Below are 57535 nucleotides of genomic sequence, written 5' to 3'. Positions count from 1 at the left end.
AATATGCGGGCCGATGGCACACCTTTTCATCCAAAAGGACGGGGAAATGGTTATGTGATCCGTTTTGCCGATAAGAAAGTGTACATAGCCGGTGATACCGAAAATGTTCCTGAAATGGCCGATCTGGTCGATATCGACGTCGCCTTTCTTCCCATGAACCTTCCTTATACGATGACTCCGGAAATGTGCGCAGACGCAGCGCGTTTGTTTCATCCAAAAGTGTTGTATCCTTATCATTTCGGAGAAACTGACACCGGCGAACTTGTTAAGTTGCTGGAAAATGACAAGGACATAGAGGTACGAATAAGAAAACTGAATTGATGTGTTGCTGTGCCGGGAGTTAGGTGTATGTAGGACTGAATTCGTTTTTTAGAGGCACAATTTTTCCGCTGTCCGAATGAAAGCGCTGGCTTACGCTGGTTCTTCGCACGGTATTAACCAATTGCCGCAGAGTTCGTATACTCTTGTTTTGGCGGGGACTATTTGGTTATTTTCTTGCACCCTCTCGAAACGCAGAAAATGGTTGTAACAAGGCCGCTTAGCGCAAAAACGATCAAAAAACCGTAGAATAATTTTTCGGATAAATTGGCGCAACATGCTAAAAAACCTAACAGCAGAGTGGCAAAGAAACCCAGAATTCCCCAAAGGCCCAGGTTGTAGCAAATTAATACAAGAACTTTTTTCATGACTCTCTTTTTTAATGTTCGTTTGTACAACAAAGAAAAACACTATAAACAACATATGTTCATAAATAAATATGATATATTTGTTTTGTGCCTGTGATATTGAAGCGTGTAATTTGTGATGTTTTGCACAAACAGATGTGATGTTGATAATATTTTACTGAAAAGATAGGATGACGATAAAAACAGATGCTTGTCTGAATTGCCAGATCAAATCGAATGTTGTTTCGATTTTAAACGATGAAGAACTTTGCGAATTGGGGAAGGGCTGTTTGCAAACCGAATTCAGAAAAGGCGAATTGATTTTTAAAGAGGGGACACCCGCCCATCATGTGGTATACATACGCGAGGGCTTTGTTAAGCTCAGTAAAAAGGGGATCGGTGAAAAGGATTACATTTTGAGTATTCATAAAAAGGGAGCTTACCTGGCGTTGAACAATCTGAACAACCAACGGCGTCAAAACAGCGTTTCTGCCACTGCGGTAACACCGGTGAAAGTCTGTTTTATTGATACCGAAGTATTTGGTTTGTTGCTGAAAAAGAACGGGCAGTTTGCTTCCGAAGTCATCCAGTACATGGTGGGCGACGAAATGAATTACTTCGACCGGCTGGTAAATAATGTGCAGCAACAGGTTCCGGGGCGGCTGGCCAACTCGTTGTTTTATTTCCGGGACCAGGTGTACAACCAGAATCCCTTCAAACTGGATATTACCAAACAGGAACTGGCTGCATTGATCGGTACCTCGCGGGAAAGTGTGGCGCGTTTGCTAAAAGAATTCCAGGAAGCCGGAATCATCCGCGTTCAGAAAAACACATTTACCATTGTTGATGAGCAGAAACTGGAAGAAATCCAGCGAAAAGGATAGTGCCGCTTGTTGTTCGCGGTAAGGTTGGAGCAAAAAAAGCCACCCGGAATTTCCGAATGGCCTTTGTATAAGGTAGGATGCTTACTTCAGTATTTTGTTGTTGAGATCCAGTGCTCCAAGGTCTTTCATTTGAATGTTGGAAGCATTGATCACTGAATTAATGTCGCTGATATCGACGTTCTTCTGCGAAGCGAATAACGCCGGGATAATAGCTACTTTAAAAATCTGGTTATCTGTTTCAGCCGGGCGCAACTCATTCTCAGGAATGGTAAATTCAAGGAACACCCGTACATTTTCCAGGGTATAGTCGAAATTATACTGGATTTCGCCTTTTAAATTTTCGTCATCAATAAAAACAGTTTGAGGCATCAGTCGCCACACATCCAGTCCATTGTCCTGTTCCCACAGAATGTAAACCAGTACCACGTCGTCTTCGTAGATGTCAACATTGCTGGGGAAGTTTTTGATTACACTGTACCCGTTTGCTGGGGTAAAATCGATGTTTTCCATTTCAAAAACGGTTCCCAAAAAAGAATCACCGTCTTCCCCGGGAATTCCGGGAGGGCCAATCGGTCCCACGGGGCCTTCGCATGCTGCGATTAACAAGGCTGCTGCGAGTAAGAAAATGTTTGCTAGCTTTTTCATGTCTTTATGATTTTCTGATGAATAATTTGTTTTCAGGATCGTCCTAAACAAGGATGGTGCCAAAAAAAACCTCCGGAGTTGATCCGAAGGTTTTGTATGTTTTTGTAAAATGAAAACTAGTCGGCCGATCCGGGAACCGGAACGCTTGCATTTTTGATGAAACCGATATCGCCCATGATGTAGGTATCAGGTCCCAGTTTCATATCCGAGTTCATCATTTCGTCCCAGGTAACCTGTTTTCCGGTGTAAGCAGAAACACGGCCCATGATGGCTGTCATTACGGAGTTCGCTGTTTCTTCTGCTTCGTTAAACGGAATGTTCTGACGGATACAGGTGATCAGGTTTTTGTGCTCCTGAACGTAGGGACTGGTGTCGTGATCTTCAAACGCAAACAGTTCGTTGCCCTGCAGGTCGGTAATTTTTGCCGTACCACCTTGCGATGTGAACGAATGCCCTTTTGTTCCGTGGAAAAGTTCGTTTACCGCATTGGAACAACCGTTGATCTGGCGGCAGGTACTCAAAACGTGTCTGTCGTCGTCAAAAATGAAATCAACCGCAAAGTTATCGTACTGGTCTCCGGTGGGGCGACGTTGGCGCGAACCAAAACCGAGCGCTTTTACCGGGTGTTTTCCAAAGAACCAGTTGGCAACATCGATGTTGTGAACGTGTTGTTCCACAATGTGGTCGCCTGATAACCAGCACCAGTTAACCCAGTCGCGGATCATCCATTCCATTTCGCTCCAGTTCGGATTGTTGTCGCGGTACCACAACTGTCCGCCGTTCCAGGAAACTTCTCCCGAAACAAGTCTTCCGATAGAGTTATTGGCTAGTTCTTTATAAATGCTTTGGTATTTGTGCTGGTGACGGCGTTGTGTTCCGGTAACCACTTTTAATCCCATGTTGTCGGCCATTTTGGCGGCTGCCAATACCTGGCGAACACCCGCTGTGTCAACAGCAATGGGTTTTTCCATAAACACATGCTTGCGTGCTTTTACCGCGGCTGCAAAATGCTCCGGACGGAATTTCGGAGGAGTAGCCAGAATTACAATGTCTACACCCGAGTCAATAACTTTTTCGAAAGCGTCGAAGCCAACAAAACAGTTTTCTTCGGGAACTTCCAGGCCTTTTTCATTCTTGATTTTATCGCGGCAGCTGTCCAGCCTGTCTTTGAGAACATCTCCAAGAGCGGTAACGGTTACCGTAGATCCTCCGGCTTCAAGGAAATTAATGGCAGCTCCGGTTCCCCGGCCACCACAACCAATAATACCGGCTTTAAGTTCTGCTCCTGCCGGAACTTCGTCCAGCATAGGCGGGAAATTATATTCCCTTGGTTCCCAGTCGTAAGACACACCGGCTGCCGAAGTATCTCCACCTCCTGAGGCACAGGATGAAAAAGTTCCAACTCCCATGGCACCTGCTGCTCCAACTACGGCTGCACCGGTCAAAAACCTTCTTCTCGAAAAATTATTGTCACTCATGATGTTAAAATTTTAGTTGTAATTTAGGAATATAGCTATGTTTAATTCTTGCCTGTTTTCTCGTCGAATTCACACACCACTCTAAAGCTGATGTAATTACAGTCGGAAAGCCACCAGATACTCTTTGGAATCTGTGGGTCGGTTTTTAGCCAGGCCTCGCTTTGCGTATGGTCGCGGGCTGCACTGCGCACTTCGCCAACCGGGCTTTTGAAAGTTCCGCCCCTTATTACGCGTTCCTCACCGGTGGCAGGTCCTTTCGGGTCGGTGGCTCCGTCCTGAAGTTTGGCATAACTGTCTTCAGCATACCAGTCGAGGCAATATTCAGCCGCATTTCCCAACATATTCTTTAGTCCGAACGGGTTGGCTTCCACCTTGTCGGGTTTGCCGGTTTTTAACCCGCTGTTGTCTTCGTAAATCACGTATTCGTTGATGGTTTCACTGCTTTTGCCAAACAATTTTCCGATAAATCCTTTGTCGCCAAAGTCTTTCGGATTTCCTTCAAAGAAATAAGGAGTTTCTGTTCCTCCACGTGCGGCGTATTCCCATTCTGCTTCGGTGGGCAGGCGATAGGTTTTACCGGTTACCTGCGACAACCACCGGCAATAGGTTTCAGCCGAATGATAACTCATGGTAATCGCTGGGCGGTCTCCCAGACCCCAGTTTTGGTCGGGTTGCCCGTAAGGTGGTGTTGGTCCCGAAATCGCATCCACATCGGCGTTGGCACGTGTACCTTCCGTATCCGAGGTTCTTCCTTCGGTTGCCGTAGCGGTGTAGAAAGCGAGGTATTCGCTCCAGGTAACCTCCACTTCGGCCATAAAGAACGGGCTTACTTTTACCGTTTTCTGCGGACCTTCATCGGCTTTCCGAAGTTGTTCGTCTTCGGGGCTTCCTATTTTGAAGCTTCCTCCCGGAATAGCTTTCATATTAAATGAAATCGTAGTTCCCGGAATTGTTTCCGTATAACTTTCCAAAGCGGTAACCCGCGCAGGCTCGGTAAATTTCTCCAGGTTCTCGGCACCGGTGCTTCCAAATTCCACGTTTTTGGCGTGCAGGGCTTTGGGGTCGTAATGCCCCACGTTGAGGTGACAGTTGATACACCTCAGCTGTTCTTCGTTTTGAGAATAATACAAATGCGCATCCTGTCCCTTTTGCGAAAGTGTAAGCGGGAAAAGATTGGAATGGCATTTCACACAGGAAGCTTTGAAAACATGATGTTGAGCCTGCTCCAGGCTTGATTTTGCTTCCCAGTTAAAATCGGCAGAGTCTTTAAATACATAGCCATAAAGATCGCGGGCCGAAGCTTTTATTTTTTCTTTCAGATAGCCTTCTCCTTTAGGGGGTAAATGACAGTCGACACAACCAATTTGTATTCCTACGCGGGTGTCGTAATGTACCGAGAGTTTCCACGATTCTGTAACATGCGGATGAACGTGACACATTTCGCACGACTCGTTTGTTGAAGTGACTTCGATAGCTTTGTTTGCATAAACTGTGATCAAAATTCCGACCACAAAACCAAGGAAAAGAACCAGCAAGAGTTTCTTTCTGAGATAATTGCCAAATTTTCTGAACATCTGGTAATAATTTATCAGGTAATATGTTTGATTTAAGTGGGCCTAATTTAAGGATTTTATCTTATGCAACTGTGCTGGTTTCAATTATTTATAACACACCAGTTGGATTTGTTCTGCCAGTGTTTAAAGAGGTAGCGGAAAAAAGAAAAGGTTGCCGGAGAGCGACAACCCGTGGATAATTCTTGATAGGAATACAAGAGAGAGAAAGGGAAATAATTGTACCTGCAAGGTAGGGAATATGTTTTGGTTGGGCTGTATTAAAGTGATTACAAAAGCATTAAATGTTGATTAAGGTCTGGTAAACAACTGTTGGGGAGCTATAAAAAGACGCAGGAATATTTCGTAACTTATGGCTATGAACAGGCTCAAACATGGTATTTCCGATCTGGTTGAATTGTTTTTTCCTTCATTGTGTGTTACCTGTGGGGAAAGACTCATTTCGCAGGAAAGGTTTCTGTGCTTGGAATGCTGGTACGATTTGCCGGTGACTAATTTTCATTTGCAACCCGAAAACAAAGTAGAACAACTTTTCTGGGGCAGGGTGAAGATTGAAAATGCCACTGCCTTTTACTCGTACCGAAAAGGAAGCAACTACCAGCAACTGATTCACTACATTAAATACAAAGGAATGAAAGAGCTGGGGGTTGAAACCGGGCGTAAGTTTGGCTACCGGTTGGCGGAATCCGAAGCATTTTCGGCAATCGATGTGTTGATTCCGGTTCCGCTACATCCGAAAAAAGAGAAAAAGCGGGGCTACAATCAGTGTCTCTACATTGCCAGGGGAATGGCTGAAGCAATGGCGAAACCCGTGGTGTCAGATAATCTTTACCGGAAAGTATTTACCGCAACGCAAACGCGCAAAAACCGCTTTGAACGCTGGCAAAACGTGGAAGGCATTTTTGATACTCACCGGCCCGAAGAGTTGAAAGGAAAGCACATTTTACTGGTAGACGATGTGGTGACCACCGGTTCCACACTTGAAGCCTGTGCATTTCAGCTGCTGAAAATTGACGGAGTGAAAGTAAGCATTGCCACGCTGGCTTTTGCCGATTTCTGAGAAGTGTTCCTTGCATTGTTCGACCTTAAAAAGATAGCTCAGAGATTCAAACTACAAAAAAGATAAAATGTACTTTGTTGGTAATATGTTAAACCATAAATTAGCACCAAAAACCGGAAAGCAAGTTCCTCGCAATGCCGGCACAGGCAGTTCGTTTCTTTTCAGTGTAAAGAATGAAGGTGTGCAGGCCGCGAAATGTAGTTAACAACAAACATTTAAACAGATGAAAGCACTATTGACAGGGATCTTCCTAATCGTATTGTTTGCCGCATCGGCGCAAGACAAAATCATTAAGAAAAACAGCGAGGTTATTAATTGTAAGGTAAGCGAAGTGGGTACCGACGAGGTAAAGTACTACTACCAGGAGAGCCCCAAGCTGGTGTTTGGAATTGATAAGGCGCTGGTTGAGCGGATCGAGTTTGGAACCGGCGAAGTGATTACCATTGATAGCAATTCTTTTAATGATCCGGAATATTATGCCACCCAGGGAAAGCAGGCACTGAAAATTAATTTCCTTTCGCCGCTGTTTGGAACTACTGAATTGGTTTATGAGAAGAGTGTAAAACCCGGTAAATCGTGGGAAGTAGCTTTGGGTATTGTTGGGCTTGGAAACGACATACAGGAGATTGATCCGGTAGGAGTGTACGGTAAGTTTGCCTGGAAATTTATGCGGAATCCCGATTACTATCAATACCGCATGCATTACTCACACATTCTGAAAGGTGCCTATTTTGCTCCCGAAATTGCCTTGCGCTACATGAAGTACGATGGGGAAGGTTACGATTATTACCTTGACGAACAAGGTTATTCCCACTCCAGGTATACCGGTGAGAGAGAACAGAAAACTACGGTGGCACTTATGTTGAAGTTTGGAAAACAATGGGTTTTCGATAATTCATTTCTTGTAGATACTTATGTGGGGGTAGGTTATGGTTTTGGTGCCGACGATTACAGCGGATTGCCTTATGGCTTTATTGTGGCACCCGAGGAATTCCCCATTGCTTTGACTTCCGGAATCAGAATTGGATGGGTTTTTGGAAAATAAGGCGGTCGGTTCAACATCTTTAGCAAATTTTTGTTTTCAGAACAAAGAATAGAGATGGAATTCACAATCAGCAAATATTTCCCGGGCGTAAGGCCCAATGTTCCCATGCCCATGCACGATATGTTTACTCTGTTGCAGGAAGAGGGGATGCGGAAAATGGTGAGCGACCACTACGACTTAGTGGTGCAAAGCCCGATCAAACATTTGTTTCCCAAAAATCCGATAGCCCTGGAAAAAGCCAAGGAGCACTCGGCCGATTTTTTTATCCAGATTTGCGGAGGGCCCGATTATTTCAACCAACACCGCGGGATGCCGCAGATGAACCGTCGCCATCGTCCGTTTCAGATCACGGCCGAAGCCCGCATCGAATGGTTGAATTGTTACCGCGAAGTGCTGAAAAAACTGGATTTGCCGGAGAATGTGCTGATGTCGTTCTGGAACTACCTCGATGTATTTTCGAAGTGGATGGTGAACAGCTGATGTCCTGTTTTTCTTTCAATTAAAGCTTGTAGTACAGCGCCAGTGAAATGACGTTGTTAAACTGGTTGTTGAGCCAGTAGGAAGTGGTAGCTTCCGGTTTATTGCGTATCGGTACCACCGAAAGCGCAAACCTCAGATCGACCGACATGCGCTCCAGGAAATCGAACTGAAATCCTGCAAAAGGCTGAAGATCGAATTCCTTGAAAGGCATTTTGTTGGGATCATCGACATCGTCAACACCAATAATTTCGCGCGAATGTATCAGTACTCCGGGAGAAATTCCGCCGATGATCATGCTTTTGTCATTGGTCCTAAATGCCAGGAACACCGGAATTTCAATATAGCCAAGACGCATGATGTATTGGTCTTGGGTGGTTTTGGGATTGAAATTTCGTCTCGATCCCTTTTGCGAATATTTGATTTCTATGCCGGCAGAGATAGCGGGTGCGATATCGGTTTGTACAAAAATACCGGCCAGTAAACCTACTTTGTTGTAGCCTTTGAAAGCATCACCTTCCACCTGGGTTCCGTTGAATCCGGCAATCAGGCCGGCATCAAATCGCTGTGCAAAAACGATGTTTGCAAGCAGCAGAAAGAATAGGATGAGTAACGTTCTGTTCATTAGTGCCAATTTACATTAATTTTTTGAGTTCTTCCAGTAGCAGCTCCACTCCCTTGCCCGCTTTTTCCTCGACATAAAAGACATTGGGTTGGTGAACGGCCGGTTTTCCCGGGTCGATCACAAAAATAGGGGTGCCTTTTTGTACATAATTCACCAGTCCTGCCGCCGGGTAAACCGCCAGCGAAGTGCCAATAACCACCAGAATATCTGCTTGCTCAACAATGCGGACGGCCTTGGGTATTTCTGTCACCGCTTCGCCAAACCACACAATGTGCGGGCGGAGCTGACTGCCTTTTTCACACAAATCGCCCAAATCGAGGGCCCAGTGGTCGAGCTCGTAAACCAGGACAGGATCGATGGTGCTCCGGGCTTTGATCAGTTCGCCGTGCAGATGCAAAACGCGGGAACTTCCGGCGCGTTCGTGCAGGTTGTCCACATTCTGGGTTACCACATCCACGTCAAACCACTGTTCCAGCCTGGCAATTCCGAGGTGGCCGGCGTTGGGTTCCACTTCAAAAAGTTGCTTCCGGCGCTGGTTGTAAAAACGAAGTACGAGCGCGGGGTCGCGTTCCCAGGCTTCGGGCGAGGCCACTTCAGTAACATCGTATTGTTCCCACAATCCACCCATGTCGCGAAAGGTCTTTAACCCGCTCTCCTGGCTCATGCCCGCCCCTGAAAGTACTGTCAGTTTCTTTTTCATTTAGAGGATCGTCTTTTTCTTTCATTCAAAAATACAATTTCGCTGAAGAAAAAAATCGTGAATCAACGGTTTACTCCGGGCAAATATGTTTTTATGCTTGTCGGCGATGGTTGTCTTGTGTTTTTTTGCTTTGCGCCCCAAGGGGATTGAAAAATACGAAAACTGGCGCATTTTCAGTCCAATGGGGTACTTCGGAAGTGGGGAGGGGTACTTCCGAAGTACCCCTCCCCACTTCAAAACATACTCGCCGGGCTTCAGAGGGTACTGTAGTCGGCAAAAAGGCGACTCGTGTTACCTGAGAGGCGACTGCAGTAGGCTTTTTACTGACCGGAGTCGCTTCGGAGGTGACTGCAGTCGGCAAATTACCGACTCGTGTCGCCTTTTTACCCCGCGCAGTAGGTTCGGAGGCGACTCGGGCAGGCTCTGAAGTGGTAAGGGCAGATTTTTGCTTCCCGTCCTTTCCTGTGTTCATAAAATTAACCGGAATCTTAATTTGAAATCTCTACATTTGCATTCGTGATCGATCATGCTACCATAGAACGAATACTGGATGCAGCCGAGATTTCGGATGTGGTCTCTGAGTTTGTAACACTTCGGAAACGGGGTGTTAACATGTTGGGATTGTGTCCGTTTCATAACGAAAAAACACCTTCATTTACGGTTTCCCCGGCCAAGGGCATTTTTAAGTGTTTTGGCTGCGGAAAGGGCGGTAACTCCGTGAACTTCATTATGGAGCACGAGAGCCTGAGTTACCCGGAAGCACTTAAGTGGCTGGCCAAAAAATACAGCATCGAGGTTGCAGAGGAGGAGGAGACCGAAGAGCAAAAACAGTTAAAAGACGAGCGCGAAAGCTTGATGATCGTCTCGGGTTTTGCGCAGAAGTTTTTTACCCGCTTTTTGTGGGAAGAAAACGAAGGACGTACCATTGGGCTGAGTTATTTCAGGGAACGCAGTTTTCGTGACGATGTAATGAAAAAGTTTGAGGTGGGCTTTGCTCCCGACGGGAAAACACCGTTTACCGATGCGGCACTCAAACAAGGGTACAAGATCGATTTTCTGGAGAAGACAGGACTTACCATCAAACGCGACGACTGGTTGCGCGACCGTTTTGCGGGAAGGGTAATTTTTCCGATTCACAACCTCGCAGGCCGGGTAATTGCTTTTGGGGGCCGTATCCTGAAAGATGATAAGAAAACGGCCAAGTACCTCAATTCGCCCGAGTCGGAAATCTACCACAAAAGCAAGGTGGTGTACGGCATTTACCAGGCAAAGCGTGAAATGACACGAACCGACAAAGCGTACCTGGTAGAAGGCTACACCGATGTTTTGTCGATGCACCAGGCGGGTATTGAAAACGTGGTGGCTTCCTCGGGTACCGCGCTTACTGCCGAACAAATCCGGCTTGTAAGAAGGTTTACGCCCAACATCACCATTATTTATGATGGCGATGCTGCCGGTATCAAAGCTTCGCTGCGCGGGATCGACCTGGTGCTGGAAGAGGGGATGAACGTAAAAGTATTGCTTTTACCCGATGGCGAGGATCCCGATTCGTTTGCCAAGAAAATGGGAGCCAGTGCTTTTCTGGAGTACATCAAAGAGCACGAAACCGATTTCATCCGCTTCAAAACGCAGCTTTTGATGAAGGACACCGAAAATGATCCGATCGCCCGTGCAAGGCTGATCAGCGATGTGATCCGTTCGGTGGCTGTTATTCCCGATTCCATTACGCGGTCGGTGTACATCAAAGATTGCAGCAACCTGCTGGGGGTAGACGAGGAAGTCCTGTACAACGAAGTGCGCAAACAGAAGCAGAAGCAAAACGACGATTTTCAAAAAAGAGATACAAGGGAGCAGCAGTCGCGACCGGCTCCCAAAGTTGCCATTACGGCAACACCCGTACCTTCGGGGTTTGAAACGGAGGAACTGGAATTTTTGCGCTTTCTGCTAAAACATGCCAATGCCCTTATTTATTTCAAGGAAAAAGACAGTGAAGAAAAAATAGCGGTGGCAGTGAAAGACTTTATGGTGGCTGAAATCGAAGAAGATGAGCTGGTTTCAGAAAACCCTTTGTTTCAGAAGATCTTTTACGAAGTGGCCGACAATATTGAAAATGAAGCCTTCGATTCGTGGAAATACTTTATTTATCACCCCAACGGCGAGGTAAGCAAGCTGGCCACCGATTTGCTTTCAGACAAATACATTGAAAGTAAGCGCTGGACAAAAGCCGGTGCCTTTACCGAAAAAGAGGAGGATATTCTGGATTTGCTGATTCCGCGCATTGTAAACGAATACAAACTGAGCAAGGTGAAAGCCATGCTGGCGGGAATCGAAAAAGCAATTGATGAGGCAAACGCTGCCGGTGATTTTGAAAGGGTAATCGAAGAGCAATCGATGTATATGAACCTGAAGCGGGTAGAGAAGGAGCTTTCAACCCAGCTGGGAAACCGAATAATAAGCTGAGCGGATATGCGAACGTACGATATTGAGAAAAGAGAAGAGATAGAAGAGGTGATTAGAGCCTGCAAAACCTGTTACCTGGCCATGTCGGTGGACGATAAACCGTATGTGTTGCCCATGAATTTTGCGTTTGAAGGTGATACGGTCATTTTGCATTCGGCGCAGGAAGGCCGCATGTGGGAAAGCATTCTGAAAAACCCAAACGTTTGCATTAACTGGACACTGGGAGAAGAGCTGGCCTGGCAGAATGTTCAGGTGGGATGCAGCTACCGGGTGAAATCGAAATCGGTGGTACTGGAAGGAACGGTGGAGTTTATCGATGATTTTGATGAAAAGTACCGCTGTCTCGAACTGCTGATGAAGCAATACAGCGACCGCGAATTTAAATTTGGAACACCGGCAGTAAAAAACGTTGGGATTTTCAAGGTACACATCAGTGCTCTCGGAGCAAGGGAATTTGGCGCAAAAGCCATTACTCCGTGGAATAGCTAAAGTATTTTTCTATGATATTTGTAACAGGAGGAACCGGACTGGTAGGAGCACACCTGCTTTTGGAGCTTACGAAGCAGGGGAAAAAGGTGCGCGCACTAAAGAGGGAAACAAGTAACCTTCAACAGGTAAAAAAAACATTCTCCTGTTATGTTGAAAATGCACAGCAGCTATTTGATCAGATTGAATGGGTAAACGCGGATATGCTGGATTATTATTCGCTGGAGCCGCTTCTGGCAGGTGTTACTGAGGTTTACCATTGTGCAGCCATCGTTTCCTTTCGGAAAAAGGAGCGGCAGGAAATGATTCACTCCAATGTGGAAGGAACGGCCAACCTGGTAAATGCCGCTTTGGCAAACGGTGTAAAAAGGATTTGCCATGTGAGTTCGATTGCGGCTCTCGGAAAGGCGCAAAACGGCGAGCCGGTAACAGAGGAGACCAACTGGGTTCCTTCGAAAAAAGTGTCGGCTTACTCGGATAGTAAGTTTCACTCTGAAACCGAAATCTGGCGCGGAATAGAGGAAGGTCTGGATGCAGTGATCGTTAACCCGTCGATTATTTTTGGCCCCGGAAACTGGGAAAGTGGCAGTGCAAAGTTTTTTAAAACCATTTGGGACGGGATGAAATTCTATACCAAAGGAACCACCGGTTTTGTGGACGTAAGAGACGTGGTGCGGGCAATGGTTTTACTGATGGATTCCGAAAATTTTGAGAAATGTAAAAACCAGCGTTATCTGTTAAACGCGGAAAATCTGAGTTATCAAAATGTCTTCTTCCAGATTGCGGATGCGCTTAATAAACCACGGCCTTCGGTTTTTGCTTCGGATTTTATGACGGGTATTGCCTGGCGTGCTGCCGCCATTGGAAGTCTTTTTACCAGAAAACCGGCTGCCATTACACGCGAAGTGGCTACCGGAAGAAACGAGGTTCATAACTACGACGGATCGAAAATAACCCGGACCTTGGGTTTTGATTATACACCGCTTTCCGATTCTATTCGGTTTACTGCTTCTTGTCTTTTAAACGACTATAAATAAAAAGAGCAGGATAAACCTGCTCTTCATACATTCATTTATTTTATTTTCCCGATAAAAAATGCCCTCTCAGGCGGCTGAATCAGTGTTTATCCAACGCTGCTCAGATCTTTATGGTTCTCTCAATAAGTAGTCGCTTTGTAATTTCCTTTATGCAAACTCTTTCGCATATATACAAAAAGGGGGCAACTCTTGTCCAAAAAGCTGCCCATAATAAAAAACAAAAAGATAAAAAATAAGGGTTTGTGCTGGTAAAATAAAGACTCTGCGGCGAGATTTCCAAATTTTTAATCAGGAAAATTATGTAAATGAGTTGATTTTAACTTATTTATAGGCAGTCTGGAAAAAGAAACGGGCGTTTTCCTTAGCGTAAAATGTTTAAAAGTCTGATCGTGTTGTTAAAAAATACTTTCGTATGCCTATCTTCGTTTGTCTATTAATTTGACAAAAAAATGAAAACAGACCTCTCGAATATCCGAAACATAATCTTTGACCTGGGAAAAGTATTACTAAACCTTGATTTTGATGCGTCCATCCGGGCATTCCATGAGCTGGGCTTAAACCGGAATGTCCTTAGCCGGCAGCAGGCGTATGCCGATCCGTCGTTTTATCAGTTGGAAACAGGGGAGATATCTCCCGAGGGGTTCAGGGAAAAGGTTCGGGAGATTCTGAACATCCCGGATACATCCGATCAACAGATCGACAAGGCCTGGTGTGCGATGCTTGGTGACGTGCCCCGTAAGCGTGTCGACGCGCTAAAGGAACTTCGGAAGAAATACAGGGTTTTTCTTTTTAGTAATACCAATGCTATTCATATTTCGCATATGCATGCCGATTTTGAAAAGAAATACGGATTTGCATTTCCCTCGTTGTTTGAAAAGGATTTTTACTCGCACGAGATTGGAAAGCGTAAGCCGGATCCGGCGTCCTTTGGGAAAGTGATAGAGCTGGCGAAAGTCAATCCGGCAGAGACATTGTTTGTTGATGACCTGGAAAAGAACATAGCTGCGGCACAAGAGACCGGGTTAAAAGTCCTTTGGCTGGAGGACGGGATGGAAATGGCCGAGTTATTTTAATATTCGCACCTGTTTTATCCGAATGTCTTTTACCGGCCGCCAGCGTTGATCGGTCTCTACTTTGGCAATTTTGTCCACCACATCCATTCCGGCGGTGACTTTCCCGAAAACGGTGTACGAACCGTCGAGATGAGGTGCCCCGCCAACGGTCTTGTACACCTGGCGTTGCTCTGCCGAGAATTGATAGTTATTTTGCTTTTCAAGCTCGTCCAATTCATTGTCGAAATATTTTCTTCCGGAAACGATGTAAAACTGTGATCCGTCGGAACGGCGGCGTTGGTTTTGTGTGTCCGGCTTTCGCGGCGACCCGATCATGCCCCGTTTGTGGAACAATCCGGGAACGATGTGCGCCGGAATTGTATAGCCTGGTCCTTTCCAGCCCACACTTTCGCCGGGTTGTGCATAGCGTGTGTCGGCGGCGCCGCTTTGTATCCCGAAGTTGGAGATGACCCGGTGAATCAGTAAACTGTCGAAATAGTGTTCTTTGGCCAGCCGGATAAAGTTGTCGCGGTATTCAGGAGTTTCGTTGAACAGTTGAATCGTAATGTTTCCGGCATCAGTTTCAAGCACAATTCCCTTTATTTTGGCATTTTCTGCGGCTGTTTCAGCATTGGTACTTACGCTCAGTGCCGCCAGCGATTTGGGTTGTGCTTTTTGCTTTTTCAACATCTCGGAGATAAACATGGTAGGAATGGCGAAACTCTGCTGTTCAAAATCTACCGTTGCAGAATAGGCCACCCCAATGGCTTTTTTGCTGTCGATAAAAATAGGAGTGCCAAACTGTGATTTTCGGATCACATTGGAGAGTCGGTAAAGCTTGCTTCCTTTTACATTCGCCAGGTTCAGTACTTTTCCTGAAAAAAGCTGAATGGTTTTGCCTGTTTTGGGTGCCACGTACATCGACTTTGTAAAGTTGGGAAGGCTTCCTTCAAAAAGCTCGATGGGGCTGCGTTTGATGCCGTCCACCTGGAGGATGATCAGATCGTTGATACGGTCGAAAGCCACAAATTTATCAGCCGTGTATGTTTTGTCCTCGTCAAAAGGTTTCACTTTTACGTTGCTTGCCTGGCTTACCAGCGAATACTTGGTTGCCAGCAGGTTTTCGCCGACAAAAAAGCCCTGCCCGGTTTCCAGTATCCGTGTTCCGTCAAACGATTCAATGGTGGCTATCGAAGCATGGATTGTCTCCCATTCATTGTTGTCCTGCTGAGCTTCGGTTTGCGGGGAGGCTTTTTGCTGGGCAACTTCCTGCGTTTTCTTTTCTTTTCCTCCGCAGGCAGCCAGGAAAATGGCTAAAATAAATAGGGCAACTGTTTTATTCATCCAGAATATTTACTTTAATAACAACATCGGTGTACGGTCGGTTATTGCTGTCGGTTTTCAACGCGGCAATCTTATCGATCACATCAAATCCTGCGATGCACTCTCCAAAAATCGTGTATTTTCCATCCAGTTCGGGGTAGCCGCCAACGGTGGTGTATGCCTTGCGTTGAGCTTCTGAAAAAGTCAAAACATCCGGGTCGAGGGCGTATTCCGTTTCAATCTGGGCTTTTACCTGATCAGCGAGTTCACGGAATTCGCTCACTTTTTTCTCTTCTTTTAGCTGTTTGAGTTCTTCCCGCACTTCGGGTGTCATGTATTTTTGGATGATTTTGTTTCGGATGGGACGGTTTACCGCCAGTTCCATGGTGTCAAGCGCTCCTTCGGTGATCACACTTCCCTTTACAATAAAAAATTGAGAGATGTCGGATTGTTTAAAGGGGTTTACCTCGTCGGGTTGGCGCGGGGCACAAAGCGCGCCTTTTTTGTGAAAGTATTTGGACAGAATTTCATCGTCCACAGTTTTGTCGGGATCGCCGTATCCGATTCTTTTCCCGGGAGGAGCGTTTCTCGAACTCTTGGAACCTCCCTGGATCAGAAAATCCTGGATGACACGGTAAAAGAGTGTCTCGTTGTAATAACCTTGTCGGGCCAACTCAATAAATGCATTCTTGTGTTTGGGCGTGTCGTCATACAACCTGAATTTCATAGAACCCACATTGGTGGAAATCTCCACTACGGTTGACTGCGCCTGTGAAAAAGAACTTAAAAGACTAACGAATAAAAGAATTAAACTAAACCTGATCATACCTTATTTTACTACCTCTACTTCCATTTTTATATCTGATTTGGGCCGGTTGTTCGGGTCGGTTTCTACAGCGGCAATTTTATCCAGCACGTCCAGCCCGTCCACAACTTCTCCAAATACGGTGTATTCTCCGTCGAGCGAAGGATAGCCGCCGATGGTGGTGTAGGCTTCGCGTTGTTCGGGTGTAAACGCTTGCTTATCGTGGGTAACCCATAAACTATCCGCCTTGGCACGAATTTCTGCCACACAAACATTAAAGCCTGCCTGGTCGTTGTTTTTCCGGAATTGATCAAGCTGTTCGCTGGATGCCTTGAACTGGTCCTGAAAAAATTGGTTTTTTGCCCGGCTGTTCATCATCATTTCCATTGTATCCAGTTTGCCGGGAGTAAAAACTTCCCCCTGAACAATGTAAAACTGCGATCCGCTGGAGCGTTTCTCGGGGTTGGATGGACCTCCGGTACGGGCCGCGGCCAAAGCTCCTTTTTTGTGAAAGTACCTGGGTACAAATTCGGCCGGAATAGTATAACCCGGGTTTCCGGCGCCAAGACGGGCGCCCGGAGCAGCATTCTTCGAATCAGGGTCACCTCCCTGAATCATAAAGTTTTGCATCACCCGGTGAAAGAGAAGACCATTGTAATACCCTTCTTCGGCCAGTTTCAGAAAGTTTTTTTTGTGTTCGGGCGTTTCGTCGTACAGCTTAACCGTGATATTGCCAAAATCAGTTTTAATCAATACCCGTGTTTCTTTTGATGCCTTGTTGGCATGGCTGCACGAAATGCCCAGACCGGCGAGCAAAATGAACACTAAAACTGCGAACTTCTTCATCTGAATGATAATTTGTTTAACTTGACCCACTTCTTAAAATTCCTGTAAAGATATAAAGATGACCAGAATACTCTTGCATTTGTTGATCTTGTTCCTGATTTTTTCGAATGATGGCTTTGCGCAGAAAAGCCGGGACGCCGAGGTTGACATTTCTTTTGTTACGGCTACTGCAAAGGTTCAGCCGTTTATTCCTGAACTGCCCGGAACTCTGATGGAAATGTCCGGCTTGTTGGTGTACCGTGATTTGTTTTGGGGATTTAACGACAGCGGCGGCAAAAACGTTTTGTATGCCTGTGATAAAAGCGGTAGCCTGGTAATGGAAGTTGAAATAGAGAATGCCAGGAACGATGACTGGGAATCGGTCACACAGGATGAAGAACACATTTATGTCGGAGATTTTGGGAACAACCGGGGAGACAGGCAAAACCTGCGGGTATACAAGATTAGGAAAGGCGACATTCAAAGCGATAGACATCAAAAAGTAAAAGCGGAACTGATTGCCTTTGAATACGAAAGCCAGCAATCGTTTGCTTCGCCGGTAAACGGAACTCCTTACGATTGCGAAGCCATGGCTTTTTACGATGGAAAGTTGCAGCTCTTCAGTAAAAACTGGAAAGACCGGATTACAGAGCATTACCAGCTACCGGTTAAGAGTGGAAAATACAAACTGAAGGCCGGTGATTCGTTTAATGTACGCGGTTTGGTAACGGGTGCCGATTTTAGCCCCGGCGGAAAAACACTGGCTTTGTTGCAATACGAAAACTGGAAAATTTATTTGTGGCTGTTTACTGATTTTGAGGGCACCGCTTTTTTGCAGGGAAACAGCCAATGCATTTACCTGAAGAATCTCGACAGTGCCCAGGCCGAAGGAGTCAGCTTTTTGAACAAGGATACGGTGCTGATTTCGTGCGAGGAAACAAAGTCGTTCAAACAGCAGGTTTTTTTACTTGATTTACGCGAATTAGCCAATGGAACACATTCGAATTAACGACAAAATCAGGCTTGAAAAGGCAAAAACGTCCATGGCCCCTGTTATTTTTCAAACCATCGACCGCGACCGTGAATACCTGAAAGAGTGGTTGCCTTTTGTGAATTTTACCCAAAAAGTAAGAGACACTGAGTTATTTATCGAAAGCATCAGTTCGCCTGAAAATGTGCGCGACGAGATGTTCAGTATCTGGTACAACGAGGAGTTTGCCGGTTTGGTTGGGTTTAAGGATACCGACTGGATTAACAAAAAGACCGAAATAGGATACTGGCTGGCGCAGCCCATGCAAGGGAAGGGAATTATTGTGGCCTGTGTGCAGAAACTGCTTGCGTATGCATTTCAGAAACTAAAGTTAAACAGGGTGCAAATTAAGGTGGCTGAAGGCAACTTGAAAAGCGAAGCCATTCCGCGGAAACTCAACTTCACATTGGAGGGGATCGAGCGTGCCGGGGAGCTGCATGGGAAGAGGTATTTGAACTTAAAAATATACAGTCGCTTGGCTTCTGATTCCCAGTAACAAAGAAAGTTTTTCGGAATATACTTCTCTTTTATACCCAACGATAAATTTATTTTGCAAAAAGTATAGAGAACTGATGGATTATTTATAATTTTGACCCGAAAATTCATTTGTTCGAATTTTAAAAAAGCAATATGAAGACAGATGTTCCGGCAGAGAAATCGATAAGAAGAAACCTCTACAGGGTTTTGCGGAAAACAGGTGTTACAAAAGAAAACATCTGCCTGACCGCTACATTTATCGGTGATCTGAAGTTTGACAAAGTTGACTGGACCATTTTTACTTATTACCTGGAACGTGTATTTAATATATCGGTAAAGGATGAGGAAATAAGCAAATTTGGAAGCGTAAACGACACTCTGCATTATTTGCGAGGGGAGTTAATTTATCTGAGTAACTAGTTTAAATTTATGTGAATAGAAGGGATCTCAAGAAATTGGATCCCTTTTTTTATGAACTTTCTCTAAAAGAATTTGTAGTTTGAGTTAGTAAAAAACAGTAAAATACATTTTATGGAAAATATGGAGAACCTGGAAAGCATTTCGAAACAGATTTATGATCTGATAGTGGTGTATGGTCCGAAATTGATCGGAGCCATCATAACCCTGATTGTGGGTATGTGGGTGATCTCGATCATTCGAAGTGCTTTGAGAAAGCGGTTTGAAAAAAGAAACGTCGATCCGTCGTTGCGCGGATTCCTCAACAGCATGATCGGAATTGGTTTAAAAATTATGTTGTGGGTGAGTGTGATTGGTATGATGGGGGTGCAGATGACTTCTTTCATTGCCATTTTAGGTGCAGCCGGTTTGGCGGTGGGTATGGCACTTTCGGGCACACTGCAGAATTTTGCCGGCGGTGTGATGATCCTGGCATTTAAACCATTTAAAGTGGGAGACTACATTGATGCGCAGGGACATGCAGGAACTGTGAGCGAGATTCAGATCTTCAACACTATTCTTAAAACGCCTGATAATAAAACGATTATTATCCCGAATGGTGGTCTTTCAACTGGCTCGATGGTGAACTATTCGGCCGAACCCAAAAGACGTGTTGATTTTGTTTTTGGGATAGCCTATGGCGACAATGTTGACAAAGCCAAAGAAGTGTTGCTGAAGCTGATAAAAAACGACAGCCGTATTATCAATGATCCGGCGGAGCCGTTTATTGCCGTAAGCGAATTGGCTGACAGTTCGGTAAACCTGGTGGTGCGTGTTTGGGCCGACGCTGCCAATTACTGGGGAATTTTCTTTGACATGAACGAAAAAGTTTACAAAGCCTTCGCTGAAGAAGGAATCAATATCCCTTTCCCGCAAATGGATGTACATATTCAGAAATAGACCTCGTTTAGATGAGCAGTGAAAGGCTGTCGGTTAGTATCCGGCGGCCTTTTTCTTTGGGTACTTGAGGCGGAATAATTTAGTGCTTGTAAATAAAACAAGAACATTATCAGCGAAATAGATTTCAAAAAGTATCGGGTAATAGGTGATTCTTTATCGATGTTAAGCTAAGGTTGCTATGCACACGGCCTCGGCCGGTGAGCCGAAAAATCAGTAAGGACGGCGTTAAAAATCGTTCTTGTTTGAGCGAGGGACGAGCGAGTTTGGACGATTTAGCCGTTCGAACGCCAATTTTTCGTGCGAAGCGGGCGCAGCCTTGAACTTTTTTGCTTCGTTTTTTGGTTCAAGCCAAAAAATGATGTGGGGTTTGGGGCAAAGCCCCTAAGTTCGTTTTATAAAAACACCATGAGAATGATTATTTCTCGACATTCTCAGGCAGGTACAAACTACAAAAACAAGAATAAAAGTAAAAGTGATTTATCAGCGAAATAGCCTCCCGTAGTATTTGTCCATAAAAATTCAATTACATTTGTGGTCTCAAAAATCAAAGACTTTAATCAAATCTGTTTTTGAATTGTTGTTCAAGTACAAAAATTTGAAGGATTGTCATGAAAATTATACTCGGAATTCTACTGGCACTGGGGGTTTTGGTTGCCCTTGTTACCTGGCTCAGCAATAAGTTTTCAGGAAAAAACAAAGAAGAGGCTCCGGAGGAAGAAAGCGTAAACATCCCGACCGATTGTTGCGGAGCCCACGAGGTTTGCGAAGTGGAAGAAATGCTGCAAAACCCGGAAAAGATTGTGTATTTCGAAGATGAGGAGCTGGACCGTTTCCAGGGCATTGCCGCCAATGCTTACAGCGATGCGCAGATTGACGAATTCCGCGATGTTCTGTACACCCTTAAAAACGATGAAATTAAAATGTGGCTGATAAGCATCGAACGCCGCCAGTTGGAGTTACCCGGCATTTTACGCCAGGAAGCACTGATGCTGGTTGCCGAGGCTTCCTGAAAAAGGGCTCAGATCACTTTAATAGTTTCGCCTGCCACCTCAATAACATCGCCTTTTACCAACTTCGCGCGTTTCCGGTATTCGGGTTCGCCGTTACGGATAACCTCGCCTTCTTCGACGATTATTTTGGCATGGCCGCCGGTTTGAGCAATCCTGAGCAACTTCAACAGCTTCACCAGCTCAATGTAGTCTTCTGTGAGTTTAAATTCGCGCATAATCAGAGTCCGAGTTTGTTTTTGATGGCTGCCGGAATGGCATCTTTGTGAAGCAGAATGGCCACGGTTTTTAATCGTACATAGTCTTCTGTCATGTGTAAATACCCGCCGTATTCATTGCTGTCGGGGCCCCACGAGTTTTTGGTGTAATAACATTTTCTGTCGTTGGAATCTTTCGAAATACCCACCAGGTGCATTAAATGATCATCGGTGGTCGAGCGGTCGTAAAAGGTTTCCTGGCGAAGTTGCTGGTCCACTTTCCCGATTTGTTTTTCCGGAAGATCGGCTTTTCCATTTTTGTGCTGAAAGGTTTTTTCACTGGTATCGCCGTCCCAGCAAACACTGTAACCATTGTTCAGCGCATGGTCCATCACTTCCATCAGTTCGTCGATGGGCAAATTGTAGTACAGATCGTGCGACCAGTTGTCGGGGACTTCCAGTGCAAACGGCTGATAAAAAGGGTGGTGAGTGTACGATGTCAGTTCAACGTAATCTTCCGGATTCAGTTTAAAATGATCACGAAGATCTGCTGCACTCAGTTTACCATCGTCAGTTTTGATCTTCTCCGGCAGTTTTCCCATTCCTTTTTTGAGGATGGGCTCCAGTGTTTTTAGGTTCGAAGCGTCAAATTCGTCGCTTTTCTTTTTGTTGAGCGCCTTTACTTCCGATTCGAGCTGGGCTACCAGGTCGCGGTGTTTGTATCGGCCATCCTGCATTTCGCCGGGGAAAGCATCAAATGTGGCCATGCCATATTCCCGCAGTATATTCATCACGTCGTGCGCCTGTCCGCCCTGGCTGAAATTGTTATTTCCGTGAAAAAACAGGTAATTTTTTGCTTTGTTTTGGTAGGTGTGGTACACAAAAAACATCTCCGAAAGATCCGTTTCGGGGAACCCTTTCCGCATAATTTCTGACTCCAGTAAACTGGTGGTGGCAAAACTCCAGCATGTTCCTGTGCTGCCCTGGTTTATAACGGGAGTGTGCTTTACTTCTTTCACAATCGTGAAGCTTTCTTGCTCTTCCTGGGCTTTTAAAACGGAAGGGCAGATAAATAATAGTGCGATAAAAAGAGATAGTATTTTTGACATGCTTATGAGTTTTTATATTCTTCCTGTACTTTTTTGGGTAAGCTTTTTAATATGATTTCGTAGGACTCATCGATCAGTTCGCACAATAATTTTGTTGGTACGGTTCCGTTCATCTCGATGGTGTTCCAAAGTTGTTTGTTTAGATGATAGCCCGGAATAATGGCCGGGTAATGTGCGCGGAGTTCGATGTTTTTTTCGGCATCGTTCCGAAGGCTGATCCGAATGTCGTCAAGGCTGAGCAGGCAAAAGATTTTGTTCATGACTTTGAAAACCAGCGTGGTTTCGTTGAACGGAAAACTTTCGGTGACCGCTTTTTTGGCAATGCAATATTCCCTGACTTCTTCGATGTTCATACCAAATGTTTTGAAAGCCTAAATTTAGCAGAATAAGTAAAACTTAAAAATGATCGAAGACGGGTGAAGCGGCAGATTGTCAATTTGTTTACATGGTAGGATAAAAAGCATCTTTGAAATGTTCCAGCTCAAATTTTTGGTCAACAAAAATTACGGTGATAACATCAAAACGGGTATCCAACTCAATGTCATTTTGAATAATGTAGGCATCGGCAGCTTCAACAATCCGTTTTATTTTGGTATTGGTAACGGCTTCCGAAGGGTGTTCGTAACGTAGGCCCGAGCGGGCTTTTACTTCTACAATTACGAGCTCATCGGCATCGCGGGCAATAATATCGAGTTCGAGGTGCCCGTGGTACCAGTTGCGATCCAGTATTTGGCAGCCCAGTTTTTCGAGGTGCTCTACTGCCAGTCCTTCGGCAATTTCTCCTAATTCGCGGGTGCTAACCATGTGTTGAAGTTTAGAGTTCAGTGTTCAAAGTTATAAATAGGGATATGCGATTTGTAATCGCATTATATTGAATGATTTAGTGTTGTCGTTTCATCTCCTACATTCAGTTCCCATTCTTTGCCAAACATCAGTGCCAGGTTGCGTTTGTCGTGTCCCGCAGGAAATCCAAAGCAAACGGGATAGGAAAAATCTTCCACCGCATCGCAGATAATTTCCTGCACGGTTTTTCCAAAAGGCGATTCGTTGTCTTTCATGTCGGTAAAATCGCCTAAAATAAGTCCGGCCAGTTTATCCAGTTTTCCGCTTAATTTTAATTGGTGGATCATCCGGTCGGTATGGTACAGAAATTCATCAATGTCTTCCAGGAAAAGTATTTTACCGTCGGTGTCCAGGTCGTAGGAGGTTCCCTGCAAACTGCTGATGATCGAGAGGTTACCGCCCACCAATTCAGCTTTTATCTTAGCTTTCCGGTTGGCTTCCTGCGACGGGATCGAATAGTGAGCACCGTTTCCGGTGATCAACTGCATCAGGCTTTGCAGGTTTTCACCGGGCTGCCCCGATTCGTCCATAAAATACCGCGGCATAACGCCATGAATGGTGGGAACTCCGTAATTGTTCAGGCAGGAGTGAAGAATCGTTATATCGCTAAAGCCAACCAGCCATTTGGGGGATTCCAGAAAACCGGTAAAATCAAGTCTGTCAATAATTCGAACGGTTCCGTAACCTCCGCGCGAGCAAAGAATCACATCGCAATCGGGGTCGCTCATGGCTTCCTGTAAGTCCTGGTAACGCTGTGCATCGGTGCCGGCAAACTGATAGTAGCTCGAAAAAACATGTCGCCCCAGTTCTACCTGGTAGCCTTGGTCCTGCAACCACTCTGCAGCTGGTAATACATACTGATCGCTGATCTTTCCGGCAGGAGAAACAATGCGGATCTTGGATCCCGGTTGGATGGGTGATGGCTGAATCATAGAAAGAAGTTTACTTCAAATGTACCTCAATTTGTGCAGAAAATACCTGTTCCGGATCGTTCCTTTCGGAGAGCGATTTCCAGATGGTTGCCACATTGCGGACAGGAGCTGCATCATACAAAAGCTGACCGTTATAAAATACCTTTACTTTTTGATCGAGGTTTATCATCTTGTCGTTTAAGCGGATCAATAAAGTATCCACCAACTGGACTTTTTCAATGGTAATGGTTTGGCCGTTTACTGTTGCTACTACTTCGGCATCTTTTTGTGCACTTCCGGCCGGAACTGCCAGCCAGTAAAACCGATCGTGTGTTACGCTGCTTTGTTTCCAAACCACTTTTTGCGGGAACGGATTGCGGGTAAACTGTGCCATCCAGTCGATGGCAACCGTATCTTTTCGATCCATCCAGTGGCCTTTGCCTTCGTGAATCTGCACATCGTGAATGTAGCCTTCGGGGTCCTGTTTTTGCAGGGAATCCAGTTTGATTTTCCATTCTGCGGCAATCTTGTTTCGCTTGTAGGCTCCGTCTTCAGCTCCCATGTGGAGGGCAAAAGGGAGGTTTCGCAGGCCAAGCGGCGAAGCATCATTCGGATGTCCGGCCATCATGGCTGCCGCTGCCAGCTGATCGGCCATTCGCGGCGCCAGTTGGTAAGTTCCGTCTCCACCGGCAGAATACCCGGTCAGATAAACACGGTTGGTATTGATGTCTTCAAAAGCATCGGCCAATTCGATGAGCTGCGAAAAAAGTACATCGATGTGGGGCTCGTGCCAAAGATTCCAGGTGTTGGTGGGCGCCCGCGGTGCCAGGTAAATTCCTTCTTTGGGGCGATACAGGTTGATCTGGTTTTGCCATTGCTGGTCGTTCATTTCAGGAGCGGTATTTCCTCCGCCGTGCATCGAAATATACAAACTCCAGCCCTGTGGCGGTTTTTCACCAAACTTCCGGTATTTAAATCGTAGTTCTTTGTCGTTGTAAACCAGTTTCATACTGTCCCATTCGGCCCGGTAGACTGTTTTTAGCTTGTTCTCAATAAACGAGTGAATTTCCTGTTCAGCTTGTTTGGCAGCTTGCGCAGAAATTTCGCTTTGCAGTTCCAAAATCTTATCCGGCGAAGCCTGAAGGTATTCATTCAATGTTTTCAGGGTGTGGTCGTCTTTCTTTGCCTGATTTTCACACGAGGAAAAAAAGACAATAATCAGTGAGAAAAGAATCAGTTTTTTCAACATTTCAGATGCTTTTTTAAGATTGTTGAATCGTAATCAATACAGTTTTTATTAACGGATCAGTAGCTCATAAAGTTCTTCCACGTCTTCGGCGTAAAAATCGGGTTGTGCTGCTTTTAGTTCGTGCTCCTTTCCAAAACCGTAGGCAACCGCAATGGTTGATAAACCGTTTTGTTTTCCACCCTCCATATCGAACAAAGTGTCACCCACCATAACAATCTCTTCAGACGGAGCCAGTTGCTGCATTTGCAAAAGATCTGTAATAATCTGTGTTTTGTTGGCCTTCTCTCCTTTGTAATCGGCACCTTTTACCTGAAGTATGTACTTGTCCATTTCAAAATGCTCCATAATCCGAACGGCAAACTTTTCGAATTTGGAAGTGGCAATGTACATGCGCTTGCCCAGGCGATCGAGTTCGGCCATCATTTCCGGAATTCCGTCGTAAGGAACATTCTGGTGCCAGCCGTTTTCGCTGTAGTATTCCCTGAAAAATTCCACAGCCAGCCGGGTATTGCGTTCGCTCAGCCCAAACAGCTGGCTGAAACCCCATTGCAGGGGAGGCCCTATGAAATCATTTAACTTATCTTCCGGGTAATCGTCGATTTGCATACGGTCGAAAGCATATTTCAACGAGTTAATAATCCCCTGGGTATTGTCGGTTAAAGTGCCGTCGAGGTCAAAAATAATATGCGTGAATTGTGCCATTGTTAAAAAAACGCGAAGGTAAGCGATCGCTGAAGAAATACCAATTGCGGAACAGTTTTTGAATTTATGTTAAGACCGTTTGACAAAAAAACGACTAGCCATGAAAAACAATTACTTACGCATTGCAGGGTTGTTAATGCTGTTGACATTGATAACCATTGAACGGTCAGAAGCCGGAATTTTTGCAAGAAAGATCGATTCGATTCAAATTATTTTTGATAAAAATCAACTGGTACTTCCCGGGGAAACGTTTTCGGTTGGCGTGGTTGCCTATGGGAAAAAAGGCGATAAAATAAAAGCCTGGGACAACGACGGGGGATTGCTTTTTGGCTGGAAATACGAGGTGGAAGTAGTGGGAGGCGAGAGTCGTTCGTTTGGGAAGGTAAAAGTGAATGCTGAGCTGGCTCCGGCCAAAGGAAAATACGTTCGCTTAAAAGTATGGCCTCATAAAAAACCTCAACTGGCAAAAGAACTTTTGGTGCCCTTAAATTATGAGGTAGCGGTTGATTTTTCTCCTGTATCAGCATTTGACAAGGCACCCGGATGTTCTTTTTCAGGCGAAATAATCTCAACTTACAATAACGGAGTCGTCAGAAAAACAAAGGTTAACCGTTCTAATTTTGAGCGTTTCTCGTCGTACCTGGATTTTGATGGAATCTCCTTTTCAAGAGGGAAGTTTAAAATTGAACCGGATTTTGAAAAGGTGATTGATCATCGGGTAGGCTTACTGGTTTGGGCGGAGCAAAACCCCGAATTGTATGGAGAATTTTCACTGGCCTTGGATTACCGGCATGCGTATCGACTTGGTCTCCGCGGCATGTCAGGAACAAGCGGATTTAGTGGTTTTAGCGGAACCAGCGGAAGTCCCGGATACAACGGTGAGCACGGCGGGCACGGACAGGACGGAGAACCCGGTCGGGACGGGCCTGACATTGGTGTTTGGACGGATATGTATTTTGATTCCACTTTGTTGTGCAATATGTTGTATGTATATGCGCAGAATTTTAACAGCGGAGAAGAGTACAAATACTTAATCAATCCTGATGGTGGAAGCTTTTTTGTTGAATCGGCTGGCGGCAACGGCGGTGGTGGTGGAAATGGCGGCAACGGCGGCAGCGGAGGAAATGGAGCCGATGGCCGTGTGTGGTACGAAACAGTAACGAAGAAAAGAATTGTTCGTAAGCCGTTTAAGGAAACCGTCACAAAAACCGTGGAGAAAAAGATTATCAACAGCGAAGGAAAAGCGGAAACGGTAAGTGAACAGGTTTTTGAGGAAATAACGGTTTACCGCGATGTGGAAGAAGAATACCAGGTGCAGGAGCGGCGTCAGGGGCCCGGAGAGGACGGCGGTGACGGCGGTTTCGGAGGAAGCGGCGGCTTTGGTGCACCGGGTGGTTTTGGCGGAAATATTTACCTCTATTTTACCGATGACGCGCGCTTTTACCGCAATAATATTATGGCGCAAACAACAGGCGGTTACGGAGGATCGGGAGGTTTGGCCGGTTCAGGTGGACAGGGAGGCCGTGGCGGTAATGGTAACCCCAACGGATTTTCAGGAAGGAGAGGCCTTGACGGTGCGCGGGGCTACAGCGGACCGGACGGAGACAGCGGTTATATTTTTGAAGAAGCAACCGAAGAATTTTTCTTTTACGGGGATGAATTAACCGGGCAAAGCGAAACAAATCTGCACGATCAATTCTGAAAAAAATGTCTTTGTTGACGTTCTGAAAAACAACTATCTTTGCCCCCCTGAAAAAGAAATCAAAGAATCTTCAAAATAATTCAGAATGAGTAAGTTCAAACGTACGCTGATAACCACCGCGCTACCTTATGCCAATGGCCCGATTCACATCGGTCACCTGGCCGGAGTTTATGTTCCGGCTGATATTTATGCCCGTTACCTTCGCTTAAAAAAGGAAGACGTGATTATGATTGGCGGTTCCGACGAACACGGAGTGCCGATTACGATCAAGGCTAAAAATGAGGGTGTTACGCCGCAGGATATTGTAGACCGCTACCACGAAATTATCAAGGAGTCTTTTCAGAAACTGGGAATTTCGTTTGATGTGTATTCGCGTACGAGTTCGGAGATTCATCACGAAACGGCTTCTGAATTTTTCAGAAAGCTTTACGAAACGGGTAAGTTAATTGAAAAAACATCGGAACAATATTTCGATGAGGAAAACAAGCAATTCCTGGCCGACCGTTACATTATTGGTACCTGTCCGAAATGTGGTTTTGAAAAAGCCTATGGCGACCAGTGTGAAAGCTGCGGAACATCGCTTAGCCCGACTGAACTGATCAATCCGACATCGACACTTAGCGGAAACCAGCCGGTTTTAAAGGAAACCAAACACTGGTATTTGCCGCTCGATCAGTACGAACCGTGGTTGCGCGAATGGATTCTGGAAGGTCACAAAGAATGGAAGCCGAACGTTTACGGCCAGGTGAAGTCGTGGATCGACGGAGGTTTGCAGCCACGTGCGGTTACCCGCGACCTCGACTGGGGTGTGCCTGTGCCGGTGGAAGGTACCGAAGGCAAAGTTTTGTACGTTTGGTTTGATGCTCCGATCGGTTATATTTCAGCTACCAAAGAACTGACACCCGAGTGGGAAACCTACTGGAAAGACCCGGAAACACGGATGTTGCATTTTATCGGGAAAGACAACATTGTTTTTCACTGTATTATTTTCCCGGCTATGCTGAAAGCGGAAGGAACCTACAACGTGCCTGAAAATGTTCCGGCGAATGAATTCCTGAACCTGGAAAACGATAAAATCTCCACTTCACGAAATTGGGCGGTTTGGTTGCACGAGTACCTGGAAGAGTTCCCAGGGAAAGAAGATGTGCTGAAATATGTGTTGACAGCCAATGCGCCGGAAACCAAAGACAACGATTTTACCTGGAAAGATTTTCAGGCACGCAATAACAACGAGCTGGTGGCGGTGCTGGGGAACTTTGTGAACCGGGCGCTGGTGCTTACGCAAAAATATTACGAAGGAGTAGTTCCGGCAGCCGGAGAACTTTCGGATTTTGACAAAGAAACACTGGCTTCTATCTCCACCATAAAAGCGGATGTGGAGAAGAGTCTGGATAATTTCAGGATTCGTGAAGCACTGAAAAATGCGATGGACCTCGCGCGTTTGGGCAATAAATACCTGGCCGACGAGGAACCCTGGAAGGTGATCAAAACCGATCCGGAGCGGGTGAAAACCATCCTGAATGTTTGTTTGCAGGTTACCGCCAATTTAACGATTTGCCTGGAGCCTTTCCTGCCGTTCAGTATGGATAAGCTGCGTGGCTTCCTGAACCTGGAGAAAATGGACTGGGAAAGACTGGGTGACGCGGCTTTGTTGCCGGTTGGGCACAAGGTGAATACGCCTGAACTTCTTTTTGAAAAAATTGAAGACAGTGTAATTGAAACGCAGCTTCAAAAACTGGAAAATACCAAGAAAGCCAACGAAATGGCGACTGCAAAAGCTGCTCCGGCCAAAGAAAACATCGAGTTTGATGATTTTGCCAAAATGGATGTTCGCGCCGGGACCGTTATCGAGTGCGAGAAGGTGGCCAAAACCAAGAAGCTGCTGAAACTTACCATCGATACCGGCATTGACAAACGCACAGTGGTTTCCGGCATTGCAGAATACTATCAACCGGAAGATCTGATTGGGAAACAGGTTTCTATTTTGGTGAACCTGGCACCTAAAAGTCTGAAAGGCATCGAATCGCAGGGAATGATTCTTTGTGCCGAAAATGCTGACGGGACACTGTCGATTGTTTCGCCCGATAAAAAGGTGAAAAACGGCTCTGAGATTCGCTAAAAAATACAAGCGCCAACTCCTGTTGGTGCTTTTCCGTAAGGGTTCTTGCCGAGTTAAATCGGGTAGAAAACTTACACTATTATATTAAACCGTTTCTGTACGCAGAGGCGGTTTTTGTTTGTTGTAACATGTCGTTAGATTCCTTTTTTTGTAAAAACTGTTGAAGTTTTATTTAGTGGCACTTATAGCATAGTATTGTGCAATATGTGAATGATAATTGGGAACAGAATGCCGTATTTAATTCTGCCAAAAGCCAGGACAGTTCCCATAGCCAGTTGTGGTAGTACCATTATTGGTGAGTAAAGATATTGCCATCCTTCCAGGGGAAAATTTTTAACATGAGCAAACGTAAACCACAGAATTGAAATCCATATTAGTAGATGTGAATTATTTGTCCATAATTTTTGAATTGCAGGGAGTATCTTTTTGACAGATAAAATACCGTATACAATTGCCGCAACACTAAAACTTATGGCAAGTTCAGAAATAAAAGTGCTGTCAATACGGTAATAGGAAGAGTTAATAATGTCGTTGCTAAGTATATAAGACACAAACAGACTTGATATAGAGAGAGTAAGTTTTGTTGCTTTTAGCCAGTATCGAAAAGAGAATTCCTCAACTAAAGGGCCAATAACGTTTGGAATTAAGAAAGCCCAGACTGGAGAGAGGCTTGTGACCCATTTTAACGTTTCGTTTTTTGGTGGTTTTACAATTATTGCAAATGTTACTGTGATTATAACAGCAGCAATTACAAGAATTTCAAACAATAGAAAGAATTTGCCAAGCTCAATGGCGTTTTGTTTAAAACCGCTATTGGATACTTGCGTCTTGCCTGTTTTTAGGAACGAATAGAAATCGGCAAAAAGAGTTTTCATGGAGGTTAATCTTCCAGTTCAAATAGTTCTTCTACGGTAAGGTTGAAAAATTGAGCGAGCCGCATGGCTGTTTGCACCGAAGGGACAAACTTGTTCTTCTCGATGGCATGAATGGTTTGCCGCGAAACCCCAATGGCATTGGCCAGTTCCTCCTGCGTTTTATCGAGCATCACGCGATGAAATTTAAGCTTGTTCTTCATAGTCTCCAAGAATAAATTTTCGTTTTAATGCTCTAATAATTAAATAGGCAATCATTTGTAATGAAAGTAGAGTGGAAGGATCTAGCTTAAAATCCGGATTAAAGCCATAAAATATTAGAATGACAGTTAATGAAAGAACCATGACTAAGAATGCCGATTCATAACGCAATTTCTGCATAAATTCATCTTCTCGCTTATTTTTTGAAAGAACATAAATTAGCAAGCCTGCCATACTGAGAAAATCTGCAAGATGAGTGATACTTTTGGGAAGAATCCTTTCGAAATTTATTTCAATTCTATCCGATGGGTCGTCAATTGCATCATTATATCCTTCAATAAATCCTTTTCTTCCATCGTCAATAGCTCCTGTGAATAAGCCTAAGAAAAACAAGGCAATTCCTATCCATTTAAAATAGTGAGGTAGAAGTTTCATGGTTTGTTCAGTTAGAATTACATGACAAATGTAAAAAATAATAGATATATGACAAGTAAAGTAGAAGTTATTTGATTTGAATGAATAATTATTTTGATGAAACCCACTCCAGTGCTCCCAGGTCGGGGCCTTCGTCGGCAAGTCGCGGAATGTTGTTCATATCGAAGGGGTAGAGTTTGGCAATGTCGATATTCCCAATATTTCTGGCAGGCGATAAAGAGTCGACAGAAAAACAGAAGTTGTTTGGCGCGGCAAACATCGGATCTTTATCGAAACTAGAGTCGGGGAAATTATTTCCGGTAAATGATTTGTCACCCCCTGTTTTTAACAGGCAATTTTTAAAACTGTAAACGAAGCTGTTTCCCTGGTATTGGTCTGTTGAAATTTGAGAATCAGCATATCCGTAGAAAATGGAATTTCCAAACTCCGCGTTTAAGTCAAATCCATAGGTTTTTTTATTGTATTCGAAATAGTTGTTTAGCAACAATGCAGGGGAAGCCTGGGCTGTCGCTGCAAAATAATTTGCAAAGGTGCAGTGGAAAAAGCGGTAATCTCCGCCCAATGCTAGGGCAACGGTATAATAACCCGAATTGGCAAAAATACAATTCCAGGCATCAATGTTCGATGTGCGTGCATCTATGCAGTTCAGTGTCATGTTTTCGATACGGGAGTTGCTTATGGTTAGCATTGGTTTTGGCGAAAAACCCATGCTGTCGAGCTGAATTCCTTTATCTGCATTTCTGATTGTAACATAATTCAATAAATTATCTTTGCTACCCTGGAAAAAGTGAATGCCCCCGAAAATAATCAAATCATTGTTTTCAGTTTGGTAAGTGTATCCCCATTGGCCCGGAATATTTTCATATTCTTTTTCCAGTCGGTCGCCCTGAAAAACAATGGGTTCTTCAAAAGAGCCGCTGGCTTTTAGTGTCCCTTTTACAAGCATGCTCGAATTTTTGTGAAAATGAATCCTGCATCCTGCATCAATAGTCAGTGTTTGCAGTGAATCAATTAAAACAGAGTTGAAAATCAGGTATGGTTTATCGTTCTTCCAGTTTTCAGTCTGAATCCGCTGTCCGTTCAGCAGATGAACATCTTGTCCAAATGCAATTAGTTGAACCGATTGGGTGTTCCCATTTACATTGAAAAGTATAGAGTCAGCAACTACCATTGGTAAATTTTGTCCGTTGGGATCAACCGTTACTTCTACAAAAATATACAGGCTGTCTTTTGCCGGCAGGTTGATATCTGCGGCTTGATTTGAACTGATGCCGTTAATGTTCAAGCGAAAAGGCGTGTTTTTGGTTCCTGCGAGTTGAATGTTTGAGAGGATGACGGTTTGGTTTTCCGGATTTTTAACGGTAAAATATTTGGTTGTAGAGCCGACGGTGGTAAAAACAGTGTCGAATGATACTGTATCCATCGAAAACGCGAGTTTCACATTTGAACTATAGTTGAATTCTTCTTTGTTGCATGAAATGAGCGTTATCGTCAAAATAAATAAAAAGGATTGTAGCCAGTTTTTCATGAATAAAAAACGTGGAGATATCACAATCAGTATTTGGGAAATGTAATTTTTATATGATAACTATTAATACGATCAGCAAAATCAGCAGCATAAAAAGGATAAACTGGTTGCGCACAAACAGCCCCAGCAGGATGAGGATTTCCACCTCGTCGTTGATGGGCGTGGCCAGTTCGATGGTGCCTTTGTCTTTGGTAACGAATTCGTGAGAGGTGTAACTGATAATGTCGTTGCCGTTAAATTTCCACGACCACCGCGATTGCCAGAAGTTTTTTATTTCCAGTTCGAAACGTTTTCCGTTGATCAGCACATCGCTGCGGGTATTAAAAAAGTTGATCATGATGGTTCCGAGCAGCGCTTGGCTGTTGGAGTCGTAAATCTCGAGCTTCGAGAGAAAAAATTCGCGGTTAAGCGTAAACAGTTTGCCGTTAATCATGGCCTGTGCCTGCGAACTGAGCATGTTGTCCCAGTTAATGCTTCCGATTTTACTCGCCCCCTGCCTGATTTCAAGCTTCGACCCAAAAATATCCTTTGTCCAACTTAGCTTTTCCATCTTTTCGTTTCAGTTACAGGGATGCAATTTATGAAAAATAGGATGAAATTTCAGGGTGAAAAAAACGCATTATGTCCTTTTTACATTAATTAACAAAAGGGATGATATCCCAAAGCCTGCTTTTCTGTATTCCACAATTCTGCACGGTCAGCCCAGGTACTTTTTGAATTCGTGGTGGTCTTTTACCGTCTTGAAGTTACGCGGCAGCGCCGGGTTGTTTTGCCGAACCTGGTGCCCGGTAATAAATACTTTTTGTTTTGGAAAACACTCTCTGAGCCTGATCAGGTAATCTTCCAATTCGTCGGGTGGAATGGAGTTGATAAAGGCAGTAAATACGTAGTCAACTTCTTTGACTGCGTTTATTTTTTCAAGGTCTTCAAACGGAACCGACTGGCCTAGGTAGAAAATGTTGTAGCCACTTTTGCGCGCGAGGTACGAGTAAAAAAGCAAACTTATTTCGTGTAACTCGTTTTCGGGCAGGTAAAACAAAATGGTTCGCTTTCCGGCTTCCGAACTGCCGAGTTTGTCAATCTCGGCAATTAACTTTTGGCGAAACAAATGAGTGACATAATGTTCCTGCGCAGGAAAAATAGAACCAACCTGCCAGTAAGTCCCAACCCGCTCAAAAAGTTTAAAAAGAATATTGAAATGTGCATCTTCAAACGAGAATTCCGAAAGTACTTCATTCAGCAGTTTCTCGAAGCCGACTGTGTTTAGTTCCACCATCAGAAACATAAAGCGGTCGATGTAGTCGGCGTAGGATGTTTTTGAGGATGTCAGCTTAATAACGGTGTCTTTTATCTCGGCATCGTTCCATTGGGAGACTTTCGAAATTTTATAGCCGTTTTTTGTCAGAAGCGAAATATTCAGCAAGCGTTTCAGATCTTCATCGTCGTAAAGACGAATGTTGGTATCGGTCCGGTTCGGGCTTAAAAGCTCGTACCTTTTTTCCCAGATCCGAATGGTGTGCATCTTAATTCCTGAAAGCACTTCGAGGTCTTTTATTGAATAACCGGCTGTTTTCATTTTTACTTATCTTCTGACATTTTGTAAAGGTAATTGTTACACTTTGTTTAATCAAGTTGAATTAAGATTAAACGAAAAATGAGCTTGACATAATAAGGAAGTTTCTCTCTGTTTTGTTCAGAGAAAGTTGAAAAATAAAAGGATTCCAGGCGGAATCCTTTTGTAAATGTCATGGCTGTCGTAATTTACTCTGGAATTAGCACTTTGTCGATCACGTGTATCACCCCGTTTTTCCCTGAAATATCAGCGGTAACAACTTTACTGTCGTTGATCATTACTCCATTCGTCAGATCGATCTTAATTTTCTTTCCGTTCAAAGTGGCAACCGAAGTATTTGAAAGATCGCCCGACATTACTTTCCCTGCTACAACATGGTAAGTAAGAATAGGAGTGAGCTGCTCAGCTGTTAAATCTTTAATTCCGTCGACGCCCAATTGCTTAAACAAGGTGGTAAAAGCTTCGTTGGTCGGAGCAAAAACGGTAAATGGTCCTTCGGCGCTAAGTGCACCTGCAAGATCAGCTTTTTTTACTGCATCCACCAAAATGGAGAAATCAGGATTTCCGGCAGCTATTTCAACGACTGTTGAAGAGGATGCTTCGCCGTCGGTTTTAGCTTTAGCACTCAGGCTAAGGGAAATAGTTAGAACTGTAACCATTACAATTGATAGAAGTTGTTTTGTTGTTTTCATCGTGTTAATTTTTAATATGATTTATAAATAGCTTTTATCTGACATGCTGTTTTTTACCCGGGGATCAATACTTTGTCGATTACATGAACCACTCCGTTGCTTGCCTGTATGTCTGCAGCAATTACATTCGATTCGTTAATTTTTACACCGGTAGTGAGATCAATAGTTAGATTGTTCCCGGTATTGAGCGTCGCTACTGTGCCGTTGCTCAGGTCGGTTGAAAGTACATTGCCCGAAACAACGTGGTAAGTTAAGATTGGGGTAAGCTGTTCTGCTGTTAAATCATCTATCCCCGATATTCCAAGAGCGGTGAACAGTTCTGCAAATGCATCGTTGGTTGGAGCAAACACTGTAAACGGTCCTGTCCCGCTAAGTGCGTCCACCAATCCGGCTTTAACAACTGCATCAACCAGTGTGCTGAAATTGCTGTTGTCGATCGCGATGTTTACAACCGAAGGCGGAAGTATTACCTTGTTAACTACGTGAATAACACCATTGTCTGCTTCAATATCAGGGGTGGTGACCATCGTATTTTTGTTGATGTAAACACCGTTGTCAACCTGGATGTACATCGAAAGGTTATTGCCGCTATACGTTGAAAGAGTGGGGAAATAGCCACTGCTTAAGTCTGTTGACATGGCTTTGCTGCCAATGACGTGGTACAGTAAAATGTTGGTCAGAGTTTCTACCGGAATATCATCCAGTGAGCTGGCTCCCAAGTCTGAAAGAAGCGCCACAAAGGCATCGTTGGTTGGAGCAAAAACGGTCAAATCTGCCCCCTTATCCGACACAGCTCCTACCAGGTCAGCTTTCATGAGCGCCTCAACCAGAATTGAAAACTCCGAATTGGCCACGGCTATATCAGCTATGGTATTCGACATTTGAGTTGGAGGAACCAAAACAGCGTCAATAACGTGAATTACGCCATTTGTTCCCTGAATATCTGTTGCTGTAACTTTAATGTTTCCATTTAGCATAACACCGCCGTCAGTGGTTACATCGAATGTTTCACCGGACAATGCTTCAACCATTCCTGCTGATAGTTCTGTTGACAATACATTGTCTCCAACAACATGGTAGGTTAAAATTGAGGTAAGATCATCCATGGCTACTTCATCAAGACCGGTAATGCCCAGGGCAGCAAAAAGCTCGGCGAAAGCATCGTTGGTGGGTGCGAAAACAGTGAATGGTCCATCTCCGCTCAAAGCTTCAACTAAATCGGCTTTCACAACTGCGCTAACCAATGATGAAAAATTACCGGAGTACGTGGCAAGGTCGACAACCGAGGGAGGAAGTAAAACCTTGTCGATTACATGAATGATTCCGTTTGAGGCCATTACATCGGCAGCTGTAACTTTTGCGTTGTTAATCATTACATCGTTTCCATTGTTAACCATTAACGAGAGTGGCTTTTCATCGGGCGAATTGTTGTTTAAGCTTGGCAGAACGCCTGTTGAGAGCGTGTTGACATAAGCCATTCCGCTGACCACATGGTACGTTAAAATTGAAGCAAGGGTCGAATTGTCGATATCGTCAAGGCTGCTCAGGCCCAGATCTCCGAGCAAGGTCGAAAAAGCAGCATCGGTTGGAGCAAAAACGGTAAGGTTTTTTTCCGTGCTTAAGAAATTGGCCAAACCTGCTTTTTGAGCAGCCTGTAACAATATTTGGAATGACCCGGCTTCTGCGGCAACATCCACAATCGTTTTTTCCATTTCGGGTTCTGGCATCGGTTCGTCATCGTCTTCGCACGAGCTTAGTGTTACCAATCCAACGAAGAAGAAAAGCATCAATAGCAAGTTAAAACCTGCTTTTACATTCTTGAATAAATTTTTTGTTTTCATGATTCTGATTTAAAGTGATTAAAAAGTTTTCTGCTCTGCTTGTTTAAAATGTTTTGTTTAGCATTTACTAAGACAACTTTAAACAAATAATGTTTAATTTAATTCTGAAATAAATAAACAAAAACTGCTAAGCATGTCTGAATATGTTGTTTTTAAAGGAGTTTCATCAAAAGGTTAATAAAAGTTAAAAATTGATATTTTGTGGTTTTTCGTTTAGGGTTTCTTCTTGTGAAGCTCTTTCTCACTTACGGAATTAAATCTTCTTTGTCATTGATATTTGTCAAGTTGAGCGTGTCAGTCAGAGGTAATAAAATGCTTATATTTAAATAGATACATCTTTTTAGGTGACGAAGGTGCTCCAACATGAGTAGAATCCGGGTTCTCGGGATCGTGTTGGTATTACCGAAGACGAAATAGTGATAAGACGAACCGAAAAAAAATTGTTTGTTCGTTTTAGATGTTCTGGGATATTGCGCTGGTTGAATGCGCTCTTAACCGTATCGCTTCCCGAAGAAATCACCAGGGGAAGAATTTAATCAAAGGCTATTGGTCATGCAGGGAGAAACATCAAATTCCCCCGAATTTGAAAATCTCAGAAATGAACTGAATGCGTTAAACGAACGCCTGACCAACATTGAGCGATCGCTCGAAAAGACCGGTGTTCCGGAGTTTATCGCCAGAAAAAGGGAACATCTTCCTCAAGATGATGGCATAGACATCAAACTGCCATTTGAGACCAAAGGCTCCATTGAATTTCGTGTTGGCGAATACGGCATGGCCTGGCTGGGAAATATCGTCCTGTTTCTGGGTTTAATATTTCTGGTCAATTATTTACAAAATTCGGGAAACCGGGTTGTTTCCATCTTGGTAGGTTTTGCCGCGGTAGCTTCGATTTATATTTGCGCCCATTACATCCGGGAATCGCTTTCGGTAATCTCGAAGTTACTGGTGTATAACGGCCATTTCCTGTTGTACTTTTTTACGCTTCGGCTTTATTTCTTCCAGGAAAATCCGCTGTTGCAAAATAAAATCCTTGCTTTTGTTTTGTTGATTTTAGTGTCATTGGTATTTCTGTACATCGCTTTTCGTAAAAAATCACAGGCTACGGCAGGCTTGTCGTTAATTATGCTGATGGGGGCCGGAGTGGTTTTCGATTCTGCAGCGGTAATCGCGATATTGGCAACAACTGTTGCTTTTATAACATTGGAATTGTATCGCCGTTTTGCCTGGCTGAAACTCGCTTTGTTTTTCATATTCGTGGCTTATGTGCTGCATTTGGTGTGGTTGCTCAATAATCCTTTTATGGGAAATAATCCGGCGTTTGTGGCTTCGGTGAGCGGGTTGTATGTTTTTCCGATACTCACGGGAATTGTCTTTTCTTTAATCGCGATTGTTCCTCGAAAAGAAACGATCTCCAGCGAATTGGCTATTGTCGCCATTATTTGGAACGGGCTAGGCTTTACGGTTATTCTGGCGATTATTCTTCTTACCTATTTCGAGAACAATTATGTACCGATTTCCGCGATGGTAACCGTGTTGTGTATTTTGTATGCAGCGCTGCTCCGCTTAAAATCCGACATCCGGCTAATCGCCTCCATCTATGTTCTTTACGGATTTTTGACCTTAAGTGTGGTCATTTTCGGAATTTTCGGTTTGCCCGATTCGTACGGCCTTTTTGCGCTTCAAAGTTTATTGGTGGTGTCGTTTGCCTTGTGGTTCAGGTCGCGGTTTATGATTGTCATGAACACTATTTTATTTCTTGTTTTCCTGGTGTTTGCCGTGCAGTCGCATCAGAATAACCACCTCACGAATTTCTCGTTTATGCTGGTTGCCTTTGTTTCGGCCCGAATCATAAACTGGCAAAAAGAGCGACTGAACATTAAAACCGAACTGGTTCGGAACCTTTATTTGCTGCTGGGATTTGGAATGACGCTGGTTGCTTTTTACCATGTTTCTCCTCCATCCTACATCACCGCAACCTGGATATTCGCAGGCTTGCTTTTCTTTTTAGTCGGTTATCTCTTGAAAAATATAAAATACCGTTGGCTGGCCATTTCGGCAATGGTTGTATCGGCCATACGCCTGATTTTTGTCGACATGGCAAGTGTAAACATCGGGTACCGGATACTGGCCTTTCTGGGGCTGGCTATTATTTCGATCGCTGTTTCGGTTTGGTATACAAAATACCTGATCAGGAAAAAGGAGTAAAATGAGTTTGAAATTTAAGATTTATGGGAATGAAGAAAATACAAAGAAACAGGCACTTCAGCCGTTGGATTCCGGCGCTGTTTATGTTGGCCCTTTTGGGAGCTTGTTCCGGCTCTGGTCCACAGTCGGGGCAGGATGATGCGGATTCCAATTTGAAAGAAGGAAGCGTCGCGCAATATACTGGCGAGTCAACCGAGATCGCGGTAGAGCCGCCTCCGCTTACCGACGGAATTTTTCCGTGCAATGATTGTCATTCCGATATTGTCCCCAATCCGCAGCGAAGAGAACTGGTTGATTTTCACGATGACATCAGCGCCATTTTTAACCACGACAGCGAGAACCGGTGGTGTCTTGATTGTCATGATATGAATAATCGGGATTCACTGAGACTGGCCAGCGGCAAATTGCTTTCGTTTGAAGAATCGTATAAACTCTGCGGACAATGCCACGGCGAGAAACTAAGAGATTGGAAAGTAGGTGTTCATGGAAAACGAATCGGGGAATGGAACGGCAAAAAGGAGTATTTGCTTTGCGTGCATTGCCACAATCCTCATTCCCCGAAGTTTGAATCGATGACGCCTGAGCCCCCTCCTGTAAGGCAAGAGGATATAAAAAATTACCAACCGAAAAACCAGGAGAACAATGAAGAAAAGTAATTCAAGGAGGTCTTTCCTCAAAAATATTTCACTGGCTTCGGCTTCTGCCCTTGCGCTTTCGGGGTGCTCGTTAAAGGAGCTGGAGAAGTTTTTTCAAAAGAATTTCAGGACATTGTCTGAAAAGGAAAAGAAGCAGTTGATTGAAGACCTGGAGGCCGAATACAAGGAAAAGTACCACAAGGAGTTTCATTTGTCGGATAAGCCGGCTATCGACGGAACTTTGTTTGGTTATGCTTTGGATATTTCCAGATGCATTGGCTGCAGAAAGTGTGTGTATGCCTGTGTGGAGGAAAACAATCAGTCGCGCGAGCCGCAGATTCACTGGATTCAGGTGCTGCAAATGGAAAAGGAAAAAGGTATCGACTTTGTGCATTCCGATGTTCATTACAATCCGGAGACCGTACCCGAAGAAGGGCATTTTTATTTGCCTGTTCAGTGCCAGCAATGCCGGACACCGCAGTGTACAACGGTTTGCCCGGTAAAAGCAACCTGGCAGGAACCCGATGGAATTGTGGTGGTAGATTACAACTGGTGCATTGGCTGCCGGTATTGTATGGCTGCCTGCCCATACGGGGCACGGCATTTCAACTGGGGGAAACCCGAAATTCCGGAAGAGGAAATAAACACCGAAATGCATTATCTCGGAAACCGGCCCAGAATGAAAGGCGTGGTGGAGAAGTGTACTTTTTGCATTCAGCGGGTGAGAGAGGGAAGGTATCCAGCCTGCGTGGAAATTTGCCCGGTGGGCGCCCGGAAATTTGGCAACCTGCTCGATCCCAATAGCGAAATCAGGTATATTCTGGAGAATAAAAGAGTCCTCGTATTAAAAGAGGAGTTAAACACGCAGCCAAAGTTTTATTACTTCTTTGGCGTTTGATTCGTTCAATGGAAACTTCTAACAATATAACGCGTTTGTCATGAACTTTATCCGTTTTGTAAAAGGTAGTATACAGTTGTTTTTCCGGGGGACAAAGACCTATTATGCCTGGTTGCTGTTTCTTTTTGTGCTGATCGTTTGGGGAGCCGGCGGATACGCAGGGCAGCTCCGCGACGGTTTAATAACCACCAACATGCGCGATTCGGTGTCGTGGGCGTTTTACATCGGTAACTTTACGTTTTTGGTGGGAGTAGCCGCGGCAGCTGTGATGTTGGTTATCCCGGCTTACATTTACAACTGGAAGCCCATAAAGGAGATTGTAATTTTTGGCGAGTTACTGGCCGTTTGCGCTGTAATCATGAGTATCGCATTTATTGTTGTCGACATTGGAAATCCCATGCGGTTCTGGCACATGCTGCCCATTCTGGGGACCATGAATTTTCCGTATTCCATGCTTTCGTGGGACTTCTTCTTTTTGCTGGCTTATCTGATCATCAATTTTGTGGTGGTTTCTCATCTGTTGTATGCCATCTTTTACAAAAAAGAGTACCGGAAAAAAATGGTGCTTACCATCGTTTTTATCAGTATCCCGATGGCAGTGGGAATTCACACTGTAACAGCCTTTTTGTATAACGCATTGCCTGCCCGCCCGTTTTGGAACAGTGCTTTGCTGGCACCGCGCTTTCTGGCATCGGCCTTTTGTTCGGGACCGGCTATTTTGCTGATCCTTTTTCAGATACTTCGGAAAATTACCAATTTCGAGATTAAAGATGAAGCCATCTGGCGGATTGCCGAATTAATGGTTTACGCTATGTTTATCTACCTGTTTTTTACGATCGCCGAACTTTTCAAGGAGTTTTACTCCGGAACGCAGCACCTGTTGTACTGGAAATATTTGCTCTTCGGAATTGGCGATAACAAAGAGCTTGTGCCGTACAGCTGGTTGTCGATTGGGATGGGTTTTGCCGCTTTTATCCTCTTCCTGATTCCCAAAACACGAAAAAACTTTGTGACGCTGAACATTGGAACGGTGTTGATCTATTCCAGTGTTTACGTGGAAAAAGGTATTGCGCTGATCATCCCGGGTTTCACTCCCGACGTTTTGGGGCAGATTTATGTCTACACACCTTCGATGACCGAGATCAGAACGGCCGTTCTGATCTTTTCGCTGGGTTCTTTGCTTTTTACTTTTTTGGTGAAAGTGGCCATAGCGATTATTTTCGAGAATTATAACATTGGTTCTATTCGTGGGAAAGAAGAAAGTGTGAGAATTCAAGCGTAAGTCAATTTTAGCTGGCATATTAATCTTTTTTGAAGGGGTTTGTCGACAGATAGTTTATTTAGAATTGTTCTTATTAATGTGTTGATATGTAGTTTTTTGTAGTTGACTTTTATGCTTGTTTTCTTTTGGGCGAAACAAAAAATGAGGGTAAAAAATTTTCATTTTTAATTTAACCTTAAGTTTAAGTCGTCCGAAATATGATTTTTGTTAACATTCCTCAAAAACAAGGTGCTTTGATTCTCTCAATCAGCTAAAACCCTTAAGTTTGCCGCACGATTTTCAAAAACAACTTTCAACATGGCAGAAAAAGATAAAAAGCTTTTCACAGAATTCAATTCTGTTACTACAGAAGAGTGGGAAGCCAAGATTATTGCCGATTTAAAAGGCAAAGACTACGACCGTGCGTTGGTCTGGAAGACTTTCGAGGGCTTCAACGTTCGTCCGTATTACCGTCAGGAAAACCTTGCCGGAAAGGATTATCTGGAGTCACTTCCGGGTGAATTTCCGTTTGTGCGGGGAAACAATAAAACCAATAACAACTGGTTTATCCGTCAAAACATTTTTGTAACTGATTTCGAAGAAGCCAATGCTAAAGCACTTCGGGTTTTAGGTAAAGGAGTTACTTCCTTAGGGTTTCTGTTCAGCGACTGCTGTTCGGTAACCAAAGAAAACCTGGCAATATTGCTGAAAGACATTTGTGTGGAAGCTGCTGAAGTAAACCTGGTTTGCCCCAGCGACGACTGCAACCTGGCTGAACTTTTTGTTGACTATGTGTCGGCAGGAAAATGGAACAGGGAAAATGTTGTGGCCTCAACTGCTACCGACCCGATCGGAACTTTTGTTTTAAAAGGAGTTCTGGAAGAAGGCGCTGTGGCTAAGCTGAAACCCGCGATCGAAAAAGCCAAAGCGTTGCCAAAATTCAGAACGGTGGCCGTTCATGGTAAATTCTTTGCCAACAGCGGTTCATCCATTGTTCAGGAACTGGCGTTCTCATTGGCACAGGGTGCTGAGTATTTAACTCAACTTACCGAAGCCGGAGTTTCAATCGACGATGCTGCAAAAGCCATCAAATTCAATTTTGGTATCGGCAACAACTATTTCATGGAAATTGCCAAGTTGCGTGCCGGGCGTCTTTTGTGGTCAAAAATTGTGGAAGCTTACGCGCCTGAGTGCAAGTGTTCGGCAAAAATGATCGTTCACAGCGAAACCAACCGTTACAACAAAACCATTTACGATCCGTATGTAAACATGCTTCGTACACAAACCGAAGCCATGTCGGCTATTTTGGGTGGTGCACATTCGGTAACCGTACTTCCGTTTAACGCTATTTACGAAGATTCAACCGAATTCTCGGAAAGAATTGCCCGTAACCAGCAGATCCTGTTACAGGAAGAATCTCATTTGAGTAAAATTGCTGACCCGTCGGCAGGTTCTTATTACATCGAAAACCTTACTGAATCGATCGCTGATCAGGCATGGAACCTGTTCCTGACTATTCAGGAAAAAGGCGGATTTATTGCTGCTTTCAAAGAAGGATTTATTCAGGCTGAAATTAAAAAGATGGCAGCCGAGCGCGACAAACGTTTTGCTCAACGTCGCGAAAACCTGTTGGGAACCAACCAATTTCCGAACTTCAACGAAAAACTGAAACCCGGTTTTGACGGTTCGGTATTCGAGCCGGTTGATCTGACGGTTGAAGGCGCTGAAGTGGAGACATTGAAACCCTACCGCGGAGCCCAGGCTTTTGAGGCATTGCGCTATTCTACCGACATGTACTCGCAGGAAAATAAACGTCCGCTGGCATTTATGCTTACCATTGGTAACCTGACATTCCGTAAGGCACGTGCACAGTTTAGCTGTAACTTCTTTGCTGTAGCCGGTTTCGATGTACAAGACAATAACGGATTTGCAACTGTTGAAGAAGGCGTTGCTGCTGCGAAAGCTGCCGGTGCCGACATTGTTGTGGTTTGTAGTTCTGATGAGGAATATGCTGAAATTGCTCCAAAAATGGCCGAACTGTTGGAGGAGGAAATTTTGGTAGTTGCAGGAGCTCCGGCTTGTATGGCTGAACTTCAGGAAAAAGGAATTACCAATTTCATTCACGTGAAAAGCAACATTCTGGAGGATCTGAAAGCGTATCAAACAAAATTGGGAATCTAAAAAGCGGAAACTATGAAACCAGATTTTAAAAATGTAAACATAAAAGCAGCCGCTGCTCAGAAAGATTTGGGCGACTGGACTGCAAAAAACAATATCAAAAAAGACTGGATCACTCCTGAGCAGATTCCGGTAAAACCGGTGTATACGAAGGAAGATCTGGAAGGCATGGAACACCTGAACTATGCGGCAGGTTTGGCACCATACCTTCGCGGACCTTATTCAACCATGTACGTTATGCGTCCGTGGACGATCCGCCAGTATGCAGGTTTCTCAACTGCTGAAGAATCCAATGCATTTTATCGTCGTAACCTGGCTGCCGGACAAAAAGGTTTGTCGGTTGCATTCGACTTGGCTACTCACCGCGGATACGACTCTGATCACCCGCGTGTAATTGGCGATGTTGGTAAAGCAGGTGTGGCCATCGACTCGATCCTGGATATGAAAATCCTGTTCGATCAGATTCCGCTCGATAAAATGTCAGTTTCCATGACCATGAACGGTGCCGTACTTCCAATTATGGCATTTTATATTGTAACCGGTCTGGAGCAGGGCGCAACATTGGAACAGCTTTCAGGAACCATTCAGAACGATATTCTGAAAGAATTCATGGTGCGTAACACTTACATTTACCCGCCGGAATTCTCCATGAAAATTATTGCTGATATTTTCGAGTTTACTTCGCAGCACATGCCGAAGTTCAACTCTATTTCCATCTCGGGTTACCACATGCAGGAAGCCGGTGCAACGGCCGATATTGAAATGGCTTACACACTGGCCGATGGTTTGGACTACCTCCGCACAGGTGTTAAAGCAGGTTTGGATATCGACGCTTTCGCTCCGCGTCTGTCGTTCTTCTGGGCCATTGGTATGAACCACTTTATGGAAATTGCCAAAATGCGCGCTGCCCGTATGATCTGGGCAAAACTGGTGAGCCAGTTCAACCCGAAAAACCCAAAATCGATGGCTTTGCGTACACACTCGCAAACATCGGGATGGTCGTTGACTGAGCAGGATCCGTTTAACAACGTAGGCCGTACAGCTATTGAGGCGATGGCAGCAGCACTGGGTCACACCCAGAGTTTGCACACCAATGCACTGGATGAAGCCATTGCATTGCCAACCGACTTCTCGGCTCGTATTGCACGTAACACCCAGTTGTACATTCAGCAGGAAACCGAAGTTTGCCGTTCGCTTGATCCATGGGCAGGTTCTTACTATGTTGAAAGCCTGACACACGAGCTGGCACAGAAAGCATGGGCGCTGATCGAAGAAGTGGAAAAACTGGGCGGTATGGCAAAAGCCATCGAAACCGGTGTTCCGAAAATGAGAATCGAAGAAGCAGCTGCACGTGCACAGGGTAAGATCGACAGCGGAACACAAACCATTGTTGGTTTGAACAAATACCGTCTCGAAAAAGAAGATCCGATCGATATTCTGGAAGTGGACAACACCGCCGTTCGTTTGTCGCAGATTGAGCGTTTGAATAAGCTGCGTGCCGAGCGTAACGAAGCTGAAGTTCAGGAAGCATTGGCAGCCATTACCAAAGCGGTTGAAACCGGAAAAGGTAACTTGCTGGCACTTTCGATCGAAGCAGCGAAAAAACGCGCATCTTTGGGTGAAATTTCAGACGCCTGCGAAAAAATTGCAGGTCGTTATAAAGCAGTAATCAGAACGATTGAAGGCGTGTACAAAGCAGAAGCAAAAGATAAGTCAGAATTCCAGGAAGCACAGGAACTGGCAAAGAAGTTCGCAGAAATGGAAGGCCGTCAGCCAAGGATTATGATTGCCAAAATGGGGCAGGACGGACACGACCGCGGTGCAAAAGTAGTGGCAACCGGTTATGCCGATATCGGTTTCGACGTGGATATGGGACCGCTGTTCCAGACTCCGGAAGAAGCTGCCAAGCAAGCCGTTGAAAACGACGTGCACGTGGTAGGTGTTTCTTCACTGGCAGCAGGACACAAAACACTGGTTCCGGCCATTATCGAAGAGCTGAAAAAACTGGGGCGCGACGACATCATGGTAATTTGTGGTGGTGTTATTCCTGCTCAGGATTACCAATACCTGTACGATGCAGGTGCGGTGGCCATCTTTGGCCCGGGTAGCAGCGTAGCAGCTGCCGGTAAAAAGATCCTTGAGATTTTGATCGAAGCTTTCAAAGAAAACTAAGCTAAATACAAGACTCAATACTTGAAGTCGCTATATACCGAAAGCCGGTCCCGTTTGGGGCCGGCTTTTATTATAATTAGATTCCATATTTAACAATATTTTCTAATGCAGAAACTAGTAGTTTGTAAAACTGACCATTCGAAATGTTTGTATTAAATGGTTTTTCTATTTCAGCACGAAACCACATATCCCCTCCTTCATAACGATTCGAATAATAACCCCCTAGAATTTTATACTTTAAGACTACACCTTTGTTTGTTTTAAGTTCAAATTCTAATGGTGAAGCATCATTAATCTTGCTATAGTTGAATTTGTGATGGTCAATATCTGAAAATAGAATTATATCACCCAGAGATTCAGCATAGGTATAGTTTAGGTCTGAATCATCACTTTTAGAAAAATTTTCAAAGGCTCTATTAATTTTCTTCAAAAAGATATTTCTTGTCCCGAATGTTTCCTCAAATATCTTGCATATTATAAGCAGTTTGTATTGTTTCAAAACAGAATTTTCTTTAGAGCCCACTTTCGTAAGCATTACAGGGGAATAATTCACAATTTTATTTTCGGAAATAAAGGACGGTTTATAAGAATTGAGTTTTTTAATCTCACGAACCGATAATTCATGGCCTTGGAATAATAATTTGAGAACGGCTACAAAAAGTTCTCCAATTCTGATATAACTTCTAAAATCATGATATAGCTCTAACTTATTCTCAAAATGCGGTTTTACTATTTGGTCAAATACGTCATTATGTAAGAATCTATATATCGTAGTAGAATAGAACTTATCAATATACCCACTAAAATCAACCTCGCTACCGTATTTATGAGCAAATATTTTACGGATATTTTCAATGTCGCAAACGAAAATGATTTTGTCAAAACCGAATTTATTGTCATTTCCTTCTTTGTTTTCGTAGTAATGAACCTGGTCAAAATGGGCGCTAAAAACATTAAACAAACGGAAGATATGCTCCGGATCGAGGCGGTCAAGATCATCAATAATTAAAACTTTACTCTTGTTCCCATCTTCTTGATTTTCTGGTGTAACGAGCTTGTTCAGTATTTCAGAGATAAAGTCAGTGACTCCATCATTTTCATAGAGAAAATGGTTTTCAGCTTGTTCTCCGAACTCTTTGAGCATCTTTAGTTCTGCGTTCGAATTGATTTCTTTTAATCCGTTTCTGAATTTCTCAACTAGAATTCCCAGTTTCTCCGATGCTTTAATAAACGCTCCTACTTTTGGTGCATATTTTAATAAGTTGAATAAAATAGAAAAGCCATTTTGCCCTACATAGTATTTGGTGTATTCTTCTGCGGAAAAATCAAAACTATCCCCGACTTCAAACTTCTCATTCTGAATTAACTGAGCAAGAATATCATATTTGATAAACTTAAAAACATCTTCGTTCGAGAGTAACGAATAATTGATTGGTCTTAGAAAAACGGGAAAATATTCTTCTTTTTCTTTAAAAAACTCGTTTAGGAAATGAGTTTTGCCGATTCCAAATGCTCCGGAAAAAATGATTCTTCGGTTGTGGTGAGGTGTCAGAAATGTTTGAAAATCACTTTTGATTTTGTCGATTGGGATAACAAGTGGTTTGTCGGTCATTTTTTTGTTTTAAAGCTAAAAAACTATTGGGAAAGAAGGCGATTTCTATTTATCGTAATTTTCAACAGGTTGCAAACATATTTGTGTGCTTCGGCGGATCCAACTTATACTGAGTTGTTGGTTTAATAGCAATGTCTGGTTCTATTATATCCAATCCGTACCGGGTTGTTTATCTCGTTGGTGAGATTCTGTACGATTAAAAGCCAACTCGTACCTAGTTGAAAATCGGGAATGTCTGCCTCGCTGTTTGGCAGGAATTCAATTTTAGTAACCCTGTTCAAATCGAAGTTAAGGGTGAACTCAGCAAGAGTTTGTAAGAAAGTTTGTTTATAAAATCTTCAACGCCTCCACAACTTCTTCTACATCGGCCCTCCCTCCATGACTTGAGCTGACTTTGGCAAAAACCACTTTGCCGTTTTTATCGATTACAAACGTGGAAGGGTAAGCAGTTTCTTTGGGTGCATCCCATCGAAGACCGTATTGGTTTACCATTTCGTAATTCGGGTCAAGAGCAAAATAGAATCCTTCAGGAAAAGTAAAGTCGCTGGTAAATTCTTTTGCTTTTTCCTGTAATACTTCCGATGGTCCGGGGTAGATCATCAAAACCTTGGCACCGTGTTTTTTTAGTTGATCGGCTTCGGCAACAAATTCGCCTACCTGCCGGGTGCAAACCGGGCACTGGTATTCGGGCCAGCCACGTAGAACAATTAATACAAGCGGCGATTGATCGTAAAGTTTATTTAGCGGTAGTTCTGTGCCATCAATTAAATGAGCTTTAAAGTCGATGATTTTGTCGCCGGTTTTAACTTTTGAATGAGGTTGCGAAAATGCTGTAACTGAAAAAAATGCCAGTACCAGGATTATAATCGTTTTCATATTGAAGTGTTTTTTATAAGTGAAGAACAGAATGCTCATGGAAATGTTCTTGAGAGTCAGCTGTTTGGTGAACAGTGAGCAGTGCTTCATAGAGTAGGACTGTTGCAATAGAGGTATAAAAATTTTCAAAAATATTTACTGGCTGTGTAACGAATCGTCTAAATTGAGGTATTGTTATTAGTTGCTTGAAATTTCGAGCATTTTCGATTGAAAATTAATGATAGAGACACTGAACGATGAAAGGTTGATGGAGCAGCTTGCCAGCGGTAAAAAGATGGCCGCGGGCATTCTGTACGACAGAAACTACAAAAAAGTGTTTGGGTATTTTGTTCGGATGACAAAAGATTCGGACGTCAGCCGCGATCTCACCCAAAATGTTTTTTTGAAGATTTTGAAATACAGTCAAAGCTGGAAGCCGGACAAGGTGTTTGCTTACTGGCTGTTCCGGATTGCCCGAAACGAATTGGTGGACTATTACCGGGGCACTAAAAAGTTCTTTGCAGTGGAAGAAGACCGCGAGTTGGTAATTAAAGACAGTACCGATTCGGTAAAGGAAATGGAGATCAAAGAATCGTACGATATTTTGATTGAAGCGATGGGGCAGTTGCAACCCGGCGATCGCGAACTGATCGAATTAAACCGTTTCCAGGGATTTTCCTACAAAGAAATTGCAGGCACCATCTCATCGAACGAAAATGCAGTGAAAGTGAGAACGTTCAGGGCCATACAAAAACTGAAAGAGATTTATTCAAAAATTTTAATTGAGTAGTCATGAAGTGCGAAGAAGTAAAAATAAATATTCCGGAGTTGATCGATGGTAAACTGGATGCGGTTACCGGCGCAAAAATGGAACAACACATAAAAGGTTGTGCCTCCTGCCGGGAAGAGTACAACGATTTGAGTTCGTTCCTGAAATTCACCGACTCTTTGCCGGAGATTGAACCGCCGTCGGGAATGAAAGAAGAATTTATGATGATGCTCGAAGAACAGACTTCTTCTCAAAATCCTAGATTGATCATACTTCCTTCGTGGACAAAAGCAGCCGCAGTTGTAGTACTTGCATTGGGAACATTTGCTGCGGGTTATTTTTCAGGTTCGGGAAACGGGCAGAATGCACAGTTGACAGCCGAAGTTCAGAGCCTCAAACAACAGGTGGTGCTGGCCGGGTTGAAAGACTATTCGGGTCCGCAAAAAATTGAGGCGGTATATTCGGCTGCCGAATACAGTACCCAAAGTGCTGATTTGGTCGATGCCCTGATGTACACACTTAACAGCGATAAAAATATAAACGTACGACTGGCCGCCCTCAATGTTTTGTCGGGAATGGTCAGCGATAATCAGCAGGTGAAGTCGGGGCTTGTACAATCCTTGCTGGTTCAGGATAATCCACTTGTTCAGATTTCTCTGATCCAGGTGTTGACAGAATCGGGGGTAAACGAAGCCAAGGACAATATTGAGTTCATAAAGAATCAGGCAGGTACTGATCCGAACGTAAAGGATTTTGCACAGGATATGATGAAAACAATCATATAAGGAAGCAGTGTGTAATGCCGGCTCACGCGGTTTCCTTCATAAAAAGTAAAGAACATTAAATTTCAACAAAATGAAACGATTCACAATTTTATTGGCCGTAATTGCACTTCCTCTCGCACTATTGAGCCAGGAAAGCAAATACGAATACACGCCCAAGGTTAAAAGCCGGATTCTGATTGCCGACTTGTTGGGAGAGATCAATGTAAAGAATAATACCGGAAATGCGATCGTGATAACTTCGGATATCGCTTTTGAAAAACCGGAAAGAGCTGAAGGACTACAGCTGCTCGGAGCCATGGAAGACAATACTGGCTTAGGGTTGAATGTTAGCGAAGCAGACGGTGTGGTAAAGATTGTCGGTACCACTAAAAAGGTGAAAGACTACGCTTATACCATTTCTGTTCCGCAGGGAGTCAAACTGAGTATCGATTATAACAGTCCGTTTGCCAGGAATAACCTGAAAGTGGATTCTTATAACGGAAGTCTGGAGATAAAAACATTGTCGTCGAACGTAACGCTTAGTAATTGCACCGGTCCACTTACGGTAAGCTCAGTAAGTGGAAGCATTGAGGCGGAGTTTAATAGTCTGAGCCAGGAGCAACCTACTTCTCTGGCAACCGTCAGTGGTTTGGTGGATATAACTTTGCCCGCAGCTACCAAAGCCGATATTCAGGTTTCAAATATTACCGGAGATGTGTACAACAATCTTGACCTGGTAAATACTTCTGATAACGAAAAAGACAAGCGTTCGGAAGGATTGGATGAAATCAAGCACCGGAATAACACTGAATACACATTGAATGGAGGAGGGCAGAAGTTATTGCTCAAATCAATCTCCGGAAATATTTACCTGAGGAAAAAGTAGGAGAGCCATGAAAACACTTATTCTATCAGCGCTATTTATTCTGAGTTCCGTATCCGGCATTCTTGCGCAGAGGGTGATCAATGAGAAGATCGAAGTGGACAACAGAGAGACTTTTATGGAATTCAGTTTTGCTCAGGATATTGTTCTTGAGGCATGGGACAAGGATTATATTGAACTACGCGTAGAGGTAAATATCGACGATAATCAATACAACGATTTTTACAATCTTGCTATTGAAAAAGGTGGTCTGAAGTTGAAACTAAAGGAGGACATCGATTTTGAAGGCATTAAGAAGGAAAGAGGAGGAAGCAATCTCAATAATTTTAATTCGGATGTGCATTATTCCCTCAAGGTTCCGGAGCAATTAAAATTTAGTTTGAAAACAATTTCCGGCGAAGTGGAACTGATTGGTTGCAAAGGAGCGATGAAAGTTCATTCCATCTCCGGGTTTATCGACTATACAATTCCGGAAGCGCATCGGATGAAAATTGATTTGTCAACGGTAACCGGTGAAGTGTATTCCAATCTTGAGTTTGATGGAAAAACTCCGGAACGAACTCAATGGGTTGGAACAAAACACCAGCTTTCATTAAATGGCGGATCAACGGAAGTCGATCTTGAGACTGTAAGCGGAGATATCTTTCTTCGGAAAAAGTAGGAGATACCCTGGTAAGATTCATACAGCCGTTTCATAAGTGGGACGGCTTTTTTGTTGGCTAAACTTATTGAAGAGATAGAGTGAAGTTGTTCTTTTTTTAACGACTGTTTTTACCGCTTATTCGCTGAAAGGCTACGTTTATCAGGTGTTTCATACCGTTGATTCATATGTGGCCGGTTTTCTGTGATTAATTCTATATTTGTTGGGAAATGACATCATACAACGCTATAATAATCGACGACGAGACAAATGTTCAGCAAGCTCTTCAACTACTGGTTGGACGTTATTGCCCTGAAATTACTATTTGCGGAGCCGCAGGATCGGGTTCTGCCGGTCGCGAATTACTGAAAAAATATGATGTGCACCTGATTTTTCTGGACATCTCGATGCCCGGAGAAAATGGCTTTGAGTTTCTTTCAACCATCCAGAAAGAGAATTATGCCATCATTTTCACCACTGCGTATGAAGAGTATGCTTTGCGTGCGATCAAGGCAAATGCCATCGACTACCTGTTAAAACCCATCGACCCGGCGGAATTAAAAGAGGCCGTGGCAAAAGCAACTTCGCATCTTGATTTGCGCAGGCAGAATAGGCAGGTACAAGAAACCTATGGAGAGTCGCTGGAGAACCTGGCTGAACAAACCAGCGGAGGAGTCGAGTTTCCGAAGAAGATCACGGTGGTAGAGAAATTTGGGTTTCAGATTATTGAAGCGAAAAAAATAAAATACCTCGAAGCAGACGCCAATTATTGTATCATTCATATTTCCGGGTTGGAGAAAATCGTCTCAAGCAAGTCGTTGGGAGAGTTTGAGAAAATACTGGACCCCGATGTTTTTTTCCGGATCCACAAATCCACGATCATCAATATGAATTACCTGAAGGGATTTTCAAGTTACCAGGGGGCTTATGCCATTTTGGATGATAATACAAAACTGGCCATATCGAGGAGAAGAGCCATTGAGTTCAAAGAAGCGGTTGGTCATTTCTCAAAATCAGTTGATTAGTGCGGAGCTACCTGGTCATACTACTTCTTTTCTTCCTCCAAATCAACCAATCTTTTTGCGAAAATCCTTTTGTAACCAACTATTCGGTAACCGACGGGCTTCCTACCAGTATGATTTATTGTGTGGAAAAGGACAGCCGGGGATTTATGTGGTTTGGAACCGACAAGGGCGTTATTCGTTACGACGGACATAACTTCCTGGTGTTGACCGAAGATGACGGACTGAGTTACAACATGGTTTTCCGGATTAAAGAGGATATGGAAGGTAGGTTGTGGTTTCTGAACTTCGACGGATCGGTCAACTTTTATGATCAAAATAAAATTCATAATGAAGAAACCGACGCCTTTTTGAAAGATGTGAGAACAGGTTTCATGTACCATAATTTCTTTCAGGCTTCTGATTCTACCATCTATTTTTACAATGTAAACTCTGAAATAAATGTTGTTAAAGATCTGAAATACATCGACTTTTTTGATCTGAGCCGGGAATCCAATGGACCAGTTAACACTCTGTATTTAAACGAAAGCCCGGGGAAACACTTTTACTTGTGGTCGTCGTCAGGTAACTATGAGTTGGAAGATCTAAACGAGGTTTCGAAACATATTGAATTGCCCATGTCGCAGGTTCGGGTGTTTTCCCAAAACGACCAGGATGTTTTTTCGGTTGATTTAAGTGGAAACATCAGTTTGTTCCGGAATTATAAACTGGTTGACAGAAACTTTTTGAGTGTTGATAGCAGATTTGTGAATGATATTCTGGTGGACAATGAAGGGTTGATATGGGTTTCGATATTCGACAAAGGCGTATACTGCTACCGTGGAAAGGAACTGTTACTGCACCTTAAAATTGAGGTACCGCAGAATTTGCTACAGGATGATGAAAACAACATTTGGGCGGTTTCAAAAAAGGGAATATATAAAATTAACCGTGATATTGTAAGGTACTCTTTCTTTGGGACAGAAAATTTTGATGGAGAGGGGATTACCGCTTTCTCCAGCTCTACTCCCGAAGGGGTTTGGGCAACCAACGGAGAGCGAATCTTTTTTTTGAAAGGGAATGATATATACAAAAGCGATAAATTGTTTTCTGATCTAAACCTCAACAAGTTACATCATTTGTCGAACGACGTACTACTGGTACATGGACGAATGACTCATTTGTTTACGCTGAAGGAGCCTAGTTTTAATGAACAGGAAAAGAAAATCTATTTCAAAAATATTCTTACGTCGAATTTCCTGGCAGAAAACTCGATAGTAGATGAAAAAAAGAATGTTGTTTATTTGTATGATAATGACTATGTTATTGCCTTGAATGTGGACAGTGATTCTTCGGCCCACTGGAGCTTTCGTGAGGGGCGAATTAGCAATGTTTTGATAAACAACAATCGACAACTTGTTGTAAGTGCTGCATCTAATTTTCTTGTCGACGAGAATAGTATTATACATGCACAAAATGTATACAACCGGTTTAACGGCCGGTTTATATCGGCACATTTAATCCTCGATCCGGAAAATGAAATTTTCAACCTGATTGGGAATGAAATGTATTTGCAGCACGGAAAAGAATTCTACAATGTACTAGGTGATCTGCAGGACCAGGTTGATTTCCGGATTCGGGACATGGCCTATTACGACAGTACTTTGTTTTTTTTTACCGAGAGAACAATTTATTTCATCCATAATCCGCAAAAGGTGATTGAAGGAAAAGAGGTGGAGTTGAATCGTTTGGGTAATGAGTTTCACAACATCAACGATATATTTTGCAAGGACGATAAATTGTTTGTAGGATCTGACGACGGGATGACCGTTATCCCGATAAAAGAGAGTGTAAATACACAGTATCAGCCAACCAAGCCTTATTTTGTCCGGGTTCTGCTCGATGATAAAGAGATTGATGTTTCCCGCGGAGCGATATCCTACAAAAACAAGAACAGGTTGAATATCGAGTTTTCAAGCCTTAATTTTTCTTCAATACCGTCCAACTTTGCCTATATGCTGGAAGGGGTAAACGACAATTGGATTACCGGTACCGAAACACAGGTGGTGTACCTGAACCTGGAGCCCGGAAACTATACTTTCAAACTCAGGTCGAGGAAAAACATGGAAGACTACAGCGAGGCAATTGAGCTTCCGATAAAAGTGGTACCAACCCTTTGGCAGCGATTAATTACAAAGGTTATTGTATTTCTGTTTTTAATTATTCTGGTTTTTTTGGTAGTTCGCAGGTATTATCAGGAACAGATCAGGGCCCGGGAAAAAGATTACCAGCTGGCTACCATTGAGCACCGGGCGCTTCAGTCGATGATGAATCCGCACTTTATTTTCAACTCGCTCGGGTCGATCCAGAAGTTTCTTTTAGAAAATAAACCGGAGGAGGCCGGAAGTTACCTTTCTCAATTTGCAAGACTGATTCGGCAAACCATGAATTCAATTAAATCGAATTCGGTTATACTGGACGATGAGGTGGAAAGGCTGCGAAACTATATTGAGCTGGAGCAATTCAGAATGGATCATAGGTTCGGTTATTCCATCGAAATCGACGAAAAACTTGAAAATGACGATTACAACATTCCTTCCATGATTGTACAGCCGTTTGTGGAAAATGCCATATGGCACGGAATTTCCACCCTGCCGACGAAGGGTTTTATAAAGGTTGTTTTTGAATACCTAAGTGATAAAAGCATTCGGATACTGGTGGAGGACAACGGCATTGGCTTTGCCAAATCAAGAGCCTATTCGCAGTCGAAAAACAGTTTAAATATCTCATCTTCTTTAACTCAGAAAAGAGTGAAGCTACTGGGTGATAAATATAAAGTTCAGACAGGTATACACGCCGAGGAGCTCTATCCGGGGAACGAAAATCCGGGAGCACGTATAACGTTGATTCTTCCGATTATTGAATAAGAAAAGATCGGATATACCATTTAAAAATTGGACTCTACCGCTTATCCATTAAATCCTACCGCATATTCATCAGTGAAAAAAATAGAAAACCTTTTTTTTAATATTGCTTCGTTTTTAGTAAGGTTCTTTATTTCCTGAGTGATTAATAACAAAGATATTACCCTCCCACATTATTTGTCCTTGTTCAGAAGCTTTAGGATCGTTTGTCTGATCCCGATCAACTATTTGAATACACTTTAGAAACTGTCCTTCACTGTCCCTTAAAACATCGAGAATAGTTAGACAAAAAATAAAGCAGAACAAGGTGCTGAGATTAGCCGATCCGACGGGGTCGGCTTTTTTTTGTTTCTACCCCTGCCGTTTCGAAGGTTAAGGTTCTCCGCTCGTGTATTTCAAAAAAAAGATTGTAGAAGTCATTTGCGTTCGTTTCAATTGCATGTTCCGTCGTTTTTCCCGGAATGAAGGATATTTTGTTTCGAAATAAGCTTTTATTGGCGGTTAAGTGTTTTTTTGCTAGAATTAAGTATTTTAGCCAAACTCAAAAAGGGAAATTTTAAGGGCATTATTGCAACATACTTACTTTATTCCCGGTTAATTGTGGATAAAAATGAAAAATCAGAACCTGGCACAGCTTTATAATGAAGCTTTTTCAAAAAACTGGGACAGTCCGGTTTTTTCTGACTACGACGGAGCAACCCATACCTTTAAACAAGTTGGTACGACTATTAAATCGTTGCATTTGTTTTACCAACTGGCCGGATTGCAGCCCGGAGATAAAATCGCGCTGTTGGGGCGAAATTCATCCAATTGGGGAGCTGTTTTTCTTTCCGCTTTATCTTCGGGGCTGGTTATTGTTCCGATACTCCCCGATTTTAACGAGAACGATACCAATCACATCATAAATCACTCGGAGTCGAAACTGGTTTTTAGCTCACGCTTGCAACTGGACAAGATCGATCTGGCGTATTCTGCTCATTTAAAAGGAGTGGTGGTGTTGGACGATTTCAGCCTGCATGTTGGCAGGGACGAGAACCTGGCCTATAAACTGGCCGATGGTTTTCAGTATTACAAGGAGAATACTGTCAGCAAATCGTCTTTTCATTTTTCTGACTGGAAAGGCGAGGACTTGTGTATGATTTCCTATACCTCGGGTACTTCAGGGTTTACGAAAGGTGTAATGATTCCTGCACGGAGTTTACATTCAAATCTGATTTATGCGCGTGAAAACATGCCGCTTCAGGCGGGCGACCGGATCGTATCATTTTTGCCAATGGCACATGTGTACGGTTTGTTGTTTGAATTTCTTTTCCCGGTGACACTGGGCTGTCATATTTCATTTTTGAGCAAAATGCCAACCCCGGCGGTTATTACAAAGGCTTTTGGCGATGTTCAGCCACACCTGATCCTTTCGGTTCCGCTGATTATTGAAAAAATATACAAAAAGAAGATTCAGCCGGCGCTGGATAAACCGGCCATGAAGATTCTTTTGAATATCCCGGGTATTTCAGCGCTGATTTTGAAAAAGATCCGGAAAAAGATGCTTGAGACATTCGGAGGACGCTTTTTCGAGATCGTTATTGGCGGAGCGCCCTTGAATGCCGAAGTGGAGAAATTCTTCAAACGAATAAAATTTCCGTTTACGGTGGGCTATGGTATGACCGAATGCGGGCCACTTATCAGTTATGCTGCCTGGAATAAAACAAAATCGGGATCTGCCGGTGCGCTGGTAGATCGCATGGAGGTGAGAATC

55 protein-coding genes (2 of these 55 running past the window's edge) are annotated in these 57535 nt (G+C 43.7%); 29 read left to right on the top strand and 26 right to left on the bottom strand.

The annotated features are described in order from the left end of the window. A protein-coding gene (locus D1614_RS08230) for an MBL fold metallo-hydrolase (protein ID WP_119437403.1) crosses the window boundary here: on the top strand, nucleotides 1-321 show its 3' end. It extends 411 nt beyond the left edge of the window; the window shows 321 of its 732 coding nt (coding positions 412-732); its start codon lies off the left edge, out of view; its stop codon occupies nucleotides 319-321. Nucleotides 322-479: 158 nt separating this feature from the next. Here the strand turns inward: D1614_RS08230 and D1614_RS26055 are convergent, their stop codons facing one another. Continuing rightward, the gene (locus tag D1614_RS26055) at nucleotides 480-686 is read right to left on the bottom strand and encodes a hypothetical protein (RefSeq protein WP_119437402.1); all 207 of its coding nucleotides are present in this window, start codon (nucleotides 684-686) and stop codon (nucleotides 480-482) included. Between the two features lie 170 nt (nucleotides 687-856). Between D1614_RS26055 and D1614_RS08220 the strand changes: the two genes are divergently transcribed. Further along, entirely contained in the window at nucleotides 857-1549 is a 693-nt protein-coding gene (locus D1614_RS08220; protein WP_119437401.1) for a Crp/Fnr family transcriptional regulator, read from the top strand. Nucleotides 1550-1630: 81 nt separating this feature from the next. Here the strand turns inward: D1614_RS08220 and D1614_RS08215 are convergent, their stop codons facing one another. From D1614_RS08215 to D1614_RS08205, 3 genes are all read right to left on the bottom strand, one after another. Next, on the bottom strand, nucleotides 1631-2194 hold the full coding sequence (locus D1614_RS08215) for a collagen-like protein (protein ID WP_119437400.1): 564 nt from the start codon (nucleotides 2192-2194) through the stop codon (nucleotides 1631-1633). Nucleotides 2195-2310: 116 nt separating this feature from the next. Beyond that, nucleotides 2311-3672: a Gfo/Idh/MocA family protein gene (locus D1614_RS08210; RefSeq protein WP_119437399.1), complete on the bottom strand. Its 1362-nt coding sequence runs from the start codon at nucleotides 3670-3672 to the stop codon at nucleotides 2311-2313. A gap of 41 nt (nucleotides 3673-3713) precedes the next feature. Then, complete coding sequence (locus D1614_RS08205) at nucleotides 3714-5246, bottom strand: SUMF1/EgtB/PvdO family nonheme iron enzyme (protein ID WP_119437398.1); 1533 nt, start codon at nucleotides 5244-5246, stop codon at nucleotides 3714-3716. 355 nt (nucleotides 5247-5601) lie between these two features. On the opposite strand from D1614_RS08205, the gene D1614_RS08200 reads away from it, so the two are divergent. From D1614_RS08200 to D1614_RS08190, 3 genes are all read left to right on the top strand, one after another. Beyond that, a complete protein-coding gene (locus tag D1614_RS08200) occupies nucleotides 5602-6303 on the top strand; it encodes a ComF family protein (RefSeq protein ID WP_119437397.1) in 702 nt (233 codons plus the stop codon). 223 nt (nucleotides 6304-6526) lie between these two features. Continuing rightward, nucleotides 6527-7348 carry a hypothetical protein gene (locus D1614_RS08195; RefSeq protein WP_119437396.1) on the top strand — a complete coding sequence of 274 codons (822 nt, stop codon included), beginning with the start codon at nucleotides 6527-6529 and terminating at the stop codon, nucleotides 7346-7348. A 54-nt stretch (nucleotides 7349-7402) separates the two neighbouring features. After that, a complete protein-coding gene (locus D1614_RS08190; protein WP_119437395.1) occupies nucleotides 7403-7828 on the top strand; it encodes a globin domain-containing protein in 426 nt (141 codons plus the stop codon). Between the two features lie 19 nt (nucleotides 7829-7847). On the opposite strand, the gene D1614_RS08185 is transcribed toward D1614_RS08190, so the two are convergent. Together D1614_RS08185 and D1614_RS08180 are read right to left on the bottom strand one after the other, a co-directional pair. Continuing rightward, nucleotides 7848-8450 (bottom strand): porin family protein, encoded by a 603-nt coding sequence (locus tag D1614_RS08185; protein WP_119437394.1) that lies wholly within the window; start codon nucleotides 8448-8450, stop codon nucleotides 7848-7850. A 10-nt stretch (nucleotides 8451-8460) separates the two neighbouring features. Further along, a complete protein-coding gene (locus D1614_RS08180) occupies nucleotides 8461-9150 on the bottom strand; it encodes an SIR2 family NAD-dependent protein deacylase (RefSeq protein WP_119437393.1) in 690 nt (229 codons plus the stop codon). Between the two features lie 516 nt (nucleotides 9151-9666). Between D1614_RS08180 and dnaG the strand changes: the two genes are divergently transcribed. The 4 genes from dnaG (at nucleotide 9667) to D1614_RS08155 (ending at nucleotide 14206) form a co-directional block, all read left to right on the top strand. Next, nucleotides 9667-11610: a DNA primase gene (gene dnaG / locus D1614_RS08170; RefSeq protein WP_119437391.1), complete on the top strand. Its 1944-nt coding sequence runs from the start codon at nucleotides 9667-9669 to the stop codon at nucleotides 11608-11610. Nucleotides 11611-11616: 6 nt separating this feature from the next. Next, complete coding sequence (locus tag D1614_RS08165; protein ID WP_119437390.1) at nucleotides 11617-12099, top strand: pyridoxamine 5'-phosphate oxidase family protein; 483 nt, start codon at nucleotides 11617-11619, stop codon at nucleotides 12097-12099. An 11-nt stretch (nucleotides 12100-12110) separates the two neighbouring features. Then, nucleotides 12111-13133, top strand: a complete 1023-nt coding sequence (locus D1614_RS08160; protein ID WP_119437389.1) for an NAD-dependent epimerase/dehydratase family protein — start codon at nucleotides 12111-12113, stop codon at nucleotides 13131-13133. 449 nt (nucleotides 13134-13582) lie between these two features. Next, a complete protein-coding gene (locus tag D1614_RS08155; protein ID WP_119437388.1) occupies nucleotides 13583-14206 on the top strand; it encodes an HAD family hydrolase in 624 nt (207 codons plus the stop codon). Here the strand turns inward: D1614_RS08155 and D1614_RS26050 are convergent. Genes D1614_RS26050 through D1614_RS08140 form a run of 3 tightly spaced genes read right to left on the bottom strand, consistent with a single transcriptional unit; the run spans nucleotide 14198 to nucleotide 17159 of the window. After that, nucleotides 14198-15529, bottom strand: coding sequence for a peptidylprolyl isomerase (locus tag D1614_RS26050; RefSeq protein ID WP_206609947.1), 1332 nt, complete (start codon nucleotides 15527-15529; stop codon nucleotides 14198-14200). The two genes, D1614_RS08155 and D1614_RS26050, sit on opposite strands and share 9 nt — an antisense overlap. After that, nucleotides 15522-16334, bottom strand: a complete 813-nt coding sequence (locus tag D1614_RS08145) for a peptidylprolyl isomerase (protein WP_119437387.1) — start codon at nucleotides 16332-16334, stop codon at nucleotides 15522-15524. Before D1614_RS08145 ends, D1614_RS26050 begins: the two co-directional genes overlap by 8 nt. 3 nt (nucleotides 16335-16337) lie before the next feature. Continuing rightward, on the bottom strand, nucleotides 16338-17159 hold the full coding sequence (locus D1614_RS08140) for a peptidylprolyl isomerase (RefSeq protein WP_119437447.1): 822 nt from the start codon (nucleotides 17157-17159) through the stop codon (nucleotides 16338-16340). A gap of 58 nt (nucleotides 17160-17217) precedes the next feature. Between D1614_RS08140 and D1614_RS08135 the strand changes: the two genes are divergently transcribed. The 5 genes from D1614_RS08135 (at nucleotide 17218) to D1614_RS08115 (ending at nucleotide 21011) form a co-directional block, all read left to right on the top strand. Further along, nucleotides 17218-18147, top strand: a complete 930-nt coding sequence (locus tag D1614_RS08135) for a hypothetical protein (RefSeq protein ID WP_147384116.1) — start codon at nucleotides 17218-17220, stop codon at nucleotides 18145-18147. Beyond that, nucleotides 18128-18664 carry a GNAT family N-acetyltransferase gene (locus tag D1614_RS08130; RefSeq protein ID WP_119437385.1) on the top strand — a complete coding sequence of 179 codons (537 nt, stop codon included), beginning with the start codon at nucleotides 18128-18130 and terminating at the stop codon, nucleotides 18662-18664. Before D1614_RS08135 ends, D1614_RS08130 begins: the two co-directional genes overlap by 20 nt. A gap of 134 nt (nucleotides 18665-18798) precedes the next feature. After that, a complete protein-coding gene (locus tag D1614_RS08125; protein WP_119437384.1) occupies nucleotides 18799-19065 on the top strand; it encodes an acyl carrier protein in 267 nt (88 codons plus the stop codon). Nucleotides 19066-19176: 111 nt separating this feature from the next. Then, nucleotides 19177-20001: a mechanosensitive ion channel family protein gene (locus D1614_RS08120; protein ID WP_119437383.1), complete on the top strand. Its 825-nt coding sequence runs from the start codon at nucleotides 19177-19179 to the stop codon at nucleotides 19999-20001. A 608-nt stretch (nucleotides 20002-20609) separates the two neighbouring features. Then, the gene (locus D1614_RS08115) at nucleotides 20610-21011 is read left to right on the top strand and encodes a hypothetical protein (protein WP_119437382.1); all 402 of its coding nucleotides are present in this window, start codon (nucleotides 20610-20612) and stop codon (nucleotides 21009-21011) included. Between the two features lie 8 nt (nucleotides 21012-21019). Here D1614_RS08115 and D1614_RS08110 read toward each other — a convergent pair whose 3' ends face one another. The 7 genes from D1614_RS08110 to D1614_RS08080 form a co-directional block, all read right to left on the bottom strand. Continuing rightward, nucleotides 21020-21226 carry an RNA-binding S4 domain-containing protein gene (locus D1614_RS08110; protein WP_119437381.1) on the bottom strand — a complete coding sequence of 69 codons (207 nt, stop codon included), beginning with the start codon at nucleotides 21224-21226 and terminating at the stop codon, nucleotides 21020-21022. A gap of 2 nt (nucleotides 21227-21228) precedes the next feature. Next, nucleotides 21229-22314 (bottom strand): C1 family peptidase, encoded by a 1086-nt coding sequence (locus D1614_RS08105; RefSeq protein WP_119437380.1) that lies wholly within the window; start codon nucleotides 22312-22314, stop codon nucleotides 21229-21231. 2 nt (nucleotides 22315-22316) lie between these two features. After that, nucleotides 22317-22667, bottom strand: a complete 351-nt coding sequence (locus tag D1614_RS08100; RefSeq protein ID WP_119437379.1) for an MmcQ/YjbR family DNA-binding protein — start codon at nucleotides 22665-22667, stop codon at nucleotides 22317-22319. A gap of 88 nt (nucleotides 22668-22755) precedes the next feature. Then, nucleotides 22756-23118, bottom strand: a complete 363-nt coding sequence (locus D1614_RS08095; RefSeq protein WP_119437378.1) for a YraN family protein — start codon at nucleotides 23116-23118, stop codon at nucleotides 22756-22758. A gap of 62 nt (nucleotides 23119-23180) precedes the next feature. Continuing rightward, a complete protein-coding gene (locus D1614_RS08090; protein ID WP_119437377.1) occupies nucleotides 23181-24089 on the bottom strand; it encodes a S66 peptidase family protein in 909 nt (302 codons plus the stop codon). Nucleotides 24090-24099: 10 nt separating this feature from the next. Next, complete coding sequence (locus D1614_RS08085) at nucleotides 24100-25317, bottom strand: alpha/beta hydrolase (RefSeq protein WP_119437376.1); 1218 nt, start codon at nucleotides 25315-25317, stop codon at nucleotides 24100-24102. Nucleotides 25318-25365: 48 nt separating this feature from the next. Beyond that, nucleotides 25366-26019: an HAD hydrolase-like protein gene (locus D1614_RS08080; RefSeq protein WP_119437375.1), complete on the bottom strand. Its 654-nt coding sequence runs from the start codon at nucleotides 26017-26019 to the stop codon at nucleotides 25366-25368. A gap of 100 nt (nucleotides 26020-26119) precedes the next feature. Between D1614_RS08080 and D1614_RS26350 the strand changes: the two genes are divergently transcribed. Both D1614_RS26350 and metG read left to right on the top strand, forming a co-directional pair. Then, nucleotides 26120-27721, top strand: a complete 1602-nt coding sequence (locus tag D1614_RS26350) for a collagen-like triple helix repeat-containing protein (protein WP_155523333.1) — start codon at nucleotides 26120-26122, stop codon at nucleotides 27719-27721. Nucleotides 27722-27806: 85 nt separating this feature from the next. Further along, nucleotides 27807-29840 carry a methionine--tRNA ligase gene (metG, locus tag D1614_RS08070; protein WP_119437374.1) on the top strand — a complete coding sequence of 678 codons (2034 nt, stop codon included), beginning with the start codon at nucleotides 27807-27809 and terminating at the stop codon, nucleotides 29838-29840. 182 nt (nucleotides 29841-30022) lie between these two features. On the opposite strand, the gene D1614_RS08065 is transcribed toward metG, so the two are convergent. The 8 genes from D1614_RS08065 to D1614_RS08030 all read right to left on the bottom strand — a co-directional run bounded on the left by D1614_RS08065 (nucleotide 30023) and on the right by D1614_RS08030 (nucleotide 36982). Then, complete coding sequence (locus D1614_RS08065; protein WP_119437373.1) at nucleotides 30023-30715, bottom strand: CPBP family glutamic-type intramembrane protease; 693 nt, start codon at nucleotides 30713-30715, stop codon at nucleotides 30023-30025. Nucleotides 30716-30720: 5 nt separating this feature from the next. Then, nucleotides 30721-30915 carry a helix-turn-helix transcriptional regulator gene (locus D1614_RS08060; protein WP_119437372.1) on the bottom strand — a complete coding sequence of 65 codons (195 nt, stop codon included), beginning with the start codon at nucleotides 30913-30915 and terminating at the stop codon, nucleotides 30721-30723. Then, a complete protein-coding gene (locus D1614_RS08055) occupies nucleotides 30899-31348 on the bottom strand; it encodes a hypothetical protein (protein WP_119437371.1) in 450 nt (149 codons plus the stop codon). The genes D1614_RS08060 and D1614_RS08055 overlap by 17 nt, the downstream gene beginning before the upstream one ends. Before the next feature lie 88 nt (nucleotides 31349-31436). Further along, nucleotides 31437-32771, bottom strand: a complete 1335-nt coding sequence (locus D1614_RS08050) for a hypothetical protein (RefSeq protein ID WP_147384113.1) — start codon at nucleotides 32769-32771, stop codon at nucleotides 31437-31439. A 154-nt stretch (nucleotides 32772-32925) separates the two neighbouring features. Next, nucleotides 32926-33426 (bottom strand): hypothetical protein, encoded by a 501-nt coding sequence (locus tag D1614_RS08045; RefSeq protein WP_119437369.1) that lies wholly within the window; start codon nucleotides 33424-33426, stop codon nucleotides 32926-32928. A 147-nt stretch (nucleotides 33427-33573) separates the two neighbouring features. Then, nucleotides 33574-34452: a MerR family transcriptional regulator gene (locus D1614_RS08040; protein ID WP_119437368.1), complete on the bottom strand. Its 879-nt coding sequence runs from the start codon at nucleotides 34450-34452 to the stop codon at nucleotides 33574-33576. Between the two features lie 185 nt (nucleotides 34453-34637). After that, complete coding sequence (locus D1614_RS08035) at nucleotides 34638-35141, bottom strand: fasciclin domain-containing protein (protein ID WP_119437367.1); 504 nt, start codon at nucleotides 35139-35141, stop codon at nucleotides 34638-34640. Nucleotides 35142-35194: 53 nt separating this feature from the next. After that, nucleotides 35195-36982, bottom strand: a complete 1788-nt coding sequence (locus D1614_RS08030) for a fasciclin domain-containing protein (RefSeq protein ID WP_119437366.1) — start codon at nucleotides 36980-36982, stop codon at nucleotides 35195-35197. Nucleotides 36983-37534: 552 nt separating this feature from the next. On the opposite strand from D1614_RS08030, the gene D1614_RS08025 reads away from it, so the two are divergent. The 6 genes from D1614_RS08025 to scpA all read left to right on the top strand — a co-directional run bounded on the left by D1614_RS08025 (nucleotide 37535) and on the right by scpA (nucleotide 46334). Beyond that, nucleotides 37535-39190, top strand: a complete 1656-nt coding sequence (locus D1614_RS08025) for a hypothetical protein (protein WP_119437365.1) — start codon at nucleotides 37535-37537, stop codon at nucleotides 39188-39190. 29 nt (nucleotides 39191-39219) lie between these two features. Then, nucleotides 39220-39846: a cytochrome c3 family protein gene (locus D1614_RS08020; RefSeq protein ID WP_206609946.1), complete on the top strand. Its 627-nt coding sequence runs from the start codon at nucleotides 39220-39222 to the stop codon at nucleotides 39844-39846. Beyond that, nucleotides 39833-40723 carry a 4Fe-4S dicluster domain-containing protein gene (locus tag D1614_RS08015; RefSeq protein WP_119437364.1) on the top strand — a complete coding sequence of 297 codons (891 nt, stop codon included), beginning with the start codon at nucleotides 39833-39835 and terminating at the stop codon, nucleotides 40721-40723. The genes D1614_RS08020 and D1614_RS08015 overlap by 14 nt, the downstream gene beginning before the upstream one ends. A 40-nt stretch (nucleotides 40724-40763) precedes the next feature. Beyond that, the gene (gene dsrP, locus D1614_RS08010; protein WP_119437363.1) at nucleotides 40764-42005 is read left to right on the top strand and encodes a sulfate reduction electron transfer complex DsrMKJOP subunit DsrP; all 1242 of its coding nucleotides are present in this window, start codon (nucleotides 40764-40766) and stop codon (nucleotides 42003-42005) included. A 297-nt stretch (nucleotides 42006-42302) separates the two neighbouring features. Further along, nucleotides 42303-44165, top strand: coding sequence for a methylmalonyl-CoA mutase family protein (locus D1614_RS08005; protein WP_119437362.1), 1863 nt, complete (start codon nucleotides 42303-42305; stop codon nucleotides 44163-44165). 12 nt (nucleotides 44166-44177) lie between these two features. Further along, nucleotides 44178-46334 carry a methylmalonyl-CoA mutase gene (gene scpA, locus D1614_RS08000; RefSeq protein WP_119437361.1) on the top strand — a complete coding sequence of 719 codons (2157 nt, stop codon included), beginning with the start codon at nucleotides 44178-44180 and terminating at the stop codon, nucleotides 46332-46334. A 76-nt stretch (nucleotides 46335-46410) separates the two neighbouring features. Here the strand turns inward: scpA and D1614_RS07995 are convergent, their stop codons facing one another. Together D1614_RS07995 and D1614_RS07990 are read right to left on the bottom strand one after the other, a co-directional pair. Continuing rightward, nucleotides 46411-47946 (bottom strand): P-loop NTPase fold protein, encoded by a 1536-nt coding sequence (locus D1614_RS07995; RefSeq protein ID WP_119437360.1) that lies wholly within the window; start codon nucleotides 47944-47946, stop codon nucleotides 46411-46413. Between the two features lie 327 nt (nucleotides 47947-48273). Beyond that, nucleotides 48274-48822, bottom strand: a complete 549-nt coding sequence (locus D1614_RS07990; protein ID WP_162304447.1) for a peroxiredoxin family protein — start codon at nucleotides 48820-48822, stop codon at nucleotides 48274-48276. 217 nt (nucleotides 48823-49039) lie between these two features. Here D1614_RS07990 and D1614_RS07985 point away from each other — a divergent pair, with 217 nt between their 5' ends. From D1614_RS07985 to D1614_RS07955, 7 genes are all read left to right on the top strand, one after another. After that, nucleotides 49040-49591: an RNA polymerase sigma factor gene (locus D1614_RS07985; RefSeq protein WP_119437358.1), complete on the top strand. Its 552-nt coding sequence runs from the start codon at nucleotides 49040-49042 to the stop codon at nucleotides 49589-49591. Nucleotides 49592-49593: 2 nt separating this feature from the next. Then, a complete protein-coding gene (locus tag D1614_RS07980; RefSeq protein ID WP_119437357.1) occupies nucleotides 49594-50355 on the top strand; it encodes an anti-sigma factor family protein in 762 nt (253 codons plus the stop codon). Between the two features lie 70 nt (nucleotides 50356-50425). Then, complete coding sequence (locus tag D1614_RS07975; RefSeq protein WP_147384111.1) at nucleotides 50426-51220, top strand: DUF4097 family beta strand repeat-containing protein; 795 nt, start codon at nucleotides 50426-50428, stop codon at nucleotides 51218-51220. A 7-nt stretch (nucleotides 51221-51227) separates the two neighbouring features. Continuing rightward, nucleotides 51228-51878, top strand: a complete 651-nt coding sequence (locus D1614_RS07970; protein WP_119437355.1) for a DUF4097 family beta strand repeat-containing protein — start codon at nucleotides 51228-51230, stop codon at nucleotides 51876-51878. Nucleotides 51879-52087: 209 nt separating this feature from the next. Continuing rightward, nucleotides 52088-52882 (top strand): LytR/AlgR family response regulator transcription factor, encoded by a 795-nt coding sequence (locus D1614_RS07965; RefSeq protein ID WP_119437354.1) that lies wholly within the window; start codon nucleotides 52088-52090, stop codon nucleotides 52880-52882. Next, nucleotides 52882-55785, top strand: a complete 2904-nt coding sequence (locus D1614_RS07960; protein ID WP_119437353.1) for a sensor histidine kinase — start codon at nucleotides 52882-52884, stop codon at nucleotides 55783-55785. The genes D1614_RS07965 and D1614_RS07960 overlap by 1 nt, the downstream gene beginning before the upstream one ends. Before the next feature lie 607 nt (nucleotides 55786-56392). Further along, a protein-coding gene (locus D1614_RS07955) for an AMP-binding protein (RefSeq protein WP_119437352.1) crosses the window boundary here: on the top strand, nucleotides 56393-57535 show its 5' portion. Its footprint extends 498 nt past the window's final position; only the first 1143 of its 1641 coding nucleotides appear in the window; its start codon is at nucleotides 56393-56395; its stop codon lies off the right edge, out of view.

Source organism: Maribellus luteus (genome assembly GCF_003576475.1).
Lineage (GTDB): Bacteria > Bacteroidota > Bacteroidia > Bacteroidales > Prolixibacteraceae > Draconibacterium > Draconibacterium luteum.
Note: the sequence above shows the minus strand (reverse complement) of the source record. Positions and strands in the feature narration are given on the sequence as shown.

Excerpts from the sequence above, each read along its gene's own strand:
- D1614_RS08125 (WP_119437384.1), top strand. The coding sequence starts at position 18,799 with ATGAAGACAGATGTTCCGGCAGAGAAATCGATAAGAAGAAACCTCTAC.
- D1614_RS07985 (WP_119437358.1), top strand. The coding sequence starts at position 49,040 with ATGATAGAGACACTGAACGATGAAAGGTTGATGGAGCAGCTTGCCAGC.
- D1614_RS08185 (WP_119437394.1), bottom strand. The coding sequence starts at position 8,450 with ATGAACAGAACGTTACTCATCCTATTCTTTCTGCTGCTTGCAAACATC.
- D1614_RS08215 (WP_119437400.1), bottom strand. The coding sequence starts at position 2,194 with ATGAAAAAGCTAGCAAACATTTTCTTACTCGCAGCAGCCTTGTTAATC.
- D1614_RS08065 (WP_119437373.1), bottom strand. The coding sequence starts at position 30,715 with ATGAAAACTCTTTTTGCCGATTTCTATTCGTTCCTAAAAACAGGCAAG.
- D1614_RS07980 (WP_119437357.1), top strand. The coding sequence starts at position 49,594 with ATGAAGTGCGAAGAAGTAAAAATAAATATTCCGGAGTTGATCGATGGT.
- scpA (WP_119437361.1), top strand. The coding sequence starts at position 44,178 with ATGAAACCAGATTTTAAAAATGTAAACATAAAAGCAGCCGCTGCTCAG.
- D1614_RS07990 (WP_162304447.1), bottom strand. The coding sequence starts at position 48,822 with ATGAAAACGATTATAATCCTGGTACTGGCATTTTTTTCAGTTACAGCA.
- D1614_RS08145 (WP_119437387.1), bottom strand. The coding sequence starts at position 16,334 with ATGATCAGGTTTAGTTTAATTCTTTTATTCGTTAGTCTTTTAAGTTCT.
- D1614_RS08155 (WP_119437388.1), top strand. The coding sequence starts at position 13,583 with ATGAAAACAGACCTCTCGAATATCCGAAACATAATCTTTGACCTGGGA.
- D1614_RS08035 (WP_119437367.1), bottom strand. The coding sequence starts at position 35,141 with ATGAAAACAACAAAACAACTTCTATCAATTGTAATGGTTACAGTTCTA.
- D1614_RS08020 (WP_206609946.1), top strand. The coding sequence starts at position 39,220 with ATGAAGAAAATACAAAGAAACAGGCACTTCAGCCGTTGGATTCCGGCG.
- D1614_RS08015 (WP_119437364.1), top strand. The coding sequence starts at position 39,833 with ATGAAGAAAAGTAATTCAAGGAGGTCTTTCCTCAAAAATATTTCACTG.
- D1614_RS08110 (WP_119437381.1), bottom strand. The coding sequence starts at position 21,226 with ATGCGCGAATTTAAACTCACAGAAGACTACATTGAGCTGGTGAAGCTG.
- D1614_RS26055 (WP_119437402.1), bottom strand. The coding sequence starts at position 686 with ATGAAAAAAGTTCTTGTATTAATTTGCTACAACCTGGGCCTTTGGGGA.
- D1614_RS08220 (WP_119437401.1), top strand. The coding sequence starts at position 857 with ATGACGATAAAAACAGATGCTTGTCTGAATTGCCAGATCAAATCGAAT.
- D1614_RS08105 (WP_119437380.1), bottom strand. The coding sequence starts at position 22,314 with ATGTCAAAAATACTATCTCTTTTTATCGCACTATTATTTATCTGCCCT.
- D1614_RS08135 (WP_147384116.1), top strand. The coding sequence starts at position 17,218 with ATGACCAGAATACTCTTGCATTTGTTGATCTTGTTCCTGATTTTTTCG.
- D1614_RS07970 (WP_119437355.1), top strand. The coding sequence starts at position 51,228 with ATGAAAACACTTATTCTATCAGCGCTATTTATTCTGAGTTCCGTATCC.
- D1614_RS08080 (WP_119437375.1), bottom strand. The coding sequence starts at position 26,019 with ATGGCACAATTCACGCATATTATTTTTGACCTCGACGGCACTTTAACC.
- D1614_RS08060 (WP_119437372.1), bottom strand. The coding sequence starts at position 30,915 with ATGAAGAACAAGCTTAAATTTCATCGCGTGATGCTCGATAAAACGCAG.
- D1614_RS08180 (WP_119437393.1), bottom strand. The coding sequence starts at position 9,150 with ATGAAAAAGAAACTGACAGTACTTTCAGGGGCGGGCATGAGCCAGGAG.
- D1614_RS08210 (WP_119437399.1), bottom strand. The coding sequence starts at position 3,672 with ATGAGTGACAATAATTTTTCGAGAAGAAGGTTTTTGACCGGTGCAGCC.
- D1614_RS08050 (WP_147384113.1), bottom strand. The coding sequence starts at position 32,771 with ATGGATACAGTATCATTCGACACTGTTTTTACCACCGTCGGCTCTACA.
- D1614_RS08205 (WP_119437398.1), bottom strand. The coding sequence starts at position 5,246 with ATGTTCAGAAAATTTGGCAATTATCTCAGAAAGAAACTCTTGCTGGTT.
- D1614_RS08200 (WP_119437397.1), top strand. The coding sequence starts at position 5,602 with ATGAACAGGCTCAAACATGGTATTTCCGATCTGGTTGAATTGTTTTTT.
- D1614_RS07965 (WP_119437354.1), top strand. The coding sequence starts at position 52,088 with ATGACATCATACAACGCTATAATAATCGACGACGAGACAAATGTTCAG.
- D1614_RS08100 (WP_119437379.1), bottom strand. The coding sequence starts at position 22,667 with ATGAACATCGAAGAAGTCAGGGAATATTGCATTGCCAAAAAAGCGGTC.
- D1614_RS08025 (WP_119437365.1), top strand. The coding sequence starts at position 37,535 with ATGCAGGGAGAAACATCAAATTCCCCCGAATTTGAAAATCTCAGAAAT.
- D1614_RS08160 (WP_119437389.1), top strand. The coding sequence starts at position 12,111 with ATGATATTTGTAACAGGAGGAACCGGACTGGTAGGAGCACACCTGCTT.
- D1614_RS08090 (WP_119437377.1), bottom strand. The coding sequence starts at position 24,089 with ATGATTCAGCCATCACCCATCCAACCGGGATCCAAGATCCGCATTGTT.
- D1614_RS08005 (WP_119437362.1), top strand. The coding sequence starts at position 42,303 with ATGGCAGAAAAAGATAAAAAGCTTTTCACAGAATTCAATTCTGTTACT.
- D1614_RS08130 (WP_119437385.1), top strand. The coding sequence starts at position 18,128 with ATGGAACACATTCGAATTAACGACAAAATCAGGCTTGAAAAGGCAAAA.
- D1614_RS08140 (WP_119437447.1), bottom strand. The coding sequence starts at position 17,159 with ATGAAGAAGTTCGCAGTTTTAGTGTTCATTTTGCTCGCCGGTCTGGGC.
- D1614_RS08195 (WP_119437396.1), top strand. The coding sequence starts at position 6,527 with ATGAAAGCACTATTGACAGGGATCTTCCTAATCGTATTGTTTGCCGCA.
- D1614_RS08045 (WP_119437369.1), bottom strand. The coding sequence starts at position 33,426 with ATGGAAAAGCTAAGTTGGACAAAGGATATTTTTGGGTCGAAGCTTGAA.
- D1614_RS08120 (WP_119437383.1), top strand. The coding sequence starts at position 19,177 with ATGGAAAATATGGAGAACCTGGAAAGCATTTCGAAACAGATTTATGAT.
- D1614_RS08040 (WP_119437368.1), bottom strand. The coding sequence starts at position 34,452 with ATGAAAACAGCCGGTTATTCAATAAAAGACCTCGAAGTGCTTTCAGGA.
- D1614_RS08115 (WP_119437382.1), top strand. The coding sequence starts at position 20,610 with ATGAAAATTATACTCGGAATTCTACTGGCACTGGGGGTTTTGGTTGCC.
- D1614_RS08095 (WP_119437378.1), bottom strand. The coding sequence starts at position 23,118 with ATGGTTAGCACCCGCGAATTAGGAGAAATTGCCGAAGGACTGGCAGTA.
- D1614_RS08165 (WP_119437390.1), top strand. The coding sequence starts at position 11,617 with ATGCGAACGTACGATATTGAGAAAAGAGAAGAGATAGAAGAGGTGATT.
- D1614_RS26350 (WP_155523333.1), top strand. The coding sequence starts at position 26,120 with ATGAAAAACAATTACTTACGCATTGCAGGGTTGTTAATGCTGTTGACA.
- D1614_RS26050 (WP_206609947.1), bottom strand. The coding sequence starts at position 15,529 with ATGAATAAAACAGTTGCCCTATTTATTTTAGCCATTTTCCTGGCTGCC.
- D1614_RS08055 (WP_119437371.1), bottom strand. The coding sequence starts at position 31,348 with ATGAAACTTCTACCTCACTATTTTAAATGGATAGGAATTGCCTTGTTT.
- D1614_RS07975 (WP_147384111.1), top strand. The coding sequence starts at position 50,426 with ATGAAACGATTCACAATTTTATTGGCCGTAATTGCACTTCCTCTCGCA.
- metG (WP_119437374.1), top strand. The coding sequence starts at position 27,807 with ATGAGTAAGTTCAAACGTACGCTGATAACCACCGCGCTACCTTATGCC.
- D1614_RS08030 (WP_119437366.1), bottom strand. The coding sequence starts at position 36,982 with ATGAAAACAAAAAATTTATTCAAGAATGTAAAAGCAGGTTTTAACTTG.
- D1614_RS08190 (WP_119437395.1), top strand. The coding sequence starts at position 7,403 with ATGGAATTCACAATCAGCAAATATTTCCCGGGCGTAAGGCCCAATGTT.
- dsrP (WP_119437363.1), top strand. The coding sequence starts at position 40,764 with ATGAACTTTATCCGTTTTGTAAAAGGTAGTATACAGTTGTTTTTCCGG.
- D1614_RS07995 (WP_119437360.1), bottom strand. The coding sequence starts at position 47,946 with ATGACCGACAAACCACTTGTTATCCCAATCGACAAAATCAAAAGTGAT.
- D1614_RS08085 (WP_119437376.1), bottom strand. The coding sequence starts at position 25,317 with ATGTTGAAAAAACTGATTCTTTTCTCACTGATTATTGTCTTTTTTTCC.